This window comes from Bradyrhizobium sp. 45 (assembly GCF_023073155.1).
Classification (GTDB): domain Bacteria; phylum Pseudomonadota; class Alphaproteobacteria; order Rhizobiales; family Xanthobacteraceae; genus Bradyrhizobium; species Bradyrhizobium canariense_D.
Genome location: NZ_JADPIX010000055.1, coordinates 1 through 57,671, shown reverse-complemented (window position 1 = coordinate 57,671; position 57,671 = coordinate 1). Strand labels below are relative to the sequence as shown.

Annotated in this window: 43 protein-coding genes, 1 tRNA gene and 4 pseudogenes (1 of these 48 running past the window's edge); 25 read left to right on the top strand and 23 right to left on the bottom strand. The window is 62.8% G+C overall.

Going from position 1 to position 57,671, the window contains the following annotated elements:
* Both IVB42_RS09600 and IVB42_RS09595 read right to left on the bottom strand, forming a co-directional pair.
* A protein-coding gene (locus IVB42_RS09600; protein ID WP_247396970.1) for an EAL domain-containing protein crosses the window boundary here: on the bottom strand, positions 1-155 show its 5' portion. 2,509 nt of this gene lie to the left of the window's left edge; only the first 155 of its 2,664 coding nucleotides appear in the window; its start codon is at positions 153-155; its stop codon lies off the left edge, out of view.
* A 137-nt stretch (positions 156-292) separates the two neighbouring features.
* Positions 293-979 (bottom strand): hypothetical protein, encoded by a 687-nt coding sequence (locus IVB42_RS09595; protein WP_026233205.1) that lies wholly within the window; start codon positions 977-979, stop codon positions 293-295.
* A gap of 186 nt (positions 980-1,165) precedes the next feature.
* Between IVB42_RS09595 and IVB42_RS09590 the strand changes: the two genes are divergently transcribed.
* Both IVB42_RS09590 and IVB42_RS09585 read left to right on the top strand, forming a co-directional pair.
* Positions 1,166-2,194 carry a LysM peptidoglycan-binding domain-containing protein gene (locus tag IVB42_RS09590; RefSeq protein ID WP_018456601.1) on the top strand — a complete coding sequence of 343 codons (1,029 nt, stop codon included), beginning with the start codon at positions 1,166-1,168 and terminating at the stop codon, positions 2,192-2,194.
* A 142-nt stretch (positions 2,195-2,336) separates the two neighbouring features.
* Positions 2,337-3,626 carry a Spy/CpxP family protein refolding chaperone gene (locus IVB42_RS09585; RefSeq protein WP_051113002.1) on the top strand — a complete coding sequence of 430 codons (1,290 nt, stop codon included), beginning with the start codon at positions 2,337-2,339 and terminating at the stop codon, positions 3,624-3,626.
* Between the two features lie 102 nt (positions 3,627-3,728).
* Here the strand turns inward: IVB42_RS09585 and IVB42_RS09580 are convergent, their stop codons facing one another.
* Both IVB42_RS09580 and IVB42_RS09575 read right to left on the bottom strand, forming a co-directional pair.
* On the bottom strand, positions 3,729-6,176 hold the full coding sequence (locus IVB42_RS09580; RefSeq protein WP_018456599.1) for an adenylate/guanylate cyclase domain-containing protein: 2,448 nt from the start codon (positions 6,174-6,176) through the stop codon (positions 3,729-3,731).
* Between the two features lie 284 nt (positions 6,177-6,460).
* Positions 6,461-8,530, bottom strand: coding sequence for an AsmA family protein (locus IVB42_RS09575; RefSeq protein ID WP_026233203.1), 2,070 nt, complete (start codon positions 8,528-8,530; stop codon positions 6,461-6,463).
* A 235-nt stretch (positions 8,531-8,765) separates the two neighbouring features.
* Here IVB42_RS09575 and IVB42_RS09570 point away from each other — a divergent pair, with 235 nt between their 5' ends.
* Positions 8,766-9,440, top strand: a complete 675-nt coding sequence (locus IVB42_RS09570; RefSeq protein ID WP_018456597.1) for a Crp/Fnr family transcriptional regulator — start codon at positions 8,766-8,768, stop codon at positions 9,438-9,440.
* A 201-nt stretch (positions 9,441-9,641) separates the two neighbouring features.
* Here IVB42_RS09570 and IVB42_RS09565 read toward each other — a convergent pair whose 3' ends face one another.
* The 4 genes from IVB42_RS09565 to IVB42_RS09550 all read right to left on the bottom strand — a co-directional run bounded on the left by IVB42_RS09565 (position 9,642) and on the right by IVB42_RS09550 (position 16,207).
* Positions 9,642-12,791 (bottom strand): efflux RND transporter permease subunit, encoded by a 3,150-nt coding sequence (locus IVB42_RS09565; RefSeq protein WP_247396965.1) that lies wholly within the window; start codon positions 12,789-12,791, stop codon positions 9,642-9,644.
* Positions 12,791-13,720: an efflux RND transporter periplasmic adaptor subunit gene (locus IVB42_RS09560; RefSeq protein ID WP_018456595.1), complete on the bottom strand. Its 930-nt coding sequence runs from the start codon at positions 13,718-13,720 to the stop codon at positions 12,791-12,793. The genes IVB42_RS09565 and IVB42_RS09560 overlap by 1 nt, the downstream gene beginning before the upstream one ends.
* A 158-nt stretch (positions 13,721-13,878) precedes the next feature.
* Positions 13,879-14,550: an OmpA family protein gene (locus IVB42_RS09555; RefSeq protein WP_026233202.1), complete on the bottom strand. Its 672-nt coding sequence runs from the start codon at positions 14,548-14,550 to the stop codon at positions 13,879-13,881.
* Positions 14,551-14,695: 145 nt separating this feature from the next.
* Complete coding sequence (locus IVB42_RS09550) at positions 14,696-16,207, bottom strand: caspase family protein (RefSeq protein WP_018456593.1); 1,512 nt, start codon at positions 16,205-16,207, stop codon at positions 14,696-14,698.
* A 382-nt stretch (positions 16,208-16,589) separates the two neighbouring features.
* Here IVB42_RS09550 and IVB42_RS09545 point away from each other — a divergent pair, with 382 nt between their 5' ends.
* Positions 16,590-17,396, top strand: a complete 807-nt coding sequence (locus tag IVB42_RS09545; RefSeq protein WP_018456592.1) for an N-acyl homoserine lactonase family protein — start codon at positions 16,590-16,592, stop codon at positions 17,394-17,396.
* Here IVB42_RS09545 and IVB42_RS09540 read toward each other — a convergent pair whose 3' ends face one another.
* Positions 17,397-17,939, bottom strand: coding sequence for a MarR family transcriptional regulator (locus IVB42_RS09540; protein ID WP_018456591.1), 543 nt, complete (start codon positions 17,937-17,939; stop codon positions 17,397-17,399). It abuts the gene before it with no gap.
* 109 nt (positions 17,940-18,048) lie between these two features.
* On the opposite strand from IVB42_RS09540, the gene IVB42_RS09535 reads away from it, so the two are divergent.
* The 5 genes from IVB42_RS09535 (at position 18,049) to fahA (ending at position 23,704) form a co-directional block, all read left to right on the top strand.
* Entirely contained in the window at positions 18,049-19,689 is a 1,641-nt protein-coding gene (locus IVB42_RS09535; RefSeq protein ID WP_247298120.1) for an FAD-dependent oxidoreductase, read from the top strand.
* 13 nt (positions 19,690-19,702) lie between these two features.
* Complete coding sequence (locus tag IVB42_RS09530; RefSeq protein ID WP_018456589.1) at positions 19,703-19,927, top strand: DUF2783 domain-containing protein; 225 nt, start codon at positions 19,703-19,705, stop codon at positions 19,925-19,927.
* A gap of 25 nt (positions 19,928-19,952) precedes the next feature.
* Positions 19,953-20,915, top strand: a complete 963-nt coding sequence (locus IVB42_RS09525) for an MBL fold metallo-hydrolase (protein WP_018456588.1) — start codon at positions 19,953-19,955, stop codon at positions 20,913-20,915.
* Positions 20,912-22,258 carry a homogentisate 1,2-dioxygenase gene (gene hmgA, locus IVB42_RS09520; protein ID WP_018456587.1) on the top strand — a complete coding sequence of 449 codons (1,347 nt, stop codon included), beginning with the start codon at positions 20,912-20,914 and terminating at the stop codon, positions 22,256-22,258. The genes IVB42_RS09525 and hmgA overlap by 4 nt, the downstream gene beginning before the upstream one ends.
* A 174-nt stretch (positions 22,259-22,432) precedes the next feature.
* Positions 22,433-23,704, top strand: coding sequence for a fumarylacetoacetase (gene fahA, locus IVB42_RS09515; RefSeq protein ID WP_026233201.1), 1,272 nt, complete (start codon positions 22,433-22,435; stop codon positions 23,702-23,704).
* A gap of 133 nt (positions 23,705-23,837) precedes the next feature.
* On the opposite strand, the gene IVB42_RS09510 is transcribed toward fahA, so the two are convergent.
* Entirely contained in the window at positions 23,838-24,149 is a 312-nt protein-coding gene (locus tag IVB42_RS09510) for a DUF1272 domain-containing protein (RefSeq protein ID WP_018456585.1), read from the bottom strand.
* A gap of 74 nt (positions 24,150-24,223) precedes the next feature.
* A complete protein-coding gene (locus IVB42_RS09505) occupies positions 24,224-24,703 on the bottom strand; it encodes an Lrp/AsnC family transcriptional regulator (protein WP_018456584.1) in 480 nt (159 codons plus the stop codon).
* Between the two features lie 121 nt (positions 24,704-24,824).
* Between IVB42_RS09505 and hppD the strand changes: the two genes are divergently transcribed.
* The gene (hppD, locus tag IVB42_RS09500) at positions 24,825-25,940 is read left to right on the top strand and encodes a 4-hydroxyphenylpyruvate dioxygenase (protein ID WP_247298118.1); all 1,116 of its coding nucleotides are present in this window, start codon (positions 24,825-24,827) and stop codon (positions 25,938-25,940) included.
* A gap of 205 nt (positions 25,941-26,145) precedes the next feature.
* Here the strand turns inward: hppD and IVB42_RS09495 are convergent, their stop codons facing one another.
* The 4 genes from IVB42_RS09495 to IVB42_RS09480 form a co-directional block, all read right to left on the bottom strand.
* Positions 26,146-27,258 (bottom strand): CaiB/BaiF CoA-transferase family protein, encoded by a 1,113-nt coding sequence (locus IVB42_RS09495; RefSeq protein WP_026233200.1) that lies wholly within the window; start codon positions 27,256-27,258, stop codon positions 26,146-26,148.
* A gap of 209 nt (positions 27,259-27,467) precedes the next feature.
* Positions 27,468-28,268: a xanthine dehydrogenase family protein subunit M gene (locus IVB42_RS09490; protein WP_018456581.1), complete on the bottom strand. Its 801-nt coding sequence runs from the start codon at positions 28,266-28,268 to the stop codon at positions 27,468-27,470.
* A 13-nt stretch (positions 28,269-28,281) separates the two neighbouring features.
* Positions 28,282-30,624 carry a xanthine dehydrogenase family protein molybdopterin-binding subunit gene (locus tag IVB42_RS09485; protein ID WP_247396962.1) on the bottom strand — a complete coding sequence of 781 codons (2,343 nt, stop codon included), beginning with the start codon at positions 30,622-30,624 and terminating at the stop codon, positions 28,282-28,284.
* An 84-nt stretch (positions 30,625-30,708) separates the two neighbouring features.
* Positions 30,709-31,194 (bottom strand): (2Fe-2S)-binding protein, encoded by a 486-nt coding sequence (locus IVB42_RS09480; protein WP_026233199.1) that lies wholly within the window; start codon positions 31,192-31,194, stop codon positions 30,709-30,711.
* A gap of 356 nt (positions 31,195-31,550) precedes the next feature.
* Here IVB42_RS09480 and IVB42_RS09475 point away from each other — a divergent pair, with 356 nt between their 5' ends.
* Both IVB42_RS09475 and IVB42_RS09470 read left to right on the top strand, forming a co-directional pair.
* Entirely contained in the window at positions 31,551-33,590 is a 2,040-nt protein-coding gene (locus tag IVB42_RS09475; RefSeq protein WP_247338801.1) for a HAMP domain-containing methyl-accepting chemotaxis protein, read from the top strand.
* A gap of 195 nt (positions 33,591-33,785) precedes the next feature.
* Positions 33,786-35,819 carry a HAMP domain-containing methyl-accepting chemotaxis protein gene (locus tag IVB42_RS09470; protein ID WP_247298112.1) on the top strand — a complete coding sequence of 678 codons (2,034 nt, stop codon included), beginning with the start codon at positions 33,786-33,788 and terminating at the stop codon, positions 35,817-35,819.
* Positions 35,820-35,996: 177 nt separating this feature from the next.
* On the opposite strand, the gene IVB42_RS09465 is transcribed toward IVB42_RS09470, so the two are convergent.
* The gene (locus tag IVB42_RS09465; RefSeq protein WP_018452857.1) at positions 35,997-36,335 is read right to left on the bottom strand and encodes a DUF3175 domain-containing protein; all 339 of its coding nucleotides are present in this window, start codon (positions 36,333-36,335) and stop codon (positions 35,997-35,999) included.
* Between the two features lie 182 nt (positions 36,336-36,517).
* On the opposite strand from IVB42_RS09465, the gene IVB42_RS09460 reads away from it, so the two are divergent.
* The 3 genes from IVB42_RS09460 to IVB42_RS09450 all read left to right on the top strand — a co-directional run bounded on the left by IVB42_RS09460 (position 36,518) and on the right by IVB42_RS09450 (position 40,532).
* The gene (locus tag IVB42_RS09460; RefSeq protein ID WP_026232409.1) at positions 36,518-38,005 is read left to right on the top strand and encodes an MFS transporter; all 1,488 of its coding nucleotides are present in this window, start codon (positions 36,518-36,520) and stop codon (positions 38,003-38,005) included.
* A gap of 3 nt (positions 38,006-38,008) precedes the next feature.
* A complete protein-coding gene (gene otsB / locus IVB42_RS09455) occupies positions 38,009-38,830 on the top strand; it encodes a trehalose-phosphatase (protein WP_018452859.1) in 822 nt (273 codons plus the stop codon).
* Between the two features lie 238 nt (positions 38,831-39,068).
* Positions 39,069-40,532, top strand: coding sequence for a trehalose-6-phosphate synthase (locus tag IVB42_RS09450; RefSeq protein WP_247396959.1), 1,464 nt, complete (start codon positions 39,069-39,071; stop codon positions 40,530-40,532).
* A 51-nt stretch (positions 40,533-40,583) separates the two neighbouring features.
* Here IVB42_RS09450 and IVB42_RS09445 read toward each other — a convergent pair whose 3' ends face one another.
* The gene (locus tag IVB42_RS09445; RefSeq protein ID WP_018452861.1) at positions 40,584-40,925 is read right to left on the bottom strand and encodes a hypothetical protein; all 342 of its coding nucleotides are present in this window, start codon (positions 40,923-40,925) and stop codon (positions 40,584-40,586) included.
* Positions 40,926-41,121: 196 nt separating this feature from the next.
* Between IVB42_RS09445 and IVB42_RS09440 the strand changes: the two genes are divergently transcribed.
* The 5 genes and pseudogenes from IVB42_RS09440 to IVB42_RS42245 form a co-directional block, all read left to right on the top strand.
* Positions 41,122-41,211: transfer RNA gene (locus IVB42_RS09440), tRNA-Ser, on the top strand.
* 237 nt (positions 41,212-41,448) lie between these two features.
* Positions 41,449-41,664, top strand: coding sequence for a hypothetical protein (locus IVB42_RS09435; protein ID WP_346659063.1), 216 nt, complete (start codon positions 41,449-41,451; stop codon positions 41,662-41,664).
* A gap of 497 nt (positions 41,665-42,161) precedes the next feature.
* Entirely contained in the window at positions 42,162-43,040 is an 879-nt protein-coding gene (ligD, locus tag IVB42_RS09430; protein WP_247392731.1) for a non-homologous end-joining DNA ligase, read from the top strand.
* A gap of 526 nt (positions 43,041-43,566) precedes the next feature.
* Positions 43,567-43,744, top strand: a pseudogene (locus tag IVB42_RS09425) (DUF3606 domain-containing protein).
* Positions 43,696-43,806, top strand: a pseudogene (locus tag IVB42_RS42245) (hypothetical protein); the annotation flags it as partial. The pseudogenes IVB42_RS09425 and IVB42_RS42245, both read left to right, overlap by 49 nt.
* Positions 43,807-44,265: 459 nt before the next feature.
* Here the strand turns inward: IVB42_RS42245 and IVB42_RS09420 are convergent.
* The 4 genes and pseudogenes from IVB42_RS09420 to IVB42_RS09405 form a co-directional block, all read right to left on the bottom strand.
* Positions 44,266-44,670 (bottom strand): hypothetical protein, encoded by a 405-nt coding sequence (locus IVB42_RS09420; protein WP_247396953.1) that lies wholly within the window; start codon positions 44,668-44,670, stop codon positions 44,266-44,268.
* Between the two features lie 687 nt (positions 44,671-45,357).
* Positions 45,358-45,780, bottom strand: coding sequence for a hypothetical protein (locus IVB42_RS09415; RefSeq protein ID WP_247396950.1), 423 nt, complete (start codon positions 45,778-45,780; stop codon positions 45,358-45,360).
* Positions 45,781-45,799: 19 nt separating this feature from the next.
* On the bottom strand, positions 45,800-46,021 hold the full coding sequence (locus IVB42_RS09410; protein ID WP_247396933.1) for a hypothetical protein: 222 nt from the start codon (positions 46,019-46,021) through the stop codon (positions 45,800-45,802).
* A gap of 1,236 nt (positions 46,022-47,257) precedes the next feature.
* Positions 47,258-47,874 (bottom strand): annotated as a pseudogene (locus tag IVB42_RS09405) (NYN domain-containing protein).
* 766 nt (positions 47,875-48,640) lie between these two features.
* On the opposite strand from IVB42_RS09405, the gene IVB42_RS09400 reads away from it, so the two are divergent.
* Positions 48,641-49,135, top strand: coding sequence for a DUF4142 domain-containing protein (locus IVB42_RS09400; protein ID WP_247298989.1), 495 nt, complete (start codon positions 48,641-48,643; stop codon positions 49,133-49,135).
* A 2,329-nt stretch (positions 49,136-51,464) separates the two neighbouring features.
* Here IVB42_RS09400 and IVB42_RS09395 read toward each other — a convergent pair.
* The gene (locus IVB42_RS09395) at positions 51,465-51,677 is read right to left on the bottom strand and encodes a hypothetical protein (RefSeq protein WP_247392722.1); all 213 of its coding nucleotides are present in this window, start codon (positions 51,675-51,677) and stop codon (positions 51,465-51,467) included.
* Between the two features lie 1,134 nt (positions 51,678-52,811).
* On the opposite strand from IVB42_RS09395, the gene bcsS reads away from it, so the two are divergent.
* From bcsS to IVB42_RS09375, 4 genes and pseudogenes are all read left to right on the top strand, one after another.
* The gene (bcsS, locus tag IVB42_RS09390; RefSeq protein WP_346015374.1) at positions 52,812-53,294 is read left to right on the top strand and encodes a cellulose biosynthesis protein BcsS; all 483 of its coding nucleotides are present in this window, start codon (positions 52,812-52,814) and stop codon (positions 53,292-53,294) included.
* 311 nt (positions 53,295-53,605) lie between these two features.
* The gene (locus tag IVB42_RS09385) at positions 53,606-56,212 is read left to right on the top strand and encodes a GAF domain-containing protein (RefSeq protein ID WP_247396929.1); all 2,607 of its coding nucleotides are present in this window, start codon (positions 53,606-53,608) and stop codon (positions 56,210-56,212) included.
* Between the two features lie 44 nt (positions 56,213-56,256).
* Positions 56,257-56,597, top strand: a pseudogene (locus IVB42_RS09380) (response regulator).
* A 161-nt stretch (positions 56,598-56,758) separates the two neighbouring features.
* Positions 56,759-56,938 (top strand): hypothetical protein, encoded by a 180-nt coding sequence (locus IVB42_RS09375; RefSeq protein WP_247298044.1) that lies wholly within the window; start codon positions 56,759-56,761, stop codon positions 56,936-56,938.
* Here IVB42_RS09375 and IVB42_RS09370 read toward each other — a convergent pair.
* Positions 56,924-57,370: a hypothetical protein gene (locus tag IVB42_RS09370; protein WP_247396926.1), complete on the bottom strand. Its 447-nt coding sequence runs from the start codon at positions 57,368-57,370 to the stop codon at positions 56,924-56,926. The genes IVB42_RS09375 and IVB42_RS09370 overlap by 15 nt on opposite strands.
* Positions 57,371-57,671: the final 301 nt, after the last annotated feature.

Sequence of the window (57,671 nt, the reverse complement as noted above, 5' to 3'; positions counted from 1 at the left end):
GCATTCTGCCGGAAGCGGTCGACGGTGAGCGCGGTGCCGATCGCCATTGCGGCCATCAGCACGAAGCCCCCTGCGATCAGCCATGTCAGCGGCGCGCCGCGCCAACGGCGCAGCAACGCGCGCATGCGCGCGCTCCATCGGATCGATGTGCCCATGCAGCCCTCCCGTGGGATGCAAGATGCGGCAAAACCGACAAGACCACGTTACCAGTGAGGGTTAGGAAAACATGAATCGGAATGGAATCAGAGGGTTGGTTCCATCGCTTGTCTGAAGGTGCGGGGCCATGGTTCCCTCAGCGTCGGATTTCCCATCGCAACGCTTCCGCATTGGTCTTGGCGAACATCGCCGGCACGTCGAAGGTCCCGGTCTTGAGATCATAGCGGCAGCGCCAGTCGGCCAATCCCTTCACGGCGACGTTCTTCGGGTGCTTGTCCATTTCGCCCGAGATCACAAGGTAACGGTTGTCCGGCCAGTGCACGCCAAGCCCGCGATAGGCCTCTTCGGTGCCTTTCACGAGATTGGCCGAGATGTGGTAGTCGAGCTTCATCTTCCCCGTGTCCGGCCGGCTGTGGAAATAGGCCCAGGCCAGATCGCTGAACGAGGTCTTCGTCACGCTGACGAAGGCGCCTTTGTCGACATGGTAGAGATAGAGGTCCTGCTCGCCGGAGCCGGTCTTCTGCATCCGCACCAGCCATTGCGAGTCGGGGGTGAAGCGGAAGCCGGCGCCGTAGCCCTGCTCGGGCTTCAGCTCCGTCATCTGGTCGCCACGCCTCGCCCAGGCCTGCCATTTGACGTCGAAATCTCCGCTGTCCTTCATGTACTGCTCGATCTTGGTGGCTTTGTCGGGCGAGGTGAAGGCTAGATCGGCATCGTCAGTGAGAGCGAAGCCAGACGGCGGGCCGGAAGCGGCGAGCGCCGGAGTTGCGGCCAGGATGAGGGCAACCACCAGCCATTGTGCGGGACGGCAAAATGCGGTCACGGAAAAAATTCCTCAAGAAAAATGCCGCGATGCGGCCTCGATCATTTGACGCCGGCGGGGGTGCGCCGGTTCATCCCGGCGTGCCGGCGCATCATCCCATCGACCGTCTTGCTGCCGTGGCCAAAACGGCGCACCTTGCCGGCTCGATTGATTTGCTAGGTTCTTCCTGATCAAGGTTCGTTTCCGATGGTGACCGCGACCAAGGCCTTCATTGCATTCTGTCTGCTCGCGGTGGGCGGCACCGTGCTGGTGATCGGCCCCACCGAGCTGCGTCGCATGCTGCCGATCGGGGCCAAGACCGATTCCGTGGTCGCCGCCAAGCCGGAGGCCAAGGTCGAACAGAAGGTCGAACCCAAGCCGGAACTCAAGCCGGAACTCAAGCCGGAAGAGCCCAAGCTGGCCGCAAGCGCGCCGCCGGTGCCGGCCGCGTCCCCCGCTGAAACGAAGGCGGGTGCGCTGGCCGAGACGCAAAAGCAGGTCACGGCCGCGCTTGCCGATCTTGCACCGGTCAAGCCGCCGCCGGCGATTGCGGATACCGGCCCCCGCTTCGACGTTGCACGCGTCGACGATCACGGCGAGGCGGCGGTGATCGCGGGCCGGGCGACGCCGGGTGCCAAGGTCGAGCTGCTGCGCGACGGCAAGCCGATCGACACAGTCGTGGCGGATGCGTCGGGCCAATTCGTGATGACGCCGCCGCAGCTTCCCGCCGGTTCCTACGAGCTGACCTTGCGGGCGAAATCGCCTGACGGCACCGTCACGCAATCCGGCCGCAGCATGCCGGTCGTCATCGCCGAAGCCGCACCGCCGCCCGCTCGCCCTGCACCGGTCGCGCGGCAAGAGGCGAAACAAGAGGCGAAGGCCGAGAAGCCCGACGACAAGTCGGATGTCGTGGCATCGGTGTCGGACAGGCCCGCAGCCCGGCCGAGATTGATGGGCGCACCGAAACCGAAGGGCGGATCGGGGGTCATGGCGCGGGCGCCCGCGGCCACGACCGTTGCATCGGCCTCGCCGGCGGACGCCGTCAGCGGAGCAGCGGCGGAAACAGGCGGCAGCCGGGTGATCTCTCGCGGCGACAGCCTGTGGGCGCTCAGCCGGCTCGCTTACGGCGACGGCGCCCGCTTTGCGGTGATCTACAACGCCAACCGCGCCAAGATCCACAATCCCAATTTGATCTATCCCGGCCAAACCTTCGTGCTGCCGCAAAAGGCGGAGTAACACCGCATCGGCTCTGCCGGGGCGCGTTGCGACGCTTTGCCCTGTACGCTTCCGGAACATTTGGTTCCCTCGCGCGTCATGGTGATGCGACGCGATGTGCGCTTGGCGCCGGAGGAGGGCCAAGGTGGACAGGTCAGTGGTCATGTCGAGATCACGCTTGGCACTCAGGCCAAGGCTGGGGCTGGCGCTATCAGGCGTAACCCTCGTGATTCTGGCCGTGCTGTTGCCAGGTCGCGCCGAGGCGCAGTTCGGCTTCCGCGGCGGCCCGCTCGGTGTTGCGCGCTTTGCCGTCGGCCACATGATCGGCATGTCTCGCTTGCGCCATGCCCGCATGGCGGTGCGGGGCAGCCGATACCGCTCCGCAGCGTTGAGGTCGCAAGATCCTCGCGGCGCAGAGCGCGGCCAGCCTGCGAATCCATACGTGCTCCGTGCGGCGATGACCGCGCAAGCTGCGCTGTCGGGCTGGCGTGGCGGCCGTCGTCCGCAGGGCTGGTGGCGCCATCCCGACGGCAGCTACGGCTGGGTCGGCCCGGTGTTCTGGCCATTCGCGCATGACGATCTCACCACCGCGATCATCCTCGGCGATACGACCAGCCTCTCGCTCTACGGCTATGGCGACATCTATGCCGCGATCTTCGCGCCCTATGCGGCCACCGAGCTTGCGGCCTACACCACGCCGCAGGGCCGGCGCGGACGGCGGGTCCCGACCGCAGAGACTGTCTGCGATGCCAGCGACACCGGCGGCCTGCCGGTCGATCGCATCGCCGCTGCCGTGCAGCCGAATGAATTGCAGCGCACAGCGCTCGACGAGCTCGCCACCGCGTGGGCATCCGCGCGCGACACCATCCGCGCCGCCTGTCCGACGCAGGTCCCCGCGATGGCCATCGAGCGCCTCGGCCTGATGCGCGAGCGCATCGAGGCCATGATCAAGGCAACGGACGCCGTCGCACCTTCGCTCGCAAAATTCCTCGACCTCCTCGACGACGACCAGAAGGCCAAGCTCGATGGCCTGGCCAAGGAGCGCCGCGCCGCGCTCGCGTCGATCCAGCAAAAGAATCCCGAGGCGGCGTCGGCCTGCCAGGCGGACAGCGATCCCCGCTACGACGAGAAGCTGCAGCGCCAATACGAGCAGCTCGTGCAGCAGCAATGGCCCGCGGCCGAGATCGCCTCCACGCTCAAGCTCGACGACACCGCCCGCGCCCGCCTCGACGTGCTCCAGGACACCACACTGCGCACCATGGAAACGCTCAGCGCCTGTCCGTCACAGGCCCCACCGACACCACAGGCACGCCTCACCGCCGTGAAGGCGCGGCTGCAGACGATGCTGCAAGCGGTGAACGGCGTCAGTGACGCGCTCGACGATTTCGAAGCTGACTTAAGCGACGAGCAGAAGGCCGGCTTCGAGGCGATCGGGCCGAAGCGCGGGGTGTGATCAACCGCACCGCCTCCAGCCAATTCCGTGCCCGCGTAAGTCATTGATCTTGCAGGCCCCTGCTACTGTGCATGGGGTTGTTTTCGCAGTTTTTTGTTGTGGCTACCCTCTTCGCCTTGCCGCGGCGGCATCCACCACGCTCTCCACCTCCTCGCGCCACGACAGGATCTCCATCGCGAGCACGGGGTGGTTGAAGCCCTTGAGCACGAGATCGTCGAGCGCGCGGGCTTCGACCCAGGGCTCGACCATGCCGTAGACGCGGCGGCTGACGACGACCTGGCCGGCCTTGGCTTCGTCGCAGAGGCGGGAGGAGAGATTGGTGACGCTGCCGATCGCGGCATATTCCAGCCGCTGCTCGAAGCCGATCTGGCCGAGCGTGGCGTAGCCCATGGCGACGCCGACGCCGAAGCCGAGCGAGTGGCCGCGGTTCTTCCATTTCTCGGTCAGCTTGCCGATCGTGTCGCGCATCTCGACCGCCATCTTCACGGCGCGCTTGGTATGGTCGGCGAACTGAATCGGCGCATTGAACAGGATCATCACGCCGTCGCCGGCAAAGCGGTCGAGCGTGCCTTCATAGCGGTGGATCAGCTCGCCGAGCGCGGCGTGATATTCGCGCAGCACGTTCATCGCCTCTTCCGGCTCGGTCGCCTCGGTGAACGAGGTGAAGCCGCGCAAATCGCAGAACACGACGGTGACCTCGCGGCGATGGCTGTCGAGCAGCGCATCGTGGCCGTCGGACGAGGCGATCAGTTGCGCGACTTGCGGCGCGAGGAAACGTTCGAGCCGCTTGATGCGGCCGATCTCCCCCAACTGCTTCTCGACCCGCTCTTCCAGCGAGCGATTCCAGTTGCGCAGCTGCTCGGTCTGCTCCTGGAGCTTTGCGGCCTGCTGCTGCACGGTTTCGTGCGCAGCCGCGAGTTCGCGGCCCTTGTGGTCGACCTCGGTGAACAGCCGCGCATTGCGCATCGCCAGCACGGCCTGGTTGGCGAACGTGCGCATCAGGCCGATGATGCTGGCGGCGAACTCGCCGCTGGCGCGGCGCAGCACCACCAGCGAGCCGAGCGTGCCCTGCTGGTCCACCAGCGGCACCACCAGCACCGAATGGAAGCCGGCCTCGACCGCGACGTCGCGCAGCGGCTGCTCGGAGGCCTGGTCGAGATCGGCGATCGCGATCGGTTCGCCGCTCCCGGCCGCATCGCTCAGGATATCCTGGCCTTCGTCGATGGTGACATGGGCGCCGTCGGCGGATTTGTCGATGCCGTTGGCCTCGACCAGATTGAAGCGGCGCATCTCAGCGTCATAGCCGTAGATCAGCACCGCATCGGCATGGGTGATCTCGATCGCGCGCGCCGCGATCGTCGGCAGCACGGCGTTGAGATCGAGCGAGGCGGCGACCGCGCGGCCGACCTCTTCCAGCACCTTGAGCTCGTTGATCGACTGCGCGAGATCGCGGGTGCGCTCCTCGACCTTGGTCTCCAGGTCCGAATAGGTCTCCTGGATCTGGTCGGCCATGCGGTTGAACTGGCCGGCGAGATCTTCCAGCTCGTCCGCGGTGTGCACCTCGATGCGATGGCTGAAATCGCCTTCGCCGAGCTTGTGCGCGCCGTCGCGCAGCGCCGTGATCGGAATGATCATGCGGCGCGCCAGAAGCGTGCCGGCAAGGATTGCGACCAGCAGGCCCATGCCGATCAAAAGCGCAATGCGCACCAGCTGGTCGCGGATCGGCATCAAGGCCTGCGTGGCCGGCTGCTCGAACATCACGCTCCAGCCGAGCTTCGGCACGGTGCTCGCGGCGCTCATCACCGCATGGCCGTTGAAGTCGGTGCCCGAATTGTCGGGCTCGTGGCCCGGTGCGACCGCGGCCGCAACCTGCGGCAGCTTCGACAAATCCTTACCGATCTCGGGGCCTTTCGAGGACGTCGCCAGCACGCGGCCGCGCGGATCAACCACATAGGCGAAGGCGGCTTTGCCGACCTGGGCGTCGATGAGGTACTCGGAGAGAAAGCTGAGGTCGAGCTCGGCCACGGTGACGCCGGCGTTGAAACCGGAATGCGCCACCGAGATCGACATGAACGGCGTCCGGTCGGAGAACCAGGCCGGCGCGTAGCTGACGCCGCGGGCGACGGTGTCGGTGAAGCGCATGTCGCGGGAGAGGTCGGCATTGCTGCCGGTCGTGGTCGACTGGCGCGAGACGCGCAGCACCTCGCGGCCGTCGCCGTTGAGCTGGAACAGCTGAGTGACGACCGAGACCTGGTGCAGCAGTTGGGCGTAGTCGGCGCGGCGCTTCTCGAGTGTGTCCTGGCTCGCCCGCGTCACCCAGCTGATCTGGCGCTCGAGTTCCGAGATCGACTGCTCGATCCGCCGCGCGGCAGCCTGCGCCTTGTCCTCGAGACCGTCGGTCAGCTGTGTCTTGGTGGCGCGGTAGGAGATCCAGCTCTCCATCGCGCCGTTGACGGCAAGCACGAACACGACGAGGCCGACGAGAGAGACGACGTATTTGGCGAACAGGCCCTCGCGCAGAAAGCGTGTCTTGTCGTTCGCTCCTGCCATCCCGATCCTCTCGCGCCGCCATCGGCGCCGGCGCTACGGGCCGCACGGACCCTGCGAGCCTTCTAGCACAATTTGGTCCCAGGGGACTGTGAAGGGACTGGTCAAGGGACGGCCGAGCACCCGGCGTGGTTACCGGCCTCGGTTACTCCCTTGGATGCTGGCAGGCGGAAGCATGGTGAATTGTCGCAGTCTCATCCGTTTGGAGGAAGCCGCGGCCGGGGACGCCGATGTAAGGGGATCGCCTTGGCAAGGGAGGGCTGGAGTCCAGCGCTTTGGTCCTGCAATCATCGATTAAAGAGCTGCCGCAGCACGTCGTTCATCGGCTGGCTGTCCTGCTGCGCCGCCGGCGGGTCCTCCAGGGCGGGGGACGCCGGCGAGGCTTGCGGCATCAGTGCGGATGGCGCTGCAGGCAGGCTGCGGCTGCGGCCGGTGGCAGTCCCGGTCCCGGTGCCGTTTCCCGCGCCACCGGAAAGTCCCTGCTGGATCAGATTGCCGAGCGCCTCCCCCAGGGGGCCGCCGAGCAAATTGTTCTGTCCGGCGGGCTGCTGGCTTTGCGGATTGGCAGTGCCGGCGGCATTACCGCCACCCGGCGCGGTGGCTCCCCCGAGACCAAGGCTGCCCAAAATATTGCCGAGCCCGGCCCCATCAGCGCCGAACAGCCCCCTGCCCATCTCGCGCAGCTTGGCATAGGCGGCGTCCGGATTGTCCAGCATGCCGGCCATGTCGGGATAGATTCGCGGCTGCGACCAGGTGCCCTGGATCATCACGGGAATGCCGAAGCCGACCGGCTCGGCGGCGCGGCCCTGGCCTTCGGTCGTCATCACCAGTTTCGGCTCGACGCGAAAGCCCATCATCTTGGTGTCGAGTGCGATCGTGCCGGCACCGGTCACGCGGACGAGCGGTCCGGTCAAGTTGAGATCGGTGGTCACCGCCTGGCCCTTGTCGATCCGGAACGACGCCGAGAGCTGCGACAAATCCGTGCTCTGCTCCCGACTGCTGTCTCCGTTTTCCTGCCAGCCGGACAGCGTGCCCGATGTCAGCGAGCGGATCATCTGTGCGACGTTGATGCCGCGAATGGCGCCGTCCTGGAAATTGACGAAGGCCGTGCCCTGCATGTTCGCCATCAGCGCGCGCTGGCTGCTGCCGGCGCTGCGCAGCGCGAGCTTGGCCTGCAGCTTGCCGTCGATCCGGTCGAATTCGGCGAGGCCCTGCAGCAGCGGCAGCGCGCGCACGCCGGCGAGGTCGGAATGCATGGCAAAGCTCGGCGCGCCGCTGGTCGCATCCAGGATCAATTCGCCCGTAACCTGGCCGCCATAGGCGCCGAGATTGGCGGTGCCGGCCTTCAGCACGCCGCCGGCGAGTTTTGCATCGACCGCCAGCGGCGCGAGGCGTGCCTCGCCGATCACCGCCTCATGCGCGGAGATCCTGATCTGCGCATCGACATAGTTGAGCCCGGAGACGTCGATCGGCGCATCGCTCCAGGGCTGCCCGGACGCGCCTTCCGGCGATTTCGCCAGCGGGATCGCGAGCCGCTGGAAGTCGAGATCGAGCTTGACGAGAGGCTTGCTCGCGATATCGACCGAGGCCCAGCCATTGAACGCGCCATCGCCGAGCGTGCCATTCAGGCCGTTGATCATCACGACATCGCCGCTCAGCCGCATCTCGGCATGGCCCGCGAGCCGGGACTTCAGCACGTCCGGCATGTCGATGGCGAAATCCACCGGAATGGTCGGTCGGTCGGCCGGCGGCGCTGGCGTGGTCGCCTTGATGTCGAATTTGGTCGGATGCTCGCCGACCCGTGCGGTGCCGGTGATGTTGAACTTGCGGTCGCGGCCGACGATCGCATCGGCATTGACGGCGCTGATGCGGCTCTCGACGCGATCGCGCACGCGCGCGAATGCGATCTCGCCATCGGTGACCTTGATGCGATCGATGGCGGCGCCGTCGAGATCGAGCGCGACCGGCTTCGACGTGCCGCCGGCATTCGGCAGGCGCTCACGCAGCAGCGGCTGGTAGAGCACGGGATGGGTGACGACGAGCTCGCTGATCTTCGGGCGGCCCGACCAGACGCTTGAGAGCGACATGTCGGCCCGCACGCTGTCGATGGACAGGCGCGTGATGCCGCTGCGGTCCTTGGGGTCGGCAAGCGTGAGGTCGTTCAGCGTCACGTTCAGCGTCGGCCACAAACTGATTCTAGTGGTGCCGTCGACCGACAGGCGATAGCCGGTCGCGCTCTCGACACGCGAGGCAATCGTCGAACTCAGGAAGCCCGAGGGGATCCCGACCACCAGCAGGAGTGCGATCACGATGACGATTGCGGCCACCGCCGCGCCGGCGAATTTCACGGCTCTCATATCGACTTTCCAGCGGCGGACGATCGGCGTCGAATCCGGCACATGACCGTCATTTGCACCCGTCCTTGGCTCCTGAGTTTATCCCGGGACGGGAAGCGGCTCCAAGCACGTAAAAATAGTCTGGGGGTGCTGCAAAGTTATGTGACTTATGGCACACTTCCCGGGCGCGGTTTTACGCGATCTTGATGTTGATGGTTCCAAGCGATTTGCCAACGAAATTCACAAGGATATTGAAATGAGCAAGCAGGCCGAATTTGCGGTCATCCTCAAGATGAATGCGATGTTCGCCGATCTCGGCGCAGACGAACTCCAGCGGCTGGCGAATCTCTGCCACACCCAGCATCTGGGGAATGGCGAGGTGCTGTTCCAGAAGGGCGACCCAGGCGATGCGCTGTTCGGCGTGCGCCGAGGCCAGGTCCGTATCGAGACCGGCGCCTCCGACGGCAGCCGCCTGACGCTGAACTTCATGGGGCCCGGCGACCTGTTCGGCGAGGTTGCGGTGCTGGATGGCCAGAGCCGCACTGCGGACGCCACCGCGGGCGAAGCCAGCGAGCTGTTCGTGCTGCGGCGCGAAGACTTTCTCGCCTTCCTCGAACGCGAGCCGAAAGTCGGGATCAAGATCATCGCGCTGCTCTGCCAGCGCATCCGCTGGCAGAGCGAGCGCATGGAAGAGTCCATGCTCCAGCCGCTGCCGGTTCGCCTCGCGCGGCGCCTCTGCGCGCTCGCCGCCGATTTCGGCTCGGAGGTGCACATCTCGCAGGAGCAACTCGGCGTCTTCGTCGGCGCCGCCCGCGAGAGCGTCAACCGCCAGCTTCAGGCCTGGCGCAAGGAAGCGATCCTCGATCTCCAGCGCGGCCGCATCCTGCTGCGGAACATGACCAAGCTGACGGCGATCGCGCGCAACGAGTAGGGGGGCCGTTAGGCTGGGTCGCTATCGGGGCGAAGGAGTTCGTCAGAAGAGTCTCAACTCGCGACCCACGCTTTAACGACCTCGATCGGCACAGCACGACCGGTACGTCTGAATGCCTGGTAGCGAAGACGATCCTCCGCTATGTCGGGTTCTCGGATGGCCCTCGCTGAACTGCCTCGTGTGCTTGACGCTGGTGCACATCTACTCCGCCGCAGGGTGCACGATGTTCTTCGGCCGCGGCCTCGCTTCGGCCGGCGCAGCTCCGTGATGACTTGCGCCCTCCGCATCTTCGCTGTGCACGACCAGCCGCTTGGCGAAGCGCCAGATCAGGGCGCCGAGATCGTCCATCACCATGAACATCGCGGGCACGAACACCAGCGACAGGATGGTCGAGAAGATCAGGCCACCGATCACCGCGAGCGCCATCGGCGAGCGGAACTCGCCGCCCGCGCCGACCGCGAGCGCGCTGGGCATCATGCCCGCGGCCATCGCGATCGTGGTCATCACGATCGGGCGAGCGCGTTTCATGCCTGCGTCGATCATGGCTTCTTCGCGCGGTGTGCCGGCGTGAATGGATTCGATGGCGAATTCCACCAGCATGATCGCGTTCTTGGTGACGATACCCATCAGCATCAGGATGCCGATCCACACCGGTGTCGTGAGCTGCTTGCCGGTGATCAGCAGGGCCGCGATCGCGCCGCCGATCGAGAGCGGCAGCGAGAACAGAATGGTGATCGGCTGCAGGAAGGTGCCGAACAGCAGCACCAGAACGGCGTAGACCATCATCAGGCCCGCCGTGATCGCGGTGGCAAAGCCTTCGGACAGTTCGTTCAGGCTTTCGGCGTCGCCGGAGGGGGAGACCTTCACGCCCTTCGGTCGGCTCTTCATGACCGGCAGATCGTAGATCTTCTTGGTGGCGTCGCCGAGCGCGGCGGAGCCGACGAGATCGGCCGCGACGGTCGCCTGTCGCTCGCGATCGTAACGGTTGATGCTGGTCGGACCCTGGTCGAGCTTGACGTCGGCGATGACGGACAGCGGCACGCCGCCCTTCTCGCCGTGCTCGCCGAGCGGCACGCGCAACTGTTCGAGCGTCTTCAGATTGCCGCGCGCGGCATCCTCGAGCTGCACTCGGATCGGCACCAGACGGTCGCCAACGTCGAACTTGGCAAGCGCGGGGCCGACGTCGCCGATGGTGGCGACGCGGATGGTCTGCGATAGGCTTTCGGTCGAGACGCCGAGCCGTGCGGCGAGATCGGCGCGCGGTTCGACGCGCAGCTCGGGCCGCTCCAGCGTGGTTTCCGAGATCACGTTGGAGATGGTGGGAATCCGCTTCATCTGCGTCGCGAGTTCGCTGGCGACGTTGTTGACGATGTTGGCGTCTGCGCCGGTCACGACCAGCGAGATGGCGCGCAGGCCGTTCTCGTCGAGGAACCAGAAGCGGATGTCTGGAATGTTCTCCAGCTCCTGGCTGATCGAGAATTCGAGCTCGCGCTGGGTGATGTCGCGGCTGTCCTTGGGCGTGTAATTGATGATCAAGGCGGCGCGCCGGACTTCCTGGGTCCCCGGTGGAACGCGGCCGCCGTCGACGAAGATGCTCTTCACCTCGGGCCGCTTGCGCAGGCGCGCCACGATGTCTTCGGTGACTTTTTCGGTGTAGGCGAGCTGCGTGCCCGGCGGCAGCTCGAGCGCAACCAACGAGCGCGAGCTGTCCTGCGCCGGCAGGAAACCCTGCGGCAGCAGCGTAATGCTCCAGATCGAGGCGGCGAAGACGCCGAAGCCGACCAGCACCGTAATGAAATAGTGCTTCACCGACCAGGCCACGAGCCTGTGATAGGACCGCAGCACGCGGCCGGGCGGCGGCTCTTGGTGATTGCTATGTTTGAGGAAGTAGGCGGCGAGCACCGGCGTGACGAAGCGCGCCGCGAGCAGCGAGAAGAACACCTGTACCGAGACGGTGATGCCGAACTGCTTGAAGAACTGTCCGGCGATGCCCGACATGAAGCTCGCGGGCGCGAAGATTGCGATGATCGTCAGCGAGATCGCGATCACCGCGAGGCCGATCTCGTCGGCGGCTTCCAGGGCGGCACGATAGGGCGACTTGCCCATGTTCATGTGCCTGACGATGTTCTCGATCTCGACGATGGCGTCGTCGACCAGAATACCCGTCGACAGCGTGATGGCGAGGAAGCTGACGAGGTTGAGCGAGAAGCCGAGCAGGTCCATCGCCCAGAATGCCGGGAAGATCGACAACGGCAGCGAGATCGCGGCGATGGTGGTGGCGCGCAGGTCGCGCAGGAACAACAGCACGATGACGACGGCGAGGATGGCGCCTTCGAACAGGGTCGAGATCGCCGCGTGGTAATTGCCATTGGTATATTCGACCGAGGTGTCGATCACCTTCAGGTCGACGTCGGGATAAGTGGCCTTGAGCGTGTCGATGCGCTTCTGCACGGCCTCGGCGACCTTCACGTCGCTGGCACCCTTGGAGCGCTTGATGCCGAGCGCGACGATCGGCTCGCCGTTGAAGCGGGCGAAGGTACGGCGGTCTGCGATGGTGTCGGTGACGGTGCCGAGATCGTCGAGCCGGACCTCGCCGCCGCCGAACAGCGGAATCATGGTGCCGGCGAGATCGCTCAGCGTCTTGGCGCCGGCGAGGGTGCGGATCGCCTGGTCGTTCTTGCCGATCTCGGCGCGGCCGCCGGCGACGTCGACATTGGTGCCGCGCAGGCTCTGGCTGACGTTGACGGCCGTCAGCCCCATCGACTGCAGGCGGTCGGGATCGAGCGAGACCAGGATCTCGCGCTCGACACCGCCGATGCGCTCGACCTGGGCGACGCCGCGCACGCCTTGCAGCGCGCGCTTGACCACGTCGTCGACGAAATAGGAGAGCTGCTCCGGCGTCTTGCCGGGCGAGATCGCGGCATAGGTGACGATCGGCAGGCCGATGACATCGACGCGCTGGATCAGCGGCTCGGTGACGTTCTGCGGCAGGTTCGAGCGCACGCGCGTCACCGCGTCCTTGACGTCGTTGAGCGCGCGGTCGGTGTTGGTTTCCAGCGCGAACTGGATTGTCGTCACCGACAGGCCGTCGGTGATCTGCGAGGTGATGTGCCTGACCCCTTCGACACCGGAGACGGCGTCTTCAACCGTCTTGGTGACCTGGGATTCGAGCTCGGCGGGTGCCGCGCCGAACTGCGATACCGCGACCGAGATCACGGGAATGTCGGCCGAGGGTAGCCGCGTCACCGCGAGCTTGGTGAAGGACACCCAGCCGAGGATCAGGAGGATGATGGAAAATACGACCGACGGCAGCGGATTGCGGATCGACCATGCCGAGATATTGAGAGCCATCAGCGTACCCGCGTGCGATCGAGTTCATCAGCGAACATGGTCTTGATCTGGTCGCCGTCATGCAGCGAAGAGCCGGCGTCGGCGACGACGATCTCGCCGACATTGAGGCCTTCCAGGATTTCCGTCGCGCTGTCCGAAGACAGCCCGACCCGTACCTTGCGCGTCTCGACAATGTTGCTCTTGACGACCTGCACGGTGAGATGGTCGATCGCGGTCTTGGGAACCGCGACGCCGCAGCTTCGCTTGGCGTCGATCGAGGCGCGGGCGAACACGCCGACTTTCAGCGAGGGATTGTTGGTGACGCTGATGCGCACGCGGCCGAGCTGGGTGGCGCGATCGATTTCGGGCGCGACTAGCCTGACCCGCCCGATCAAATCGGGCGCGTCGTCGCGGCTGATGCGCACGGTCGCGCCGGAGCTGAGCTTGGCCATGTGCACCGCGGGCACCTGCGCGTCCAGTTCGATCTCGTTGTTGACGGCGATACGGAACATCGGGCCGGCCTGCGGCGAGGCCGGCGCGCCGACGATGGTGCGGACCTCGGTGACGAGGCCCGGCGCAGAGGCCTTCAGCGAGACCGGACCTTGCGGGCCGGGCCGCGGCGGCTGGCCCGGAATCTGGGGCGGTGCGGTCAGGCGCGCCAGCTCCTGATTGTCGGTGACGAGGGTGCCTTCGGTGACGAAGAGGTCGGTGACCCTGGATCCCTCCTGGTCGGCGACGACCACGGCTTCGCGGCGCGGCACGAAGAAGCCGGTCACCCGGACCAGGTCGGAGAAGCAGGCATTGGTCGACTTGGTCACGATGACCAGCGCCTCGCTCGGCGTTTCCTTGGGCTCGGCGCGGTGCCGGTGCTCGAACAGATAATAGCCGACGCCGAGCGCGACGACGAAGATCACCGTTCCGGCTGGCTTGAGATATTGGGAGAGGTTCATTGCCGGATCGTCCTGGCCTGGCTCACGGCCATCCGCGCGCGGCCCATGGAGAGCGTTTCCCTGAAATAAAGCAGCGTCCCGCAAGGCTGCGGGACGCGCGCTGGGAGCGAGACTTTACACCACATCACGACTTGTCACTTCAAAGGATTACGTCGTGGTCACTTCGATGCGGTAGTCTTGTTTTCCATGTTGACGACCTGCACGCGACGATTGACTTCCGCCATCGGCTGGGCCGGGTCCTTCAGCTTGCTCTTGCCGTAGCCGACCGTGACGAGGTCGGTCGCGGAGATGCTGTATTTGTCGACCAAATAGCGCTTGATCGAATCCGCGCGGCGCTCCGACAGATCCTGATTATAGCTCTCGCTTCCGGCGGCGTCAGTATGGCCGGCGACCACGAAGGTCGAGCCTTTCAGGTCGGGGCTGGTCAGCGCGCGGCCGAGCGCCTGGACCGAGGCAAGCGATTTGGCGCTGATATTGGCCGAGTTGTAGTCGAACGTGATTTCCAGATCGATGTTCGGCTTGTCCTTGGCCGCCGACGCGATTTCTTCACGCTCGGTCGACGACAGCGACCGTGTCGAGCGGCCGCGCACGGACTGGATCAGCTTGGTCTCCGTGGCACTCGGTGCGGGATCGGCCTGCGGAGCGATCGAGAGGCCGCGGGTCAGCGGCTTCTTCGGCGGCGGCGCCAGCGCGCGGACGATCTCGTCCTCGGTGACGTTCTTGCTGTTGCCGTCGTCGGCTGCGAATGCCAGCGGGATCGTCAGCGACAGCGCGGCGCCGACGGTGATGATGGACAGGATTGCGGTAAGTCCCTTTGCAGCCAATCTCATAGCCAGTCCCTCCTGCGCAGCCAGCTGGTGCGGTTCGAAAATCCTGCAATAAGCCTCCCGAAAGGACGGCCTGCGGCATCCGTTCGATTAGTCTTCGCCGGGCCGTCGCGGGTTCGAGGCACATCGGCCCCGATTCAAAAAAATATCAACGCACTCCGTAGCTTGCGAATTCCTGAACAATGTTCGGGTCCATCGCCTTGGCATTGGCGATGTCGAGCGCGCCCTCTTGGGCCGAGCCGTTGCGCTGCTTGGCGATCCCGCGTCCGAACAGCGAGGAGGTCAAGCGCGGATTGATCCTCAGGGCGGCCTCGAAATCGGCGATGGCGTTCTTGACCGCCCCCGATTTCAGATTGACGAGCCCCCGGCTGTCCAGCGCGTCGACGAAGTTCGGTCGCAGCCGCAGGGCCTCGTTGCAATCCTTCAGCGCGCCCTGGAGGTCGCCGACCACGGTGCGGGTCCAGCAGCGATTGTTCAGCGCCTCGACGTCCTTCGGGTTGATCCGGAGCGTCTCGTCAAAATCCTTGATGGCCAGGCTGTAGGCGCCCTTGCTGGCATAGACCTGACCGCGCCGGTAAAGCGCGTTCACGTCATCCGGATTGGCCGCGATCTTGGCGGTCAGCCCCTTGATGGTGGGGTCCTCGGCCAGGGCGGCCGCACTCGGCCCGCTCTCCATGGTCGGAGCGGTGGCGGGATCGGCCGGAATCACAGGCGGAGGCGGCGGCGGTGCCGGCGGCAAGGCAGCCTCGACCTGCGGCTTCGGTGACGGAGCGGGCGCAGCCACCGTCTCGGCCGGTTTCGGCGGCGGAGGCGGTGAAGGTGCGGGTGGAGTCGGCGGCGGGTTGTTGGCGACGACCGGCGGCGGGGGAGGCGCAGGTGGCGGCGTGGTGGTCGGGCGCGACCCGCCGGCCCCTGGAATGAAGGAGAAATCCTCGGCCAGCGACGAGGATATCCACGGCACCTGCTCGCCCCGGGAGGCGCGGGTGACGCCCATCTTGGTGCGGTTCAGCGTCTCCTCGGCCATCAGGTCGGGGACGCGGATTTCCTTGAGGAGTTCCTGGACGAACAGGCTGTGCTCGCCGCCGGCGTCCGAGACCACCGAGGCCAGTGCCGCCGAATACATCACCAGCGTGCCGTTCGGCGCGATGACGGGCGTGAGGCCGGCCGAGAAGCTGCGGAACCGGCGCTCGAACGGGTTGCGCCTGGAGGCATCGACCAGCGCGATCTTGACGCCGGCGCCGCGGGTGTTGAGCTCGCCGAGCACGGTTTCGAGGCTGATGCCGTCGCGCCGCACGTCGGATTCGGTCCAGATCTGCGCATCGATCGGCAGCAAATAGCTCTGCCGCGCGGACTGGATGCCGAAGCCGCTGAAGAACACCAGTGCCACCGACCCCGGCTTGATCTTGCCGTAGAGCTTGTCGAAGGCGCGGCGCATGCCGTCGCCGGTCAGGTTCTCACCGATCTCGACGGAAAAGCCGTCGCGCTTGAGCTCGTCGGCGACGTCGCGCGCGTCGTTGAGCGGTTCCTTCAGGGGAGCGTCGGCGTCCGGATATTTGGCATTGCCGATGACCAGCGCAAAGCGATCGCCGGCCGCAAGTGACGGAGCGGTCGGGATGAGCGACACGAGCAAGGATAGAACGAAAAGCAGGCGAATTTTCATAATTAGCGCGATCCAGCCAAAAAGGCGCCGTTTCCAGCTTGCGCCGCGGCGACCTTAACTTACGCAATGTGCATTATCAAACCGGGGGAGGGGGGCGTCAACCGCTTGCGGATTCGGCGCTATCGCGACAATTGACCGCGACGCATGGGCATGTTGCGGGGGAATAAACGGGCGGTCATGATTGCACGCGATGCATTCTGGTTGTCATGCTGGTTGTCATTGCGGCTGCAAATTAGGGCAGCCATGGCGACAACAATGTGATTGGTCTCACATTGCGGACGGGCCTCCTTCAACCTGCGGTGTTTGACCTTTGCGGTGGACGATGGCTTGGTGCGGTCGATCGCCCCTGAAGGTGCATCCACAAAAAGAGCAAGATCAAACTATGGGAAACGCCTCCGAAATCTACGCACTGCGCTACGCGACGATGTCGCCGCGCACGCCCCACATGAACTTCCTCGCGCCCGACCCGCATGACAGCGCGGCGCAGGATCTCGACTATTTCGTCTGGCTGATCCGCGGCAACGGCCGCGACATCCTGGTCGATACCGGCTTCAATGCCGAGGAAGCGTCCGCGCGGGCGCGCAAGCTGACGCTCAATCCGGTCGACGCGCTGGAGCGCTTTGGTGTCGCGGCAGCGAGCATTCGCGACATCATCGTGACGCATCTGCATTACGACCATGCCGGCAATCTCGACCGCTTCCCGAACGCCCGCTTCCATCTCCAGGAGCGCGAGATGGCCTACGCGACGGGGCGCTGCATGTGCAACGGACTGCTGCGACATCCGTTCTCGGTCGAGCACGTCACCCAGATGGTCCGCCATGTCTATGGCGAGCGCGTCAATTTCTATTCCGGCGACGGCGAGGTCGCGCCCGGCGTCACCTTGCACCGCGTCGGCGGCCATTCCGACGGCTTGCAGGTGGTCAGAGTCGAGACCGCGCGCGGACCGGTGGTGCTGGCGTCCGATGCCGCGCATTATTACGCCAATCTCCAGCGCAGAAGCCCATTCCCGATCGTCTACAATGTCGGCGACATGGCGGTTGGCTGGGAGACCATCGAGCGCCTCGCCGGCCATCCTGACCGGTTCATTCCCGGCCATGATCCGATCGTGACGGAGATCTATCCGCGCGCCAGCGACAAGGTCGATGTCTGGGCGCTGCATTTGCCGCCGTCGCGATCATTTGCGAAGTGATCAATACGCCTGCTTGGCGTCGGCCTCTTCGCTGGTCTGGATCAAATCGAGGCTCTGTTCGATCTTGCCGAGCAGCGTCGATAGCTGTTTGCGCTCCTGCGCGGTGAGGCAGGCGAGGATCTCGTCTTCCCGCCGCAGCAATTGCGGAAACAGCTCCTCGTAGAGCGTGCGGCCTTTCCTGGTCAGTCGCAGACGGAATTCGCGGCGGTCGGCTTCGTTCTCGACGCGCTCGATCAAACCCTGATGCAGCAACATGGTCACCGCGCGGCTGATCGTGGATTTGTGCGTGCGGGTGCATTGCGCGACGTACTGCGCGCTGCAGGCATCGTTGCGGAAGCCGAGCGTCGCGATCACGCGCCAGGCGGGGATGTCGAGGCCGTGACGCTCCTGATATTCGACGGCGAGTGCGGAACTCACCTCCGCGGCGAGCCGGTTGAGGCGGAACGGCACGAACCTGAACAGGTCGAGCCGTGTTTTTGGCCGCGGTGAAGCCTCATCGGCCTCGCGTGTCTTCAGCGCGATGTCGCTGGATGTCCTCGCCAAGGAGAGCGCTCCGAATTCCAGTTGACGGCCGGCCGGCTCCGGTCCAAAATAGTTGCACGTGAGACTATTAGCAGATCAGGCCTCTCCTGACCAGAGCCGAGGTTAGCGCATGGCGAAGGCCAATACGCATCAGGCCAAAACCCAGTTCGGCTATCGCCGCCACCCCGATCAGGATCGTCCCGGCCAGAGCTCGGCCGAGCATCCCGTGGTGATCGTGGGCGCTGGCCCGGTCGGGCTGTCGCTTGCGATCGACCTTGCCCAACGCGGCCAGCGCGTCGTTCTTCTGGATGACGCCGACCGCATCGGAGAGGGCTCCCGCGCGATCTGCTTCTCGAAACGCTCGCTGGAATATTGGGACCGGCTCGGCGTCGGCGACCGCATGGTCGACAAGGGCGTGGTCTGGAGCGTCGGCCGCATCTTCCACGGCGAGCAGCAGCTCTACCAGTTCAATCTACTGCCGGAGGACGGTCACAAGCGGCCGGCCTTCATCAATCTCCAGCAATATTACGCCGAAGCCTATCTGGTCGACCGCATCAGCGAGCTGCCCGAGATCAATCTGCGCTGGCGCAACAAGGTGACGGCGCTGGAGAGCCGCAACGCTTCCGTCGCGCTGACGATCGAGACGCCGGAGGGCGCCTATCGCCTGCACGCGCAATATGTCGTCGCCTGCGACGGCGCGCGCTCGTCGCTGCGGCAGATGGTGGGCGCCGACTTCGCCGGACAGGTGTTCGAGGACCAGTTCCTGATCGCCGATGTCAAGATGACCGCGGAATTCCCGACCGAGCGCTGGTTCTGGTTCGATCCGCCGTTTCATGCGGGACGTTCGGCGCTGCTGCACCGACAGCCCGACGATGTCTGGCGCATCGACCTTCAGCTCAATCGCTATGCCGACCCCGTCGTCGAGAAGAAGCCCGAGAACGTGCGGCCGCGGATTGCGCGCATGCTCGGCCACGACAAGTTCGAGTTCGAGTGGATCTCGCTTTACAAATTCCAGTGCCGGCGGATGGATCGCTTCGTCCATGGCCGCGTGATCTTTGCAGGCGATTCCGCGCACCAGGTCTCGCCCTTCGGCGCGCGCGGCGCCAATTCGGGACTCGAGGACGCCGAGAATCTCTCCTGGAAGCTCGACCGCGTGCTGCGCGGCGCCTCACCCGCGAGCCTGCTCGAGAGCTATCACGTCGAGCGCAGTCTGGCGGCCGACGAGAACATCCGCGAATCCACCCGCTCGACCGATTTCATGGCGCCGAACTCGCATCAGGAAGCGCGGCTGCGCAAGGCGGTGCTGTCGCTGGCCAAGGAAACGGAATTCGGCAAGCGCATGGTCAATGGCGGGCGGCTCTCGGTGCCGTGCAGCTATGACTCGCCGCTGTCATCGCCGGATGCGGATGCGTGGCGCGGTGGCCCGCTCCCGGGTTGTTCGATGCTCGATGCTCCCGTTACGACGCGCGCGGGCGAGCAAGCCTATTTGACGGATGCATTCCGCAAGGGTGGAACAGACTTCACCTTGCTGTCGTTCGGCAACGGCGCGGCGATCGATGCGCCTGTTGGTGTGAAGGACATCTGCATCGGCGGTGAGGACGGGCTCGCAGATCCGGCAGGGCTCACTGCAAAGCGCTATGATGCGGAACCAGGCTCAGCCTACCTATTAAGGCCGGACGGTTACGTTGCGGCGCGCTTCCGCCACCCCACGCGCGCTGGCGTCGCGGCAGCGCTGTCACGGGCGCAGGGCTTGAATCAAGAATTTGCTTGAATTGAGGATTCGCATGCCGCTCTCCACCAGCTCCAACTTCGCGCGACCCGACGACGCCTTTCGCGCCATTGTGGAGGCGCATCGTGGCTTCACCGACGAGCAGAGCGCGGACTTCGACGCGGCGCTGGTGCTGATCCTCGCCAACCATATCGGCGATATCGTCGTGCTGCGGGAGGCGATTCTCCTCGCCAAGCGGCGCATGATCGACGGCCAGCAGCAGCAACAGCAACAACAATAGCCCCAAAGACTTGAAGGATGAATTGATGGCGAAGAACTTCGCATCCACCGGCGACCTGTCCGAGAAGAAGATCACCTTCTCCGAGATTGGCACCGATCTCTACGCCTTCACCGCGGAGGGCGATCCGAACACCGCGATCATCGTCGGCGACGACGGCTGCCTGGTGTTCGACGCGCAATCGACGCCGGCGATGGCCAACAAGGTGATCGAGCGCGTCCGTGCCGTCACCGACAAACCGATCAAATATGTCGTGCTGTCGCATTATCACGCCGTGCGCGTGCTCGGCGCCTCCGCCTACAAGGCGCAGGGCATCGTCGCCTCGCAGGAGACCTATCGCCTCATCGAGGAGCGTGGCCAGCAGGATTGGGATTCCGAGTACGGCCGCTTCCCGCGCCTGTTTCAGGACGCATCGAGCATACCCGGCCTGACCTGGCCGACGCTGACCTTCGAAGGCGAGATGTCGATCTATCTCGGCAAGCGCGAGGTACGCCTGATGCAGCTTGGCGCCGGCCATACCTCGGGCGACATCGTCGCCTGGGTGCCGGATGCCGAGGTGATGTTCTCCGGTGACCTGATCGAATACCACTCGGCCTGCTATTGTGGCGACGCACACCTGCGCGAATGGCCGCTGACGCTGAACGAGATCCGCAACTTCAATCCCAAGGCGATCGCGCCGGGCCGCGGCGATGCGTTGAAGGGTGTCGCCACGGTGCGCGAAGCCATCGCGATGACGCGCGACTTCGTCACCTCGCTCTACGGCGCCGCCGAAATCTCGGTCGCCAAGGGCCGCACGCTGAAGGAATCGATGGCCGCGACGCGCGAGGTCATGGATCCGAAATTTTCGAGCTTCGCCATCTACGAGCACTGTCTGCCGTTCAACGTATCTCGCGCCTATGACGAGGCGTCGGGGATCGACGACCCCGTGATCTGGACCGACAAGCGCGACCAGGAGATGTGGGCCGCCCTGCAAGGAGGAGGATCATCATGAACATCAACACCTCGCCCGATCAGATCATTCGCAGCACGGCCCAGGTCACGCCGGGCTACATGTCCGGCTTCGGCAACAGTTTCGAGACCGAAGCGCTGCCGGGCGCGCTGCCGATCGGACGCAACTCGCCGCAGCGCTGTGCCTACGGCCTCTATGCCGAGCAGCTCTCCGGCTCGCCCTTCACGGCGCCGCGCGGCAGCAACGAGCGCTCATGGCTCTATCGCATTCGCCCGTCGGTGAAACACTCGGGTCGTTTCGAGAAGGTCGACGGCGGCCTGTGGCGTTCGGCACCGTGCCACGAAAACGACCTGCCGATCGCGCAATTGCGCTGGGATCCGGCGCCGATCCCGAAGGAGGACATGACCTTCCTTCAGGGCGTGCAGACCATGACCACCGCCGGTGACGTCAACACCCAGGCCGGCATGGCCGCCCACGTCTATCTCATCACCAAATCGATGGTGGACCAGCACTTCTACAATGCCGACGGCGAGCTGATGTTCGTGCTGCAGCAGGGCAATCTTCGCATCGTCACGGAGTTCGGCCGCATCGACGCCGAGCCCGGCGAGATCGTGGTGATCCCGCGCGGCGTCAAGTTCCGGGTGGAGATTCCGAGCGGACCGGCGCGTGGCTATCTCTGCGAAAACTACGGCGGCGCCTTCACGCTGCCGGAGCGCGGACCGATCGGCGCCAACTGCCTCGCCAATGCCCGCGACTTCCTGACGCCGGTCGCGCACTACGAGGACAAGGACACACCGACCGAGCTTTACGTGAAATGGGGCGGATCGTTGTTCAGGACGCAGTTGCCCCACTCGCCGATCGACGTCGTCGCCTGGCACGGCAATTATGCGCCGTATAAATATGATCTGCGCACCTTCTCGCCGGTCGGCGCGATCGGCTTCGATCATCCCGATCCCTCGATCTTCACCGTGCTGACCTCGCCGTCGGAGACCGCGGGCACGGCGAATATCGACTTCGTGATCTTCCCCGAGCGCTGGATGGTCGCCGACAACACCTTCCGCCCGCCGTGGTATCACATGAACATCATGAGCGAGTTCATGGGCCTGATCTACGGCGTGTACGACGCCAAGCCGCAAGGTTTTGTGCCGGGCGGCATGAGTTTGCACAATTGCATGCTGCCGCACGGCCCCGATCGCGATGCCTTCGAGCACGCCAGCAACGGCGAGCTGAAGCCGGTCAAGCTGACCGGCACCATGGCCTTCATGTTCGAGACCCGCTACGCGCAGCGCGTCACCGCGCACGCCGCGAATTCCGCGACGTTGCAGCATGACTACGCGGATTGCTGGAAGGGCCTCGCGAAGCGGTTCGATCCGAGCAAGCCGTAAGCTTCTTACCCTCTCCCCTTGTGGGAGAGGGTGGCTCGCCGCATAGCGGCGAGACGGGTGAGGGGTTCTATCCGCGCGTGAACCTCTCCTTCGGACTCGCGGACAGATACCCCTCATCCGGCGCTTCGCGCCACCTTCTCCCACAAGGGGAGAAGGGAAAGACCGAGCCAAGTGATGCCCCATCCCAACGACCCCAGCCTCCGCTCCTTCATCGGCGTCGATCCCGCCTCCGATTTTCCGATCCAGAACCTGCCTTATGGTGTGTTCTCGACCGCGGCCAATCCGACGCCGCGCGTCGGCGTGGCGATCGGCGACTATGTGCTCGATCTCTGGGAGCTTGAGCAGGACTCGCGGCTCGACGTGGGGCCGCTCGGCGTGTTCTCGACGCCGTCGCTCAATGCTTTCATGGCCTTGGGGCCAAAGGTCTGGACGAAGACGCGGGCGCGGATCAGCGAACTCCTGCGCGCCGATCATCCCGAGCTGCGCGACAACGAGGAGTTGCGCAAGCAGGCCTTGGTGCCGATACGCGACGCAAGATTGCATCTGCCGTTTGCGGTCTCCGGCTACACCGATTTCTATTCGTCGAAAGAACACGCCACCAATGTCGGCGTCATGTTCCGTGGCAAGGACAATGCACTGCAGCCGAATTGGCTGCATATGCCGATCGCTTACAACGGCCGTGCCTCGACTGTCGTGGTCTCCGGCACGAAGGTGAAGCGCCCGCGCGGGCAGCTCAAGCCGCCGAATGTGGAGGCGCCGAGCTTCGGACCGTGCAAGCGGCTCGATTTCGAGCTGGAGATGGGCGTGGTGGTCGGCCAGCCGTCGCCAATGGGCGGCATGCTCACGGAGCCGCAAGCCGAGGAGATGATCTTCGGCTTCGTGCTGCTCAACGACTGGAGCGCGCGCGATATCCAGCAATGGGAATATGTGCCGCTCGGGCCGTTCCTCGCCAAGGCGTTCGCGACCTCGATCAGTCCGTGGGTGGTGACGCGCGAGGCGCTGGAGCCATTCCGCCTCAACGGGCCGCAGCAGGAGCCGGTGCCGCTCGACTACCTCAAGCAGGGCAAGCCGCAGAACTACGATCTCGAACTCGACGTCTCCTTGCGCGCCGCCGGAGCCAACGCGCCCGCCGGCATCAGCCGCACCAATTTCAAATACATGTACTGGTCGTCGGTGCAGCAGCTGATGCACCACGCCTCCTCCGGCTGCGCCATGAATGTCGGCGATCTCCTCGGCAGCGGCACCATTTCCGGTCCGGAGAAGAACCAGCGCGGCAGCCTGCTGGAGATCAGCTGGAACGGCACCGAGCCGATCGAATTGCCCGGCGGCGCCAAGCGGTCGTTCCTGGAAGACGGCGACAGCCTCGTCATGCGCGGCTGGTGCCAGGGCGAAGGCTATCGCGTTGGTTTTGGCGAGGTCGAGGGGACGATTTTGCCGGCGGAGTGATTGCTGGGAAGCGATGCGACCTCTATCCACATTCTCCGTCATTGCGAGCGTAGCGAAGCAATCCAGAGTCTTTCCGCAGTGGCAGTCTGGATTGCTTCGTCGCAAGGGCTCCTCGCAATGACATGGTGAGAGTCTACCGCTTCTCCGGCGGCACCTCACGTAACCGCGCGCAATGCGTCGCGACGTCCTCCAGACTGTACTTCAGATGCACCCGCTTGTCCGACGGCGCCTGGTTGGTCGTGCACACGCCCGGTCGCCATTCCTGCGTGGGCCTGATCGGGCGCGGCGCAAAACCGCCGCCGCAGTTCGGGCAGACGTTGGAGAGTTTCGTCTCCACGCAGTCCGCACAGAACGTGCATTCATAGGAACAGATCCGCGCATCGGTTGCGTTCGGGGGCAGATCGCGGTCGCAATATTCGCAGTTCGGTCGAAGCTGGAGGGCCATGGCTCAATCTCCGCAGATTGGCCGGGATCATCGCAGATCGCGCGCGCAGCGCGAATGCCGGATTTCCCTCGATTTCAGCCGGGCTTGATTTCCTTCAGCGGCAGACGCGTGCTTTCCTTCAGCCTGTCGAGCACGATCGAGGAGCGCACATGCGCGACGCTCTGGTGCGGCATCAGCACGTCGTTGACGAGGTTGGAGAGGCCCTTGAGGTCGTGCAGCACGGCCTTGAGCACGTAGTCGGCGTCGCCTGTCAGCGAGTAGGCCTCCTGGATCTCGTCGATGCGGTTGACCAGAGTCCGAAACCGCTTGGAATTGTCCGGCGAGTGGGTCGCCAGCGTCACCTGGATGAAGGCGACCACGCCGAAGCCGAGCGCCTCGCTGGAGAGATCGGCATGATAGCCCGCAATGACCTTCTCCTCTTCCAGCCGCATCCGTCGCCGCGAGCATTGCGAGGCCGAGAGCCCGGCGAGGTCGGCGAGCTCCTGGTTGGTGAGACGGCCGTCGTCCTGGAGCGCGCCCAGGATCTTGAGGTCGAAGGCATCCACCAAAGTCATGCGCGTTTCACCCACTTCATGCACAAACTGTGCATATGTTAATCAAAAGCCGTCTCATTTGCACGCCCCTTGCGCGTCCCATGAAGGATAGTTCCTCTCAGCAGCAATTTGGGAGAACACCATGGGTCCGTTTCCGCACGATGCACCGCCGGCCACGATCAGCGCCGAGAATCCGATGGGCACCGACGGGTTCGAGTTCGTCGAATATGCGCATCCCAATCCGCAAGAGCTGCACGCCTTGTTCAAGCTGATGGGCTATGTGCCCGTCGCGCGGCACAGAACGAAGAAGATCACGGTTTATCGCCAGGGCGACATCAATTACCTCGTCAACGAGGAGCCCGGCACCCAGGGTCACGATTTCGTCGCCGCGCACGGCCGCTGTGCGCCGTCGATGGCGTTTCGCGTCGTCGATGCGAAGAAGGCCTATGACCGCGCGATTTCGCTCGGTGCCGAACCTGCCGATGCGTCCTCCGCGCAGAAGACGCTCGACGTCCCCGCGATCAAGGGCATCGGCGGCAGCCTGCTCTATTTCGCTGATCGCTATGGCGCCAAGGGATCGGCCTATGACAGCGAGTTCGAATGGCTGGGTGCGCGCGATCCGCGTCCTGCCGGCGCCGGCCTGTTCTATCTCGATCACCTCACCCACAACGTCCACCGCGGCCGCATGGACGTGTGGACGGGCTTCTACGAGAAGCTCTTCAATTTCCGCCAGATCCGCTTCTTCGACATCGAGGGCCGCGCCTCGGGCCTGTTCTCGCGCGCGCTGACCAGCCCCGACGGCAAGATCCGGATTCCGATCAACGAGGACGCCGGCGATTCCGGGCAGATCGAGGAATATCTCAATATCTATCGCGGCGAGGGCATCCAGCACATCGCCTGCGGCTGCCGCGACATCTACCGCACCATCGAGGACTTGCGCGAGGCCGGTCTGCCCTTCATGCCAGCGCCGCCCGCGACCTATTTCGAGCGGATCGACGCGCGGTTGCCGAAGCATGGCGAGGACATCGCGCGGCTGCAGAAGAACGGCATCCTGATCGACGGCGAAGGCGTGGTCGACGGCGGCCAGACCAAGGTGCTGCTGCAGATCTTCTCGGCCAACGCGATCGGCCCGATCTTCTTCGAGTTCATCCAGCGCAAGGGCGACGACGGTTTCGGCGAAGGCAATTTCAAGGCGCTGTTCGAATCGATCGAGGAGGACCAGATCCGGCGCGGGGTGCTGAAGGTGGATGCGGCGTAGGCGGCCGTTGTCTGGAACGCGGTGGCATTAAGTGCCGCCGTCGTCCTGGCGAAAGCCAGGACCAATTACCCCAGGGAGCGGTCATTGGGCGAACTGGTAACTCCGAGTCTTCGTCAAACCGCGTTGGTGGCTATGGGTCTTGGCCCCCGTGCGCAATTGCGCACTAGGCCAGGACGACCCGGAGTGTGATGCGACAGCGGAGGACTTAACGCTCCGCCTTCCAGGCTTTGGTCACCGCGCCGATCTCCGCCACTTCCGGCTCGCGCACCGCCGATGGAGTCCGCGAAAAGCGCGGCGCCGGCGCCGGCTGCTTCACGCCGTGGCGCTCGACGAAGACGTTGCGGGCGACCATGTGCGGATGCTCGGTCGCTTCCGACATGGTCAGCACCGGCGCGAAGCAGATGTCGGTGCCTTCCATAATCTTGCACCAGTCCTCGCGCGTCTTGCTCTTGAACACCGTCTTCAGTTTTTCCTTCAGCGCGGGCCAAGCCTTGCGGTCCATCTGCGCATCGAAATCGGGGTCGGTCAGGCCGGCGTGCTCGCGCAGCAGCGCGTAGAATTGCGGCTCGATCGAGCCGATCGAGACGAAATGGCCGCAGGCGCATTCGTAGACGCCGTAGAAATGTGCGCCGCCGTCGAGAAAGTTCTCGTTGCGGCCTTCGGTCCAGCGGCCGAGCGTGGTCATGTCGAAGAAGAACGACATCAGCGATGCCGCGCCGTCGCACATCGCGGCATCGACGACCTGGCCCTTGCCTGACCGCGAGGCCTCCAGCAGCGCCGCGAGCACGCCGACCACGAGATAGAGCGCGCCGCCGCCGAAATCGCCGACCAGGTTGAGCGGCGGCACCGGCGCTTCCTTCGTGCCGATCGCGGCGAGCGCGCCGGTGATGGAGATGTAGTTGATGTCGTGGCCGGCGGCATTGGCGAGCGGGCCTTGCTGGCCCCAGCCGGTCATGCGGCCGTAGACCAGCTTTGGATTGCGCGCGAGCACCACGTCAGGCCCGAGACCGAGCCGCTCCATCACGCCGGGACGGAAACCCTCGACCAGCGCGTCGGCATTCGCAAGCAGATCGAGTACCTCCGCGATCGCCGCCTGGTCCTTGAGGTCGAGCTCGACCACCTTGCGGCCGCGGCCTGCGACCGACTTCATGTTCTTCCTGGCGCCGACCCGATCGAGCGTGACGATTTCGGCGCCCATGTCGGCCAGCATCATGCAGGCAAACGGGCCCGGTCCAATGCCGGCGAATTCAACGATGCGGAAGCCCGACAGCGGGCCGGAGGTGCGGACGGAGGAGTTTTGGGCTGATTGATCGAGCACGTGTTTGTTTCCTCGGATCCAAGGCGCATATTGCCGATGGTCGGCAAGCGCCAAGGCGTTCCTCTGCGGGGCGAGTTAATTGGCCGATTAACTTTTCTCGCCTTCACGCCAGTGAGGCAAGCGGTTTTCATGTCGCGTGGCTAAAATAAAACGGCGCGCACCGAAGTGCGCGCCGTGGAAAATTGCGTCGAGGCGCTAAGGCCCGATGGTCAGCGAGCGGCAGCCACCGCGCGCTGCGCCATCACCTTGATCAGGTTGGCGCGGTACTCCGCCGTGCCGTGGATGTCGGCCAGCAGATTGCTCGCCGAAATGCTCACGCCGTCGATCGCCGACGGTGACCAGTTCGCCTTCAGCGCCGTTTCGATGGCCGGGACCCGCATCACGCCGCTTTGCGAGGCGCCGGTGGCGGCCACCCGAACCTCGCCCGACTTCGTCTGCGCGACGAACACGCCGGTCAGCGCAAAGCGAGACGCAGGATGGCGCATCTTTTCGTAGCCAGCCTTCGCCGGAACCGGGAACGACACGGCGGTGATGAGCTCGCCCTCCTCCAGCGCGGTCGTGAACATGCCCTGGAAAAAGTCATCCGCCGTAATCGACCGCCTGTTGGTCTTCACGGTGGCGCCGAGCGCGAGCAGTGCGGCGGGAAAATCCGCGGCGGGATCGTTGTTGGCGATCGAGCCGCCGATCGTGCCGCGATAGCGCACGGCGGGGTCGCCGAGCACCGAAGTGAGATAGGCAATTGCGGGAATCGCCTTCTTCACGTCGGCATTCTGCATGATGTCGAAATAGGTCGTGCCGGCCTTGATGGTCAGCACGTCGCCCGAGAGCTCGACGCCCTGCAGCTCCTTGATCTTGCCGAGGTCGATGACGTCGGACGGACTGGCGAGGCGTTGCTTCATCACCGGCAGCAGCGTCTGGCCGCCGGCGAGGAACTTGGCTTCGCTGCTCTTGGAGAACAGGCTGACGGCTTCGTCAACCGAGGACGCGCGATGATAAACGGTCTGGTACATCTTCGTTCCTCCCTTAAGCCGCGTGGATCGTGCGCCACACCCTGTCCGGGGTTGCGGGCATTTCCAGATTGTTCTTGCCGATCGCATCCGTGATCGCATTGATCACGGCCGCTGACGCCCCGATCGCACCGGCCTCACCGCAACCCTTGATGCCGAGCGGATTGCCCGGGCACAGCGTCGTGGTGTGGGAGAGGTTGAACGAGGGAACGTCGTCGGCGCGCGGCATGGCGTAGTCCATGAACGAGGCCGTGACCGGCTGCCCGTTGGCGTCGTAGATCGCGTGCTCGAGCAACGCTTGTCCGATGCCTTGCACAAGACCGCCATGGACCTGGCCCTCGACGATCATCGGGTTGATCAAACGGCCGAAATCGTCGGCCGCGACGAAGTTGACGAAGGAGGTCTTGCCGGTGCCGGGATCGACCTCGAGCTCGCAGATATATGTGCCGGCCGGGAAGGTGAAGTTGGTCGGATCGTAGAAGGCGCTTTCCTTCAGGCCCGGCTCCATCCCGTCGGGCAGATTGTGCGCGGTATAGGCCGCGAGTGCGACCATCGGGAAGGCGATCGCCTTGTCGGTGCCGGCGACCTTGAACTCGCCGTTCTCGATGACGATGTCGCCTTCCGAGGCTTCCAGCGCATGCGCGGCGATCTTCTTGGCCTTGGATTCCATCTTCTCCATGGCCTTCAGGATCGCGGTGAGGCCGACGGCGGCCGAGCGCGAGCCATAGGTGCCCATGCCGAACTGCACCTTGTCGGTGTCGCCATGGACGATCGAGACCTGACTGATGGGAACGCCGAGGCGTTCGGCTACGAGCTGGCAGAACGTGGTCTCGTGACCCTGGCCGTGGCTGTGTGATCCCGTCAGGACCTCGATGGTGCCGACCGGGTTGACGCGGACTTCGGCGGACTCCCACAGACCGACGCCGGCGCCCAGGCTGCCGACGGCCTTCGACGGCGCGATGCCGCAGGCCTCGATGTAGCAGGACACGCCGATGCCGCGCAGCTTGCCGTCGGCCTTCGCCTTGGCCTTGCGCCCGGCAAAGCCGGCATAGTCGATCGCCTTCATCGCGGCGTCGAGCGAGGCGTTAAAGTCGCCGGTGTCATAAGCCATGATCACCGGCGTCTGGTGCGGGAACTGGGTGATGAAGTTGGTCCGGCGCAGCGCGGCCGGATCGACCTTCAACTGCCGCGCCGCCGTCTCCATCAGACGTTCGATCAGATAGCTCGCCTCGGGGCGGCCGGCGCCGCGATAGGCGTCGACCGGCGTGGTGTTGGTGTAGACCCCGACCACCTCGGCATGGATCGCCGGGATGTTGTACTGGCCCGACAGCAGCGTCGCGTACAGATAGGTCGGCACCGACGACGAGAACAGCGACATGTAGGCGCCGAAATTGGCGTAAGTCTTCACCTTCAACCCGGTGATCTTGTTGTTGGCGTCGAACGCCATCTCGGCATGGGTGACGTGGTCGCGGCCATGCGCATCGGTGAGGAAGGCTTCGGTGCGGTCGCCGGTCCATTTTACGGGGCGGCCGACCTTCTTCGAGGCCCACAGCGCCACCATCTCTTCGGGATAGATGAAGATCTTGGAGCCGAAGCCGCCGCCGACGTCGGGTGCGATCACGCGCAGCTTGTGCTCGGGTGCAATGTTGTAGAACGCCGACAGCACGAGGCGGGCGACGTGCGGATTCTGCGACGTCGTGTAGAGCGTGAAATGCTCTTCCGCCGAATCGTAATCGGCAATTGCCGCGCGCGGCTCCATCGCGTTCGGCGCGAGACGGTTGTTGGTGACGTCGAGCTTCACCACGTTGGCGGCCTTGGCGAAGGCCGCATCGGTGGCGCCTTCGTCGCCGATCACCCAGTCATAAACCTGGTTGCCTGGAGCTTCGGGATGTAGCTGCGGCGCGCCGGACTTGATCGCGGCGTGGACGTCGGCGACCGCGGGCAGCTCTTCGTAGTTCACGACCACGGCTTCGGCCGCGTCGCGTGCGAGATTCTTGGTCTCGGCGATCACGACTGCGACGGCCTGACCGACGAAGCGCACCGTCTCCGGCGCCATTGCCGGCCATGCGCCCATCTTCATCGGGCTGCCGTCCTTGGAGGTGATGGCCCAGCCGCAGATCAGGCTGCCGACCTTGTCGTCGACGATTTGCTGACCGGTCAGCACAGCGACCACGCCCGGCATCTTCAGCGCCTCGGCGGGATCGATCCCCTTCACCTTGGCATGCGCGTGCGGGCTGCGGATGAAATGGGCATGGGTCATGCCCTGCAATTTGATGTCGTCGACGTAGCGGCCCTTGCCGGTAATGAAACGCTTGTCTTCCTTGCGCACGACGCTCGCGCCAATGCCTTCAACGCCCATGTCTGGTCCTCCCGACCGGAATTTGTCTTGACCGCGCTTTCCCTCGAAAGCGGCGGCGATCGTTCTTGTTTCGAGGCGGGCCGCTTACTCGGCCGCCTGCGAGACCTTCATGCGGCCTGCCGCATCCAGCACGGCTTTGACGATGTTGTGGTACCCAGTGCAGCGACAGATATTGCCTTCGAGCTCGTGGCGGACGGTGGCCTCGTCGAGCTGGCCACCATAGCGGTGCACGATGTCGATCGCCGACATGATCATGCCCGGCGTGCAATAGCCGCACTGCAGGCCGTGATTGTCGCGGAAGGCCGCCTGCATCGGGTGCAGCTCGTCGCCCTTGGCGATGCCTTCGATCGTGGTGATGCTGGCGCCGTCGGCCTGTCCTGCCAGCATGGTGCAGGATTTGATCGCCTTGCCGTCCATATGGACGACGCAGGCGCCGCACTGGCTGGTGTCGCAGCCGACATGGGTTCCGGTGAGGTTGAGGTGGTCGCGCAGCAGCTGAACCAGCAGCGTGCGGTCCTCGACGTCGACAGCAACGGCCTTGCCGTTCACCGTCAGTTTGACTGTAGACACGGTTGAAGTCCTCCCGGGATCGATTTTGATTGTTTCTAATTAGAGACAGCGACCCGGAACTTTGCAACTACGATTTTGGCCGCCCGCGTCATGGAAAAGTCATTGATCCAGAATGCCCAACATTGGTTTGGGGGGCGAGTCGGCCGGATCGGGTTGCGGCTCCGGGGCGCCAGCTGGGATGCCAGCCTCTATATCCCTATCCGGCTCGCCTTTGCAGTCCGCCTTGGCCGATAGAGCCGGAAGCTCTGCGGACGCACCGAATTTACCGCCCCTTATCGATTCTGCCTTAGTTTTGCGCAGCCAGGTCAGGGGGCGGGGCGCCACCGGATCTCGGCTGAATGAAAATGGGGGTGGGAATGTCCGGGCGTATCGCGTCGTCGTCGAAGCGCACAATAATGCCGACCCTCAGGTTCCGCGCCAAGATCATTCTGGGCTTTGCCGCGGTGCTGGTGATCTCCGCCGGCAGCATGGCCTTCTCCTATTTTGGCTTCGAGCGGGTCTCGTCCGGGGTCGGGTCCTACCGCACCAGTGTCACCGAGGCCGATCTCGCCCGTAACATCGACCGGGAGCTGCTCGCCTATCGCTCGGCCGTCAGATATTTCGTCGTCACCGGCAAGGAGGACGACGCCAAGACGGCGCTGGACGCGGAGACCGGCCTGAAGAGCGCCATCGACCAGGCGGTCAAGAGCGCCAAGAAGCCGGCGCGGCAGGAAAGTCTGGACAAGCTCGCCAAGGAGTTTTCCAACTTCTCCGCGACCTTCGCGAAAGTCCTCCAGGCCAAGCGTGACAGCGCGCTGCTGGTGCAGAACCAGCTCATGCGCAACGCCAACCTCCTGAAATACAAGCTCGACGACATCGGCAACAATGCCTCCGATTCCGAGGCGCAGGCGATCGAGTTCGGGACCAAGCAGGTCAACGCCCAATTCCAGACCGCGAGCGGGGCGGCGACCAATTTCGTGCTGACGTCCGACCAGGCGATCGCGACCAGCGCGCTGGCGCGGTTGAAATTCGTCGAGAACTCGCTCAACGCGGTCTATTCCATGGACGACAAGATCGTCGCCGGCCTGAAGGACGCCAAGGGATTGCTCGGTGCCTATCGGGAATCGCTGGAGAAACTGATCGCCAACGCCAAGATGATCGACGAGCTCGTCACCGAGATGAGCGGCTCGGCCAGCGCGATCCTTCAGGGTGCCACCACCATGAAGGCGGACCTCGTTGCCGAGCAGCAGCGGTTGGAGTCCGAATCGGAAGCGACCATCGGGAAGACCGAGCAACTGGTGCTGATGCTGGCCGTCGGCGGTACGCTGCTCGGCGCGGTCCTCGCTTTCCTGCTCGGCACCGGCATTTCGCGTCCGATGATCGCGATGTGCAAGGCGATGCGCGAGCTTGCCGCGGGCAATTTCGACGTCGTGCTGCCGGGCCTCGGCCGCAGGGACGAGATCGGCGAGATGGCCGGCGCGGTCGAAGAATTCAAGGTGCAGGCCGTGGCCAAGGCCGAGCGCGATGCCGCCGCCAACGAACTTCAGAACAGGGAGCAGGCCGCAAGCCGTCGTTCCGAGCTGATTCGTTTCGCCGATGATTTCGAGAGCGCGGTTGGTGCCATCGTCTCCAACGTCTCGGCTTCCGCCGTGCAGCTGGAATCGGCGGCCTCGACGCTGACCCGCACCGCCGAGACCACGCAGAGCCTGTCGAGCCAGGTCGCCGACGTCTCCGAGCAGGCCTCCAGCAACATGCAGTCGGTCGCGACCGCGACCGAAGAGCTCTCGGCCTCGGTCGAGGAGATCGGCCGTCAGGTCCGCGATTCCAGCCGCATTGCCGAAGCTGCCGTGGTGCAGGCAAAGGAGACCGATAATCGCATCGGCAAGCTCTCGCATGCCGCCCAGCAGATCGGCGAAGTCGTCAAGCTCATCACGGCGATCGCCGAGCAGACCAATCTTCTGGCGCTGAACGCGACCATCGAGGCGGCACGCGCCGGCGAAGCCGGCCGCGGCTTTGCAGTGGTCGCCAGCGAAGTGAAGTCGCTCGCGAGCCAGACCGCGAAGGCCACCGACGAGATCTCCTCGCACATCACGGGCATGCAAGGCGCCACGGCCGAGTCGGTTGCGGCGATCAAGGAGATCGGCGCCACCATCGGCCAGATCTCGTCGATCTCGACCTCGATTGCGAGCGCGGTGGAGCAGCAAGGCGCCGCGACGCAGGAAATCGCGCGCAGCGTCCAGACCGTCGCACAGGGCACTCAGACCGCCGCCACCGACATCGGCCAGGTCAACCGCGGCGCCGCCGAAACCGGCTCGGCCTCGGAAGAGGTGCTGCATTCGGCCAAGACGCTGTCGTCCGAAAGCACCCGTCTGCGCGCCGAGCTCGACCGCTTCATGGGGAATATCCGGGCGGCGTAAGCGCTCAGCCGTCCCGGCCCCCCGTGCGCGATTGCGCACGAGGCCAGGACGACGAGACCCTGCGTCACGTAACCGCCGGTTGCGGCGCCACAAATTTACCGCAGCTTATCCTTTGCCATTTACCGTGCTCACGCGTCAGGAAGCGGGCTGCTTCCGGGCTGCGCCTGGTTTTCCGCGAATGGAATGGGGTGGGGAATGCCCGTCAAGTCGAAGCCGACCAGATCGAAGCTGCTCACCTTGCGTTTTCGCGCAAAAATCATCCTCGGCTTCGTGGCGGTGCTCGCCATCCTCGCCGTCAGCATGGCTTTCGCGTATTTCGGCTTCGAGCGGATTCAGGCCGCCGTGGCCTCCTACCGCTCCAGCGTCGCCGAAGCGGACCTTGCGCGGACGGTCGATCGCGAGCTGATCGCTTACCAGGGCTTGGCGCGGGCCTACACGCTGACCGGCGCGGCGGATGATGAGACCGCAGCCAAAGCAGCTGAAGAGAATTTGAGGGCCGCGATCGCCAAGTCGGCGGCGGCCACCACGGGCGCAGCCCGCCGCGAGCAGGTCGGCAGGCTCGAGGCCGACTTCAAGAGCTTCACCAAGGTGTTCGGCGAGATCATCACGTTGACGCGCGAGAACGGCAAGATCGCGACCGAGGAGCTCAACAGCGTCGGCAACAAGATCCGGTTCAAGTTCGACGATCTTGCCGATACCGCGGCATTGGCGGGCCTGAACTCGGTTCAGGGTACGGCCAAGGATATCACATCGCAATATCTGGCGGTCTCCACCTCGGTCAGCGCCTTCGTCGCCAAGCCGGAGCCGAAGACCGCCGACGGCGTGACCGCCCGCATCAAATTCCTGGAGACCCTGCTGGTCTCGATCTATGCCAACGACCAGAAGATCACCGACCGCGTCACCGAGATCAGCAATCTCCTCAAGCAGTACCGCGCCTCTTTTTCAAAGCTCACCGAGAACGTGAAGGTCATCGTCAAGCTGAACGGCGAGATGACCAAGACAGCCGCGTCCATTCTCAAGCTCTCGGGTGAGCTGCGATCGGAGCTGACGGCGGATCAGCAGCGCATCGAGGTCAACGCCAATGCCACCATCGGCGAGACCGAGCGGCTGATGCTGATGATGGCGCTGGGCGGCCTTGCCGTCGGCGCTGCGCTCGCCCTGATGCTGGGCAATGGCATTTCGCGTCCGATGATCGCGATGTGCAAGGCGATGCGCGAGCTTGCCGCGGGCAATTTCGACGTCGTGCTGCCGGGCCTCGGCCGCAGGGACGAGATCGGCGAGATGGCCGGCGCGGTCGAAGAATTCAAGGTGCAGGCCGTGGCCAAGGCCGAGCGCGATGCCGCCGCCAACGAACTTCAGAACAGGGAGCAGGCCGCAAGCCGTCGTTCCGAGCTGATTCGTTTCGCCGATGATTTCGAGAGCGCGGTTGGTGCCATCGTCTCCAACGTCTCGGCTTCCGCCGTGCAGCTGGAATCGGCGGCCTCGACGCTGACCCGCACCGCCGAGACCACGCAGAGCCTGTCGAGCCAGGTCGCCGACGTCTCCGAGCAGGCCTCCAGCAACATGCAGTCGGTCGCGACCGCGACCGAAGAGCTCTCGGCCTCGGTCGAGGAGATCGGCCGTCAGGTCCGCGATTCCAGCCGCATTGCCGAAGCTGCCGTGGTGCAGGCAAAGGAGACCGATAATCGCATCGGCAAGCTCTCGCATGCCGCCCAGCAGATCGGCGAAGTCGTCAAGCTCATCACGGCGATCGCCGAGCAGACCAATCTTCTGGCGCTGAACGCGACCATCGAGGCGGCACGCGCCGGCGAAGCCGGCCGCGGCTTTGCAGTGGTCGCCAGCGAAGTGAAGTCGCTCGCGAGCCAGACCGCGAAGGCCACCGACGAGATCTCCTCGCACATCACGGGCATGCAAGGCGCCACGGCCGAGTCGGTTGCGGCGATCAAGGAGATCGGCGCCACCATCGGCCAGATCTCGTCGATCTCGACCTCGATTGCGAGCGCGGTGGAGCAGCAAGGCGCCGCGACGCAGGAAATCGCGCGCAGCGTCCAGACCGTCGCGCAGGGCACCCAGACCGCGGCCACCGACATCGGCCAGGTCAACCGCGGCGCCGCCGAAACCGGCTCGGCCTCGGAAGAGGTGCTGCATTCGGCCAAGACGCTGTCGTCCGAAAGCACCCGCCTGCGCGCCGAGCTCGACCGCTTCATGGGGAATATCCGGGCGGCGTAGCGCTCGACCTTCGCGCCACGCCTCCGCCGTCGTCCTGGACAAGCGCAGCGCCGATCCAGGACCCATTACCCAAGGCGGAGTTGCCGGGCGAACTGCCAACTCCGAGTCATCGCCAAACCGCTCCCTGGGGTAATAGGTCCTGGATCGGCGCTGCGCTTGTCCAGGACGACCTGGCGCTCACTCCCTCCCGAACGCCCGCTTCAGCTCCACCTTTGCCCGCTCCAGCCGCGTGCGCTGCGTCTGCGGCAGCGTCTTGCCGGCGCGGTTGATGTAGAACGTCAGCATCGACAGCGCCGAGCGGTAGGCGCCGGTCTTGCGACGCGCGCTGTGCTCGGCCGAGCGCTTCAACGAAGCCGCGATCTCCTTCGCACTGGTCAGCTTGAACACGCCTTGTTTGAGGTCGAGCGCGTCGCTCTCTTTCGTCACGCGCTGTGACCAGCGCTTCGGTGCGGCGCGTCTGGTGCTCTTGCGCGCCGATGTTTTGCGAGAATGTGTCGTCTTTCTGGCATGAGCCATGCGTCAACTCCTTGCGGCTCCACCGAAAACCAGCGCCGTCAGCGGTCGTTCCTGCTGGAACCCGCCCCTGCCGCAGACGTTGTCGCAGGTGGCAGGCGGAATGCCGCACCCCCTTGATCGGATCGCCCCCATCCACGCCATGTGAACCGGGGCCATGTCCATTGGTCAGATGCAACAACGCGATGGAATTGCAGCGAAGCCCAGCGCCGAACGATGGACCTGTGGTCTCCACGGTGGCCGCGGCCGATCGCATCATCGAAACCAGCATTCCTGCACGGCTTGACGCGCTGCCGTGGAGCGGATTTCACACCCGCGTCGTGCTTGCGCTCGGCATCACCTGGATTCTGGATGGCCTCGAGGTGACCTTGGCCGGCGCGCTCTCCGGCGCGCTGAAGCAAAGCCCCTCCCTGCATTTCTCCAATCTCGATCTCGGCATTGCCAATTCCGCCTATCTCGCGGGCGCGGTGCTCGGCGCGCTCGGCTTCGGCTGGCTGACCGATCGCATCGGTCGCAAGAAGCTGTTCTTCATCACGCTCGCGCTCTATCTCTCGGCGACGGCCGCGACCGCTCTGTCATGGAATGTCGCGAGCTACGCGCTGTTTCGCTTCCTCACCGGCGCCGGCATCGGCGGCGAATATACTGCGATCAATTCGACCATCCAGGAACTGGTGCCGGCGCGCTATCGCGGCTGGACCGATCTCGTCATCAACGGCAGCTTCTGGATCGGTGCCGCCATGGGCGCCGTGGCGGCCATCGTGCTGCTCGATCCCGCGGTGATCGGCCCCGATCTCGGCTGGCGCCTCGCTTATCTCATCGGCGCGGCCATCGGCCTCGTCGTGCTCTTGATGCGGATGTGGATTCCGGAGAGTCCACGCTGGCTGATGATCCACGGCCGTCCCGACCAGGCCCACGCGATCGTCGACGAGGTCGAGCGCTCGGTGCTCGGACACGGCCAGGAGACGAGCCACGCGCGTTTCGCCAGGATCCGCCTGAAAATGCGGACTCACACGCCGATCCGCGAGGTGGTGCACACGCTGTTCTCGGTCTATCGCCAGCGCGCGATGGTCGGCCTCGTGCTGATGATCGCGCAGGCCTTCTTCTACAACGCCATCTTCTTCACCTTTGCGCTGGTGTTGACCGATTTTTACGGGATCAGCGCCGATCATGTCGGCTGGTATCTGCTTCCCTTCGCCGCCGGCAATTTCCTTGGTCCGCTGCTGCTCGGCCGCCTGTTCGATACGCTCGGCCGCCGGACCATGATCATGTTCACCTACGGCGCGTCGGGCGTGTTGCTGGCGCTGTCGGGTTATCTGTTCTCGATCGGCGCCTTGAGCGCGCAAGGGCAGACCATCGCCTGGATGGTGATCTTCTTCTTTGCCTCGCCCGCCGCGAGCGCCGCCTATCTCACCGTCAGCGAGACTTTTCCCTTGGAAGTCCGCGCGCTCGCGATCGCGGTGTTCTATGCGGTGGGCACCGGCATCGGCGGCGTGATCGGCCCCGCATTGTTCGGGGCGCTGATCGACACGGGATCACGCACGAGCGTGTTCGCAGGCTATTTGCTGGGGGCGTTCCTGATGATCGCGGCCGCGATCGTGGCGTGGCGCTATGCCATCTCGGCGGAACGCAGATCGCTCGAAGAAATCGCGCGGCCGCTTGCGTCCATGGAGTAGACTATGAAATCGGAACTGGCTGAATTGGATCTAAAGCGCACCATGGTCGACGATGAAGCGCCCGATGCGGTGCCGGTGCCCCACGCACTCGTGCCGCATCTCAATGAAACAGCGATCCTGCTCGACATCGACGGGACACTGCTCGACCTGATGCCGACGCCGCGTGAGGTGTGGGTGCCGCCAGGCCTGTCGGAAACGCTGAACCGGCTGACGGAGCGCACGTCGGGCGCGCTGGCGATGGTCAGCGGGCGTTCGCTCAACGACATCGACCTGATCTTCGCGCCCGATGTCTTTCGCGCCGTCGCCGGCCACGGCGCCGAGATGCGGCTTTCCATTGACAACGAAGCCGATGCCGTCAGCGCGCCGCCGCTGGATAAGGAGCTGAAGCGGCGGCTCGCGGCGGTGGCCAAGCTCAGTCCCGGCATTCTGCTCGAAGACAAGGGCTATTCGCTGGCGCTGCACTACCGCCTTGCGCCGCATGCGGAGAAAGCGATCTACGAAGCCGTTTCGCTGATCCGCGCCGACCTGCCCAATGCGCCGATCGAGGTGCTGCCCGGAAAGTTCGTTTGCGAGATCAAGCATTCCGGTTTTACCAAGGCGACCGGCGTGCGCGAGTTGATGAAGCACGAGCCTTTCAAGGGGCGCCGTCCGATCTTCATCGGTGATGACGTCACCGACGAAACCGTGTTCGCGATCATGCCCGACATGAATGGGCTCGCCTTTTCGGTTGGTCGCCGCGCTATGGGGGTCAACGGGCACTTCGACGCCCCGAACGATGTGCGCACGTTCCTTGCGCGGCTGCTCGACGACTCAAGGTTGGAATAAGGCACCGACATCTCGGAGCCACATATCGCGTGCGTAATTCCTCCAGCGCGTCGCTTCATGCTGCGCGCGCCACGGTTCCAAATCCGGCTTTGTGTAGCGAAATCGTCAGGTTGCCTGGAGGTAAACCGGTTCCAACGCGCGCGCCCGATTTTGGTTTCAATTGGTGCAAAGGATGATCAGGAACCATATTGATGAACGGCAGTTAAATGGGGTGGAATGAAACAGGAGGGGACGACCTGTGAACTTAGTCGTCGTTTCGAATCGCGTCGCGCGCGGCAAGCCCAATGAGCCCATGACGGGCGGTCTCGCGGCGGCCTTGCTACCCGTTGTGGAACATTCGGGCGCGATCTGGGTGGGTTCCTCGGGCCGTGTGCGTGACGGTCATCAGAAGGAGCCGTTTGCCGAGATCGAAGCACTGGGTTCGGGCGCGATTGCGACGCTGGACCTGCCGGCGGCGCACTATGGCGGCTATTACGAGGGCTTTGCCAATTCGGCGCTGTGGCCGGCGCTGCACTCGCGCAGCGATCTGATCCGCGTCTCGCGCGACGACTATGTCAGCTATCGCGAGGTCAACGCCTTCATGGCGCGCGCCTTGATGCGCTTCCGGAAAGCGCAAACCGCGTTCTGGGTGCAGGATTATCATTTCCTCGCGCTCGGTGCGGAGCTGCGGGATCTCGGCGTCGACGATCCGATCGGCTTCTTCCTCCATACGCCATGGCCTGTCTCCGCGGTGATGCAGGGCGTGCCCAATCATCGTGAGCTGATCACGGCGATGCTGGCCTACGACCTGATCGGCTTCCAGACCAATGACGATTGCCAGAATTTTCTCAGCTATGTCGCGGGCGAACTCGGCCTCGCCGTCGAAGACGGCGTTGCGATCTCGCAGCATGGCCGAACACGCTGCGAGGTGTTTCCGATCGGCATCGACGCCGAGAAGTTCGCGCAATACGCGGCGAAGTCGGCGTCGCATCCGGACGTGTCGCGGCTGCGCCGCAGTCTCAACGGCGAGCGGCTCGCGATCGGCGTCGACCGGCTTGACTATTCCAAGGGCCTCGTCAACCGCATCAGCGCGTTCGATCGGCTCTGGACCGAGCATCCGCACTTTGCGCGCAGCATTTCGCTGCTACAGATCGCAAATCCCTCGCGCGGTGCCATCGAAGCCTATGGCAATTTGCAGAACGAGGTCGCGCGGCTCGTGTCCGACGTCAACGGCCGCCACGGCGAGGCCGACTGGACACCGATCCGCTATCTCAACAAGGGCTTTAGCCAGGCCGTGCTCGCGGGCCTCTATCGCACCGCGCAGATCGGCGTGGTGACCCCGCTGCACGACGGCATGAACCTTGTCGCCAAGGAATACGTCGCTGCGCAAAATCCGGCTGATCCCGGCGTGCTGGTGCTGTCGAAATTCGCCGGCGCGGCCAACGAGCTCGACGCCGCGCTGCTGGTCAATCCGCATGACATCGACGGCATGGCGCGCGCGATCGCGGTCGCGGCGGCGATGCCGCTCACCGAGCGCAAGATGCGCTGGGATGCGATGATGAAGAAGCTGCGCGGCCACACCATCCAGCAATGGTCGGCGGATTTCGTCGCTGAACTGGAGAAGTGCCGGACGGAGAAGGCTGCAGTCGCGCCGCTCGCCAACCAGCCGCCGCAAGCGCTGCGCTGGCTCAAGTCGGCGATCTCAGGCGTGCGGTTGATCTAGTCTTCTTCTCCCCCGTTCTTTACAGCGAGGGCAGGGGCGAAGACGACAGCCTCAATAGCAGTACGACACGCCCTCCAGAATCGCACACTGCCGCTTGTTCGGCGCGTTCGGATCGTCGAGCGGCACCATGCCCTTGCCCTGGCCGACGAACACGCCGGGCCCGACATGCACTGAGCTCTTGTGGCCGATGATGACGCTTTGATGCGGCGTCGCGCTCGAGCGCGTGCCGTCCGGCCAGAGGATGGCATCGCCCGAAAGCATCCCGCGCCGTCCGTCGTCACAGCTGACATCAACCCCGTGCCGGGTGCAGACCTGGGCGGCGGCCGGTCCGGCGAAGGCAGCGGCAAGGGCCCAAATCAGGCTCAGCGCGGCAATGGTGTTGCGGATGGTCATGGTGCCCCCGGACGTGTTTGACGGTCTTGAGTGAATCGTCGCGCCAAACCCGCCGCCGGTTCAGCGGGCGGCCGGTTCCAAGCGTCGCCGTGGCGCCTGATATTGTCTATAAAGTACAATATCTTACGGAAAAATCATCCGATTTCCCCGCGATCCCTTGCAAAATCACCGGCGCCCCTTCAAGAGAGTGCGCTCCGGAGAGATGGCCGAGTGGCTTAAGGCGCACGCTTGGAAAGCGTGTGTGCGGGAAACCGTACCGTGGGTTCGAATCCCACTCTCTCCGCCATGCATCATTGTATCTGTTGAACTATTTTCCATTTACCCGGACCGACCCCCAGCTGCACCCCCGGGGTGGGCCCTAGGCAGTACGTCTTCCGAGTCTTGTAACGTTAACCACCTTGAAGGTCTGATGCGCGGCCCGCTCAGCAGCGCTTGACTCTGAGTTCTTGGTTCGTTCTATTCGGGCAGCATCCCAGGTTTGCTCATGCCCACACTCGAATATCTCCGCTCGGAAATCGGGCATATGCGCGCGCAGATCGGCCGCCAGCGCAAGGAAATCCTCCAGCTTCAACGGGCCGGGGTATCAGCCGCTTCGGCTGAGACCCTGCTTCAGCGCATGCTGAGCAAGGTTGACGACCTTTGCGCCGAGCGAGACCGGCAGGTGCGGGCGGCGAAGGAACGCCCGACCTATTCGTCCGGCAAGCCGATAAGAGGCACTCCGGCAAACCGAAGGATGTGATGGATAACCTTCGGCGGTTTCCGGCGCCGTGGGTGACGGTGGAGGAGGAGCAATGTTTCCGCGTGAAGGACGCAAACGGCTTCTCCGTCTGCTCTGTGCCCCAACGCGAACACCTTCACCGGCGCCCGTACCAATATGCCGAGCAATTCCTTACCCGAGACGAGGCGAGAAGGATTGCAAAGGCAATCTCCCGGTTGCCGGAGCTTTTGAAGAGGCCCCAGTACTGAGAGCGTTCCTCCTGAAGAACGCTGTATCACACCGCGTTCGCTAACCGTTCGGCGGCCGTTCTCGTTGACGTTGAAAATACAACCTAGAATCTCAATTGCGGTTGTATGTGAGAGCGCCTGGGAACGGCGCATGAGCCTCGCGGTTGGAGAGTCCTCAGTAAGGTAGGTAGACTGCCCCGCCGTCGGCTCCCCCCACCGACGGCGGGCTTTTTGTGAGTTGCGTTAGTGGCAAAGCGTACCCGAGCACCGGCCAAGAAGCCGCGAGCTTCCATGCCGGGCTTTATCGGTCCCCAGCTTGCGACCCTGAAGATGAAAGCTCCTTCGGGGGCTCAGTGGATTCACGAAGTCAAATACGACGGCTACCGCATCCAGCTCCACATCGACGGCAACAGCCGGAAGGCCTTCACCAGGAACGGCCATAACTGGGTCGACCGGTTCTCGGTCATTGCGGGCGCCTTCGACATCGAAGGGCAAGCCATTGTCGATGGTGAGGTGGTCGTCATCCACGAAGAGCGCACCAACTTCTCCGAACTCCAGGCAGACCTCGGCAGAGGCGACCAGGACCGCCTCGTTTTCTTCGCCTTCGATCTCCTGTGGCTGGACGGCGTAGACCTTCGGAAACATGCGCAGCTTGCCCGCAAGGAGCTGCTGAAGCAGCTGATAGAAGAAAACGGGCTGGAAGCGCCCATTTTTTACAGCGAGCACCACGAAGGTGATGGGCAGGCGCTGTTCGAGGCGGCGAGCAAGCTCAACTACGAGGGCATCGTGTCCAAGCGGGTTGACGCACCGTACCGGTCGGAGCGGGTTGAGGCCTGGCAGAAGATCAAGACGGTGCACCGCGAAAAATTCCCTGTTGTTGGTTTCGTCAAGGACCCGTCCGGCGTCGCCGCGCTCTACCTCGGCAAGCAGGAGGGCAAGGAGCTGCGGTATATGGGGAAGGTCGGCACGGGTTGGAGCCGGACGAAGTCGGCGGAGATCCGCAAGGCCCTGGATACCGTCGTTAGCCCGAAGCAGAAGCTCACAAAGCCCATCAAGAAGCCGAAGGCCACGTGGGTCGATCCGAAGTTCTACGCCGAGATCGAATACCGGGACATCACCTCTGAAGGCCTGCTGCGCGCCAGTTCATTCAAAGGGTTGTCCAAGAAATAACTGATGTACATTTGACGCCTCAGCACGCGGGCTAGTGATACCTCTGCGTGAGCGATGAAGATGCGGTGGCCTTGAAGCGCCAACGCTCCAAGCAGACGGGCTCTGTTGAAGCCTCTCGCCATTGCTGCCAAAGGCAGGACAAGCTCACAACGGGGCCAAGCAGGGCTCCTGCTCGAGCGCACCTATAACGCAGATTAAGCGATCAGCGCAGAGGCGCCAGCTTCATACGCAGCGGTAGGAACGGGGCGAAGCAGGTCAAGTTTTCCAAGCTATATGTAACCTCCCCAGACTAGGCCTCCGCCCTTCCGGAGGCCTTCCTTTTGGGAACACACCGTTCTTACGGGCGTTTTCCTTGCCAGTGAGTGGAGTATCGGCATGCCGGACCGCGTAACCCAAGTGGTAAAAAAAGCCCAAGCCATCCTGGCTCGCTATGTCGAGCCTGGCCCGAGGGACTGCGAGAAGACGATCAATGACCTGCTGACCGTTCTTGACGATGAACGGCTTGTACAGGCGATGGGGGAGGAACATGAGCGACAATTTCACCAAACGGGACCAGCGCGACCGTAGCAAGATCAACATGCATGAAGACTTCGAGGTCAAATATTGGACCAGGGAGCTTGGTTGTCTCCAGCGACGAGCTGCAGAAGGCCGTCGACAAGGTAGGCAATTCGGCCGCCGCGGTTCGCAAAGAATTGGCGGCGTAACCGAGGCGCGCGGTATGCTTGCGATCTTTGGAGCAAGGCCCGCGCGCTTTTTCATGCCATGACGATCCCAACTGTCCCATCTGCTTTGGCTTAGGCTTTGTCTGCGAGAACCACCGGGACCGGGCATGGAGTGCAGAGCTCGGCTGCCAGTGTGGTGCCGGTGATCCGTGCGGTTGCAATTCCTCCGACGAAATCAAATCAAGGCATTGAAGCGCCTGACGCAAGCCCCGTTATTCCCAATCCAGACGGAAAGAAGCGTCGTCATTGAACGGCAGACGACATCGAAGTGTGGACGCGCTATCCCGACGCGACGTTCGCTTTGATTGCGGCGCCAACGACAGAGCAATCGTTAGCGAAGATTACCGGCTTGGCGCATCCGACATCGGCGATCCTCACAGTAAGACGGCCGGCAGTCGTCGCCTGCGGCATGGCGTAAGACGGGCTGCCGGACGGGTGGTGTACAGGACAGAGGGCAGTCGAGAGCGTTTGGCCGTGATCGTGATCTGTGATTGCGGGCATATTCATCCAACTCGCTTTGCCACTTCGGCAACGATCAAATCCCGCTCCTGTAAATGAGCCTTTTGAGTCTCAATCAGAGTGTCGAGGACGGACAACGCGAGAGCAAGATCGCGCCCCTCGCGCTTGAGTCGGTTTATCAGCGTCTCTTGCTGGCTGATGTGTTGCTCGCCTTCATGAAGGCGACGCTCGGCCAAGGCTAAGAGTGCGCGGAGGCGCGGCAGCGGTCTCCCTTGCCTTCGCTCTGGCTCAAAGCGACCGAGCCGCCGTGGACCACACCACACTTCGATCGGTTGGTTCGCCACCCCGGCAGAGCCAAGCTGAAGAGCCTCTTCCGCGCTGCCGCACTCGATCTCCTGCACGTCCAGCGTCTTGCCCCAGTCGTCGAGCGTGAAGATATGGCAGCGCATCGAACTTTTGCAGCTGTTGCTCAGTCAAAGAATTCCGACACGGGCCTAGACGTTCCTTAAGGATTTACCGGTTCAGCACCTTCGGTCGGCTTTCCCGGTTCCCGAATTAACTTCCAGCCTGCACATCAAGCTTAATTTGAACCTTAGATTGCGGCGAGCCTTCCGCGGGTTATCTTGGCGCATCGGACATTGCTCCCGTCCGGGTCCACCCATGGCGAAGTCGTCGCGCCAACATATTCGACGCGACGCTTCGTTCGATTGCAGGCCATTTCGTTGAAAAGCCAGCCGGACCACGAACCGCTTGATCTCGTCGAGATGCGTCGGCAACTCACCGGACTGCGTTCGCAACATTCCGACAATTTTCGAATAGCGTCGTTGTTGAACCGCTTCCTCGTGAAGATCGCGTTTCTGTCAGAGCCGAGGGACGTCGCGCACTCCCAACATCTTCGGTCTGAGTTCGCACGTACGCTACAAAAGGTTGGAGAGATCGCCTCGCGGTCTCCATCAGTAAAGCCATCAGACGCCGGCAAGCAGCCTAAGTAACATTAACGCACGGACGTTCTTGCGCCTGCCGCTGGCGGAGCCGACGCTGGATGCAGTCGCGAAGTCGTCCTCGTCTCGCGTAACGGCGCCTTCGCGGCGAGGGGTCGCCGCCGTCACAAGCGACGGCCCCGCCCATGATCAGCTCTAGTGACCGCGCCCTACTGCTCGGGGCACAAACGGCAGTCTCGGAGAAAACGAGTTCGCGATCGCGAGAACTGCGGCTCCGTCAGTTTCGAGTGCGATCTTCTGGGCGAGCATCACATCGCCAATCGCCAACGCCCGTTCGGGGAGGAAGCACCACCCCACCTTAGGCTCCAGTTTTTCATCCAGCTCCAAAACATTACTCATCGTGCCCTGATAAATTCGGTATCGACGGCCAGTAAGAGAACCAGCGACTTCAAAAAAGCCATTGGCATCAAATTGCGCGCGCTGTTCTGGAGATAACCATTCCCGCAGAAGACGACGTGCACGCGCTTCCGGGCCATTTTGCTCGTTGAAGCTCCGATAGAGGGCACGCAGGGCACGCAGACGCGCGCCCTGGGCGACGTTACGTCCGAACAAAAACATCTTTGGTGCTGTAACGGTTCTAACCGCCGACTAAGTGCGGATAGAACAGCGTTTCCTCCGCTGTTGGATCAAATGACCGTATCAGCTTGAGATCGCCGGCCGGCGTCCGAGTGGCAGCGGTAAATCCTTGGCCGGTAAATTTCTTGAAGCGCCGCTCAGCCTCGGCGAGCCCGTTGAGGTCGTCTTGCTCAAAGAAATGTCTGCTGTCGCCTGTGCTGTCCATTACGATCTGGGTGGCCATGGAAGAGAACTCCGCGATCCTTAGCCTCCGATGAAAAACAAACCTCGCCCCGGTGAATAGTGTTCCTGCTCTCGGCAAATTTCGATGTGCCTTCTTGTTAGTCAGCGGTCGTTTGGCTCGCTGAGATGGACGAAGACCTGATCCGCCGCGACCTGACGGCGGCAAAACGGGGTAAGCTGGTCGCAAAGCGGAAAGCGGCTTAGAGGCGGTGCATCTGGAGACGAGGAAGGGCGGCGACAAGCAGATCAAACCGCAAAATCGGCGGTAAGGACAAGTTCGCCAAGGACACGGCGGAAAAGAGCGGAGAACCACTTCGCAGTGCCGAGCGGAATTTTAGGCGCACTCGGAAGCTAGGTCCCGATCTTGGACCATGTTCAACACGTCGCGTACCAGCCGTCAGGAAATGGAACGAGCAGCCAGGAGCCGTCCTCAATGTTATCGTTTGCAGCTGCGGGTCTGCTGGGCGCCCGAGGCTCGGAGGCGAACTCATCCCACCTCAGCGGCACTGGCCGCGTCACGTTTTTCGGCTAAATCTCTTTGCATGAATAAAACTCCCCACCGGGGCACCAACAAATTGGCAGCGTCTTCAAAAAATATCGGTCAAACTTTAGGCGACAAGATATCACACCCTTCGGCAAGCGATAGGAGCGCGGCGCTGTCCTTTTTGCACGCTAGGCCATGTACCTATTAAGCGGCTGGCCGCCTGTTGTCCGGACCGCCAACAGCGGCCGATGAGCCGATGGTCTCCGAGGTCGCAGACTTTGGCTTAGGCCAACAGACGAAAGGGTGGCCAAGCAAGGGGGGGACACGAAGGTCACCAGCTAGTGAGTCCTCTCGGCGAGGGCAGTAGCGTGGACCGCGACTTTAAGAACGAAGTCTTTTCCAGCTATCGGCCAAATCCAACTAAGCCCTGCAACCACTGTGGCCAAAGGCCAGCCCTCGCGGTGAAGATGCTCAATCCCCAGACCGGGGGGATCGTTCGCATGTTCAAGTGCCAGTGCGGTGAGCAAACTTGGACCGAGGACAAAGAGTAGGGCGCCTCAGTTGCCCGACGCTGGCCTATTGAAGCGCCTTCGATCCACTGCCGCACGAACTTCGAACAGACTTCGAACAGGGTGACTATCGATCCGATCGGCGCCCAGCGCAATGGCCGCCATAGTGAACATCATGCTAGGCACGAATCGCCCCGCTGCTCACAGGCCCTAAGTACCAAAGTGGACGGCGATCGCTAACAGCCTAGCCGGCAGGGTCGTTCCCTTTCGGCTCTTGCAAGAATTTTGGCATGTTTCCACGCGGTTCGCGATCACGCAGGGCCGGGCGTTCGGACGGGTCGCGGCCGAGCTTGGACTGCAGCTCGACGAGGTCGGTGAAGACGTCGGCCTGGCGGCGCAGCTCGTCGGCGATCATCGGCGGCTGGCTCGCGATCGTGGAAATCACGGTGACCCGCACGCCGCTGCGCTGAACGGCCTCGACCAGGGACCGGAAGTCGCCGTCACCCGAGAACAGCACCATCTGGTCGATGTGCTCGGCGAGCTCCATGGCGTTCACGGCGAGCTCGATGTCCATGTTGCCCTTGACCTTGCGCCGGCCGAGGCGTCGATGAACTCCTTGGTCGCCTTGGTGACCACGGTGTAGCCGTTGTAGTCGAGCCAGTCGATCAGCGGCCGGATCGAGGAGTATTCCTGATCCTCGATGATCGCGGTGTAGTAGAACGCCCTAAGCAGCGTCCCGCGGCTCTGAAACTCCTTCAGCAGGCGCTTGTAATCGATGTCGAAGCCGAGAGTTTTTGCCGTCGCGTAGAGATTGGCTCCATCGATGAAGAGCGCGATCTTGTCGGTAGAGGAATGTGACATTCAGTTCACGCTTTCGGTGAAGCAGCGCGGATTAGGTTGAAAGCATCGCGAGCGCGCGACGCGGAGGCGGTCGTAATGTATATAGATCACTATCGAAGATCGTCGAGGAGGCGGATGCTTTAAGCTTCAACTATTTCCAAATGGTATCACGCCTTGGAAATCTGACATTAGCCGAAAGTTGGTCTGTCAGATTTGTAATGTGTCCTGTCTATTTCCAGGTGCTTGTTTCAGGGTGCTCGCGCCGTGACCGTTGGCGATTTCGCTCTGGTTTGATCTTTGGATCCACCGGCGCGGTCGCGGCTGGCGGTGGTCTGTCTCAGCTTCAGGCGGTGACGTTCTCCTGGTCGGAACGGAGAGAAGCCGACCCGTAGGATGGCAGCTCGAGCCGTGTTCCAGTTGCTGCTGACCGCTCCTTACTGCGACGGAATGAGATCTAAAGATAGGTCGGCACCGTGGCGTCGAGCTGAATGCCAGGAGGGGCGTTCGGCGGTGGATCGCTTAGGCCCACAAGGATGTCGCGGCGATTGAGACGGGTCTGCAGACGGGGGCGGGACCGGATACGTTCGAAGGACTGGTGCACCGAGCAGACCGGCGCCCGTGGTCGGTTATCGGACCAGCCGGACGTTCCGCATCTCCAGGATTTGAGCCGCTGTTCACTTCACCGCTCGTACCTGCGCCCGCAGTGTTAGAGGCAACGTGGGCCATGCGCTCGATTGGAACCTCTTCCAGGATTGGCGTGTTCACGGCAAAGAATAGGAGTTTACCGATGAACAGAATGCTTGTGTCGCTCGGGACAGCAACCTTGATGGCGCTCTCAATTGCCAACGCATCTGCGAAAGATAAGCAAAGCGAGACGTTCCTCAAGAAAGCAATCGAGGGCAATTTCGCTGAAGTGAGCATGGGAGAGCTGGCCCAGCAGAACGGTCAAAGCGATGCCGTCAAGTCATTTGGCAGAATGCTTTCCACGGACCACGCTGCCGCCAACCAGAAGGCTTTAGATGCCGCCCAAGGACTTGGAATGAACTCACCAAGCGGACCAAATCCGAAGCAAAAAGCCGACCATGACAAGATGTCGAAACTGTCCGGCGCGGGCTTCGATAAGATGTTCGCGACTCACATGGTCGCAGACCACCAAAAGGATATCGCCGAGTACAAGAAGGCGTCACGGAGTAAGGATGCTGCCGGAGAATATGCTTCCGGCCAGATAGATACGTTGCAGAAGCATCTGGACACCGCCAAATCGCTGAAAGCCGGCAATTGATCCCCGACGCGTTCATGGAGACGCGCGAAGACTACTTGCTCCGGCTGGCAAGCGTTTTCGATGATATCGGCGCGCGCCAGCAGGTGATAATTCGGGACCGGTATATCGAACACGCGTTCGGCGGGAAAGGTGGGCTCGCACTTGCGGAGGCCTAAGTCTTCGCCTGCGCTCACGGCACGGCTGCACGTTTCGTTACGACCGGATAGAGCAGCAAGGCGTGTTCACCCGGTCATGTCCCGCCGGCGGACGGGTTTAACCTTGGCGTTGGTTCGGTCTTCTGATGGAAGTTTGGTACTCGCCGCCCGCTCGACGGCCGGTTGATCAGTTTCGCGTGCCGCGGGTTCTCGCACTTCGGCCGCTTGGCGCTTTCTTTGAAACGCCCATCCGACCAATCCCGCCAGCACGAGGACGGCCCCGGCGAGCATCAACCAGTGTGGGTATTCGATCCCGGAGAGCATCGCTGTCCCCGCTAGTGCTCAGCGCTCACTTTCGTGCCGCAGCGGCTAGGTATGCAACCGTTTTTGATGGCAATGGTTTCGGCGACAGTTGGATTGTTGGGCCGAAAGTGCGTTGCCGCCAACCATAAGACTCCGACGATGCAGAGAGTCGTCAAAGCGGCGCCTCCTACGCTCACCGAACCTCTCAACAACAACTGCCCCAACGCGCGAAACATGATATCCGCATAGTCGGAAATGCTTAACGAAAATACTGCGCCCGATCAACGGCGCACAGAAACCCGCGTCGCATCGCGCGGCATCCTATCAGATCGAGGTTACGTGGAGCGAGAGCGCTGTCGGATGACCGAGTAGGTGCCCGCTATCGCGTGCTTAGCGACAAGCCAAGAACAAATGCCTTAGCCGCCGTCGCGCCCGGCATTCGCTTCAATCTCTTTGCGATCTTCGTGACACCAGTCTTTTGCTTCGCAAGTACGCCTTGCCGCTGATTGGTTGAAAATGGCTGAGGAGGCGGATAAACGCTCGCGCCATAGAAGCCCGCTGCGAGAGTAACGCCGCCTCAGTAGGGAGGCTCTTCCAGCGCTAAGCTGTCTGACATCAATGCTTGAATTTGAAAGTTGCATAAGTTGAACCTTTGCCCGTTCCGGTCGTCATACGATCCTATGGATACCGAGCGGGACAAAGTGGCAATCGAAGAGCGGCTGGAGCGCTGTCGGCAGCTCTTGAAAGATTCCCGGACGGTCTGACCGGCCAACATATTCGCGCACTTGAGGCCGCATTGCTGGATGACCTCCGTGCTCTGGAAGAGGCGTGGGACCATAGGGCAGAGCCCTGAAGCTGGAACTGCCGCGCGGGACCGTAGCAGTACGGGCCTATCCATTCGTGCGCTCTGTGCCGCGCAGGTGTAGTAACACGGCATGGTTCAAGCACTGGACGATCGTTGGCAGCTACAGTTGCAGCTGCTGGCAAAGGTGGAGCAATGTCGAAGGTTAGCTCGCCAAATCACTGATCAAAGTACGGCTCAACGGCTTCTTGATCTCGCAAACGAATACGTCCTGCAAATCAAGAAAATCAAGGGTAAGTGACGCACCGTGGCGCCGTGCTCTCCGTCTGACGGGAACGACTCTCCACGCGAGAGGTTCTGAGATTGGTCTGTGGCGCGCTGCCTGGATCCGTTCAGGTCCGCACCATCCACCCGGGACGGCCCATCGTCCGACGCGCGTTTGGCGATGGGCCGATCTCTGTTAGATCCTTAGGCTGGCATTCCCGGCGCTCTGATCCGCAATTGGATCGGCTGCCAGGAGCATTGGGGGCTGGAAAGCCAATCGTGCCATGTTCGCTCTAAAGTGGCAAGGCGCCTCCGGTAGTTGTACGGAGTCCATTTTCGGAACGGGGTGTTCTACTGTGAGAACACCGGGGAGATTTAAGTACTCATTTATTTGCAGTTGTCCGGGATGGCCGCAGTGGGGGCTGGAACCACGCTGCGGCCTTTCCCTTGAGGGGCAATGTTTTCTACGGGGGGATTTGTGAGCATCCAAAGCATCGTGGCGACTATCTTGGAGCGCGAGCTGGCAGCGCGTGGCGTGCACTCGTTGAGGCATTCCGATTGCATGGAGATCGTTGAAAATCTAATCGTTCGCTTGAAGGAGCTGGACCAGGAATTGGCGGCACGAAATATTGTGCAAGGCTAGACGTTCCTGCGCCGAACGCGCGACTGCCAGCGCCTGGTAACCCGGCGTCAATGGGTAGCGCGGTACGATTGACCATCGCGGATTGGTGACGAGTACCGCGGTACGCATGGGCATTGAGAACCCGTCGGCTACCGGAGCCGGCGGGCTTTTCTTATGTTGGATCTGGGTGAGATGGCCCGCGGGCTAACCGTCTTGGCGGGGAATACCGAAGTTGTCACAAGCGAGAGCGAATGACTCTTTCGCCTTTGCATCCTCGAAGCAGAAGCGAGTGCCGACTTCCGCGCGATCGATCCACCAATCGACGTTATTGCTTTTCGCGATGCGGGAGGCCTCGCCGCGCAAAAGATCTAGTTGTCTTCCGGCAGCACGAACGATCAGGCAATTTTGCTTGGGCACAATACCTTCTCCAATGGCACAGGACGCCGAACTCATTGATACAAAGTACGGCGGCCAGATTGATCGCTAAGCGCCGTGAACACGAAGGCCGCAGCAGGGGACTGCTGCTGCGGCCCAGCGCGGTCAAAAGTTCCGGGTGAAAAGATCTAAGTGAAATATTTAGCCAGCCCCGGTGCGTTGATCGTAACGCAGCATCCCCGGCTCGCAATGTGATCTATTTCACAATCGGCAACATGCATCAGGGCGCCGGCTCTGCTATCGCATGAGGGTCGGGAACATTCGGCAATCTGGGCGCATTCGTCTCCAGCTCCGGGGATATCTCGGAGCGACGCGTAGAACTTCCGGCCTCAGGAAACATCCTCCGGGGCCGGCTTTTTGCAGGATGCCTTGCCGCGAGCTTGATTTAGCCGTCGCCCGTCCCATTTGGCATATGAAAGGTGGCAGTCCGAAGGCGGTTTTACCCCATGGAAAGCGACCGGGATATCTTGGCAATTCAGCGGAAGCTGGCACACTGTCGCCAGCTTGCGAAAGACTTTCCGGACGGCCCAACGGCGAAGCATATCCGCGAGCTGGAGGACCAACTCAGAGCCGATTTGGCGGCTGAGTTGCACAACACCGCCACCGGGTGACCAACCGCCGGTAGGAACTCGACCAGCGCTCCAACGTTGGCGCCTCATGCCCAAAGAGACCGCAATAGCCTTCTGGTCATTGGCTGCCGCCTGCGTGCTGGCGTTCAGCTTGGCGGCTATCGTGTCCCCTCACTAATGAAAGAAAAGCTCAACAAACTACGGCCGCCTTAGCGGGCGGCTTCTCGCTGGCGGGCCCGCAGTTCTCCGGGCGAGAACAGATTGTGGTTTTAATAAATCTTCGTTTGTTCCAAAAGCGTGTTCCGCCGGTTCAAGAGAACGGCAAGGGCTGCTGTAGCTAGCTGCCCTGAGGGGAGTGGACGGGATAGCGGAGCATTGCCCTAAACTGAAGCGCGCGCCGTATTGAGCCCGATCAAATCGGCAGGCTTGCCTGTCGGTGGATCGTCAAGGAGCAGCGTAATTCGCCGATTGGGATGCTCCGAAAGAGCCGCCGACAAAACCGTTTGCATTATGACCGGGATTTGCCTCGGCCCGCCGTTACAGCTTCATCGACACCGATCAGAAGCGGATCGGGCTCGATACCACTTTGGATGTGCTTGCGGGGTACCAGTTCACCCCGAATGGCTGGTCATGGCTTGTCGCCGCGGGCGTGACGGCCGTGAACAGTCATCTCTATGCCGCGCCTGGTTTGGCTGCGTCTAACACGCAGCTATATGGGCTTAAGGTTCTAACCTCTCTCTACGGCAAGCCGACCGACCAAACGATGGTCTATGTCCAGGCGCACTACAATACGGCGTCGGAGTTCTACTACGTGCAGGGCAAGACGGGCATTGCAATCGCGCCCAACGTTTTCGTGGGGCCCGAAGCAGCCTACTCGGGCAGCTGGACCTATAACCAGGTTCGCCTTGGCGGACACATTACTGGGTTTACCATCCTTGGTATGAACACGGGCGTCTCGCTCGGCTTTGTGCGGGATAGCAACTACGGCAAGGGCGTGTACGGCGGCTTGAACTTTCAGGTCCCTTTCTGATCAGCTCCCTGCGCTGGCTGGCCGCGTGACGATTTTGCGATAGACCTCCTGCACAGCTCGTCGTGGCAAATTACCCGCAATTGTCATACTGCCGCTCGATGTCAGTAAGTCGCCTTCTGGCCCGTAGCTGACTTCCAACGGCGCTCGGCCAACGTCTGCTATGACCTCAACTCGGACATCCGAAAATCCTCTTTTCTGGTGCCCAAAAGCGGCGGAAAGCCGCTGGCTTTGATGCTCCTGGAATGGAATAATCCGTCTATACGGGCGATGATTTGAGCCGGTCGGCATTGGCTGGCGCATGGACTGAGTGAATGACCGCGCCTCCTCTGGACGCCGTGGCCGACCTCCACAAGCTGATTGCCGATCTCGAGCAACGGCTTGCTTCCAGTTTTGCTGCGCATGATGCGGCAACTGCACGGGCTGCGGCGACGGATGCCGAAAATGGCCGTCTGCGCGAGGAACTCGCCAACTTACGGGAGAGGCAGAATGCCAGTGCCCACATCCTCCGCACAATCGCCAGCGCCTCCGGTGATGCCGAAAGCGGACTTCAGCAGATCGCCGAAGCTACCGCGCGCCTCTTCCATGGTGCGAGCGTTGCTATCCGGATTGCCGCCGGCAACGAGTGGGGTCTTTCTGTCAGTTTTGGCGCGGGCATCGAGCGCATCACCGCTTTGGTACCAGAGGAGCAGCGGCGGCCAGGAGGCCGAAACCTGCCCGCGGTAGTTTTCCGGGAGAATCGACAAATTCATATCCCCGACATCGACAATATCGATGCGGATATGGCGGACTGGCCCGTGACATTAGCCCGCACGGTCGGCATTCGAACCGTGGCCGGTACGCCACTACGGCGCGACGGCAAAGCGATCGGAGCGCTCATCGTCCAACGCGATCGACTCAAACCCTTTACCGCAGATGAACTAGTGCTGCAACAAAGCTTCGCCGACCAGGCCGTGATCGCAATAGAGAACGCGCGGCTGTTCAACAAAACGAAGGAGGCGCTTGAGCGGCAAACTGCTACAGCCGAAGTTCTTGAGGTTATCTCGTCCTCGCCTGGCGATCTTAAACCGGTATTTGAGCAGATGCTGGCCAAGGCCATGAGCCTGTGCGAGGCGGACTGCGGCTTCATATACCAAATGGAGCAAGGCGCAATGCGGGCAGTTGTCGAAGCGGGCGTTCCGGCCGCCTTTGCTGAATACCGACGGCAAAACTTGCATACGGGAGGCGCGGCAACTCCGGCCGACGTGATGCGCACAACCAGGAAGCCAGCTCACGTCCATAATGCTCAGGAAAGCGAAGCCTACCGCAGCGGTAATCCTAATGCAGTCGCCGGTGTCGATTTGGGCGGCGCGCGCACCGTCTTGTATGTGCCCATGATTAAGAACGAGGACATCGTCGGCGTAATCAACGTTTACCGGCAGGAGGTTAGGCCATTCACCGAGGAGCAAATCTCGCTGCTTGAGAACTTCGCCAGCCAGGCCGTCGTTGCGATCGAAAATGCACGACTTTTCAACGAGACCAGGCAGGCGCTGGAGCAGCAGACTGCGACATCGGAGGTGCTCAGCATAATCAGCCGCTCAGGTGGGGATCTGGGGCCGGTCTTTGATGCCATACTTGGCAAGGCGATGCAGCTTTGCGATGCGAATTTCGGTGTGCTCAACACTTATGATGGGCACCGTTTCCATACCGCGGCCACATTCGGCTTGCCTCCAGCTTACGATGAGTATCGCCGGAAGCAGCCACTTGACTACGGTCCTGACACCGCTCCAGCGCGTCTGTTGAAAGGCGAACGTTCAGTAGCCATCGCTGACCTCGCCAAATCCAAAGCTTACCTCGACGGTGAACGTAATCGCCGCGCCTTGGTTGAGCTTGGCGGCGCGCAGTGCGTATTGGCAGTTCCCTTGCTGAAAGGCGGCGGCGTGGTCGGAAATGTTATGATCTTTCGGCAGGAAAATCGCCCTTTTACTGAGAAGCAAACAGCCCTGCTGGAGCAGTTCGCCGCGCAGGCGGTCATTGCTATCGAGAATACAAGACTTCTCAGCGAATTGCGTCAGCGCACCGCCGATCTGTCGAGATCATTGGATGAGCTGCGAACTGCGCAAGACCGCCTGGTGCAAACCGAAAAACTTGCTTCTCTCGGTCAACTTACCGCCGGAATCGCCCACGAGATCAAGAATCCTCTCAACTTCGTCAATAACTTTGCTGCGCTCTCGGCGGAATTGACCGCCGAACTCAAGGAGACCCTGGCTCCGGCTCCTCTCGACCATAAGATGCGCAGCGAGGTTGACGAACTTTCGTTGATGCTGAAGTCAAACCTTGAAAAGGTGGTACAGCACGGCAAGCGCGCCGATACGATCGTTAAGAATATGCTGCTGCACTCGCGAGAAGGCTCGGGAGAGCACCGGGCTGCCGATATCAATGCACTGGTCGATGAGAGTCTCAATCTCGCTTGTCACGGCGCCCGTGCCGAGAAACCGCAGTTCAATGTGACCGTGCAGCGTGACTTCGATCCGCGCGCCGGACTAGTCGAAGTGTTTCCCCAGGAGATCACCCGCGTTCTGCTCAACTTGATCTCGAACGGGCTCCATGCGGTGGCCAGTCGTGTGGCTAGCAATAGCAGTGCCGACTTCGAACCACTAATCACTGCCCGCACACGCGCAAGCGAGGACCAAGTCGAAATACGTATTCGCGACAATGGCACCGGTATCCCACCGGAGGTGAAGGAAAAGATTTTCAATCCGTTCTTCACGACCAAACCGGCCGGCGAAGGTACAGGCCTCGGCCTCTCGATCGCCCATGACATCATCGTCAAACAGCATGGTGGCCGAATTGAAGTCACAAGCGAGCCGCAGCAGTTTACAGAGTTTGTGGTCTTCTTGCCTCGACACGGGAGCAATAGCCGATCTGGAGGAGAGTCGTGAGCACCTAGATCGTTGTCGTCGACGGCGAGCCCGATGTCGAGAGCATGTTCCGGCAGCAATTCCGCCGCGACCTGCGGGCGGGGCGGTTTCTCATGGATTCGCTCTGTCTGCTCCTGCGGCTCTCGAGCAGATGAAGGCGATACCGGATCCGTCACTAATCCTAATCCTGTCGGACATCAACATGCCAGGCATGAGCGGGCTCGAAATGCTTCCAAAGGTAAAAGAAGCACGTCCTAACGTGCCCATCATCATGATTACCGCTTATGGAGACGCTGCAACCGTGAAGCGCGCAAGAGAACTTGGCGCCGCTGGATTACTATCCAAGCCGATAGATTTTGGACTATTGCGTCAGGAAATTGATCAACGCCTGGGAAGGACTGTGTAGTCTGCTAGTGGTCCGTTCGAGACGTGCCGGACCAGTCTAACCAGGTCCGCTCATCCGGCTAGAATGGAAGTCATGGCCTCACTGGCAAGCCGAACCGAAGGACCTCAGCTGACCTTTGCCGAGATTTTTGGCTTGCATCCAACATGGCCTAATTTCCCAACGTGGATGCCGCCTTTGCGCGCGCGGTTCAACTTGAAGCGCTTGCGGCAGACGAGTCGGATGCGGCCTTCAAAACCCAGTTGCAGACGCAAGCTCAAACCTATCGCAAGCTCGCGGCGAAACGCGCGCACGAATACGGCTTGCCGACGCTAAGCCCGTCGGAAGCTTTACCAACGAAATGAACGCTGAATATCGCGCAGCATTGCCTGCATACCGTCTGTGTAGCGACCGTGACTGAATGATAATCGGCAGCTAGTGACTGCAACCCTCAGAACTGCACCGTGCTCGTCGCGAACCTCAACCTGCACGACGCCATCTTGGCCTTTAGCCGTTAAGTCCCGCGCGGCTTCTCCAATAGTGCGGCGAGCCTCTGTGCGCGCAGCATTCAAGCCGGGCAGTTCGTGCCCTTCGTCGTCAATCGTCGCACCGTTATCGTCGTGGAAGTCGAAAAAATATCGCGGCATATCACCAGTGAGTGAATGGGTCCGCGTTCGTAAGCTAAGTTTGGCCTGTGTTCTCGCCCGGATGAATACGGTCTGTACGCCGGTGGGATTGGTCCGCAGAAACACGGAAGTGTAGTTGAATGCCGATCGCCCATCGGTCTCTGATTGCATTCCCTCCTGTCGGAAGAATGATGATCTTCGGATCCAGAGACGAGGTCCCGACACCAGGGTTAGGGCGGCTCAGCTCCTTCTTGCTTTCTCAAGCGCTGGGAGTCAGACTTGGTTGGCTCGGCCTCCGCCTAGCACATCAGGTATGATCGGCCCTCGGTACCGAGCACTAACTTTGGTCCGCTCACCTCTCGATTGTGTTGCAAAACTCCGGTTGAGACGACTCGCGAACCGTGATTCCGTTGGTTTGAGGCGGCATTTGCGGGAGCAGCGGATGTTAGGTCGGCAGGAGAGCGGTCAGGGC

Bases quoted from the DNA above. Each gene is read 5' to 3' on its own strand.
- IVB42_RS09445 (WP_018452861.1), bottom strand. From the start codon at position 40,925: ATGACCATCCGCAACACCATTGCCGCGCTGAGCCTGATTTGGGCCCTT.
- IVB42_RS09505 (WP_018456584.1), bottom strand. From the start codon at position 24,703: ATGACTTTGGTGGATGCCTTCGACCTCAAGATCCTGGGCGCGCTCCAG.
- IVB42_RS09550 (WP_018456593.1), bottom strand. From the start codon at position 16,207: ATGAAAATTCGCCTGCTTTTCGTTCTATCCTTGCTCGTGTCGCTCATC.
- IVB42_RS09410 (WP_247396933.1), bottom strand. From the start codon at position 46,021: ATGGCCACCCAGATCGTAATGGACAGCACAGGCGACAGCAGACATTTC.
- IVB42_RS09370 (WP_247396926.1), bottom strand. From the start codon at position 57,370: ATGCAATCAGAGACCGATGGGCGATCGGCATTCAACTACACTTCCGTG.
- IVB42_RS09585 (WP_051113002.1), top strand. From the start codon at position 2,337: ATGTCGAGATCACGCTTGGCACTCAGGCCAAGGCTGGGGCTGGCGCTA.
- IVB42_RS09590 (WP_018456601.1), top strand. From the start codon at position 1,166: ATGGTGACCGCGACCAAGGCCTTCATTGCATTCTGTCTGCTCGCGGTG.
- hmgA (WP_018456587.1), top strand. From the start codon at position 20,912: ATGAACATCAACACCTCGCCCGATCAGATCATTCGCAGCACGGCCCAG.
- IVB42_RS09475 (WP_247338801.1), top strand. From the start codon at position 31,551: ATGTCCGGGCGTATCGCGTCGTCGTCGAAGCGCACAATAATGCCGACC.
- IVB42_RS09570 (WP_018456597.1), top strand. From the start codon at position 8,766: ATGAGCAAGCAGGCCGAATTTGCGGTCATCCTCAAGATGAATGCGATG.
- IVB42_RS09525 (WP_018456588.1), top strand. From the start codon at position 19,953: ATGGCGAAGAACTTCGCATCCACCGGCGACCTGTCCGAGAAGAAGATC.
- IVB42_RS09580 (WP_018456599.1), bottom strand. From the start codon at position 6,176: ATGGCAGGAGCGAACGACAAGACACGCTTTCTGCGCGAGGGCCTGTTC.
- IVB42_RS09545 (WP_018456592.1), top strand. From the start codon at position 16,590: ATGGGAAACGCCTCCGAAATCTACGCACTGCGCTACGCGACGATGTCG.
- IVB42_RS09490 (WP_018456581.1), bottom strand. From the start codon at position 28,268: ATGTACCAGACCGTTTATCATCGCGCGTCCTCGGTTGACGAAGCCGTC.
- hppD (WP_247298118.1), top strand. From the start codon at position 24,825: ATGGGTCCGTTTCCGCACGATGCACCGCCGGCCACGATCAGCGCCGAG.
- IVB42_RS09560 (WP_018456595.1), bottom strand. From the start codon at position 13,720: ATGAACCTCTCCCAATATCTCAAGCCAGCCGGAACGGTGATCTTCGTC.
- IVB42_RS09420 (WP_247396953.1), bottom strand. From the start codon at position 44,670: ATGCGCTGCCATATCTTCACGCTCGACGACTGGGGCAAGACGCTGGAC.
- IVB42_RS09535 (WP_247298120.1), top strand. From the start codon at position 18,049: ATGGCGAAGGCCAATACGCATCAGGCCAAAACCCAGTTCGGCTATCGC.
- fahA (WP_026233201.1), top strand. From the start codon at position 22,433: ATGCCCCATCCCAACGACCCCAGCCTCCGCTCCTTCATCGGCGTCGAT.
- IVB42_RS09565 (WP_247396965.1), bottom strand. From the start codon at position 12,791: ATGGCTCTCAATATCTCGGCATGGTCGATCCGCAATCCGCTGCCGTCG.
- IVB42_RS09470 (WP_247298112.1), top strand. From the start codon at position 33,786: ATGCCCGTCAAGTCGAAGCCGACCAGATCGAAGCTGCTCACCTTGCGT.
- IVB42_RS09460 (WP_026232409.1), top strand. From the start codon at position 36,518: ATGGAATTGCAGCGAAGCCCAGCGCCGAACGATGGACCTGTGGTCTCC.
- IVB42_RS09465 (WP_018452857.1), bottom strand. From the start codon at position 36,335: ATGGCTCATGCCAGAAAGACGACACATTCTCGCAAAACATCGGCGCGC.
- IVB42_RS09510 (WP_018456585.1), bottom strand. From the start codon at position 24,149: ATGGCCCTCCAGCTTCGACCGAACTGCGAATATTGCGACCGCGATCTG.
- IVB42_RS09575 (WP_026233203.1), bottom strand. From the start codon at position 8,530: ATGAGAGCCGTGAAATTCGCCGGCGCGGCGGTGGCCGCAATCGTCATC.
- IVB42_RS09385 (WP_247396929.1), top strand. From the start codon at position 53,606: ATGACCGCGCCTCCTCTGGACGCCGTGGCCGACCTCCACAAGCTGATT.
- IVB42_RS09485 (WP_247396962.1), bottom strand. From the start codon at position 30,624: ATGGGCGTTGAAGGCATTGGCGCGAGCGTCGTGCGCAAGGAAGACAAG.
- IVB42_RS09435 (WP_346659063.1), top strand. From the start codon at position 41,449: ATGCGCGCGCAGATCGGCCGCCAGCGCAAGGAAATCCTCCAGCTTCAA.
- IVB42_RS09400 (WP_247298989.1), top strand. From the start codon at position 48,641: ATGAACAGAATGCTTGTGTCGCTCGGGACAGCAACCTTGATGGCGCTC.
- ligD (WP_247392731.1), top strand. From the start codon at position 42,162: ATGCCGGGCTTTATCGGTCCCCAGCTTGCGACCCTGAAGATGAAAGCT.
- IVB42_RS09530 (WP_018456589.1), top strand. From the start codon at position 19,703: ATGCCGCTCTCCACCAGCTCCAACTTCGCGCGACCCGACGACGCCTTT.
- otsB (WP_018452859.1), top strand. From the start codon at position 38,009: ATGAAATCGGAACTGGCTGAATTGGATCTAAAGCGCACCATGGTCGAC.
- IVB42_RS09415 (WP_247396950.1), bottom strand. From the start codon at position 45,780: ATGTTTTTGTTCGGACGTAACGTCGCCCAGGGCGCGCGTCTGCGTGCC.
- IVB42_RS09555 (WP_026233202.1), bottom strand. From the start codon at position 14,550: ATGAGATTGGCTGCAAAGGGACTTACCGCAATCCTGTCCATCATCACC.